This is a genomic window from Paenibacillus sp. GYB004, from assembly GCF_036577605.1.
GTDB lineage: Bacteria > Bacillota > Bacilli > Paenibacillales > NBRC-103111 > Paenibacillus_AB > Paenibacillus_AB oceani.
The window spans coordinates 230,686-288,356 of sequence record NZ_JARBDB010000057.1 but is presented as its reverse complement, the minus strand read 5'-3'; the positions used below and the strand labels follow the sequence as shown (position 1 = coordinate 288,356).

General features: G+C 56.4%; 46 protein-coding genes, 3 pseudogenes and 1 riboswitch (2 of these 50 only partly in view). Of the genes and pseudogenes, 24 read left to right on the top strand and 25 right to left on the bottom strand.

Annotation, left to right across the window (positions count from 1 at the left end):
• The 3 genes in view from PV433_RS24475 to PV433_RS24465 are tightly spaced (at most 29 nt apart) and all read left to right on the top strand, a layout consistent with a single transcriptional unit that may run on beyond the window.
• On the top strand, positions 1–117 hold the final stretch of the coding sequence (locus tag PV433_RS24475) for a GntR family transcriptional regulator (protein WP_332074647.1). It extends 606 nt beyond the left edge of the window; the window shows 117 of its 723 coding nt (coding positions 607–723); its start codon lies off the left edge, out of view; the stop codon is at positions 115–117.
• A 29-nt stretch (positions 118–146) separates the two neighbouring features.
• Positions 147–1,166: a zinc-binding dehydrogenase gene (locus PV433_RS24470; RefSeq protein WP_332074646.1), complete on the top strand. Its 1,020-nt coding sequence runs from the start codon at positions 147–149 to the stop codon at positions 1,164–1,166.
• A 15-nt stretch (positions 1,167–1,181) separates the two neighbouring features.
• Positions 1,182–2,183 carry a Gfo/Idh/MocA family protein gene (locus PV433_RS24465; protein ID WP_332074645.1) on the top strand — a complete coding sequence of 334 codons (1,002 nt, stop codon included), beginning with the start codon at positions 1,182–1,184 and terminating at the stop codon, positions 2,181–2,183.
• 75 nt (positions 2,184–2,258) lie between these two features.
• On the opposite strand, the gene PV433_RS24460 is transcribed toward PV433_RS24465, so the two are convergent.
• Complete coding sequence (locus tag PV433_RS24460) at positions 2,259–3,434, bottom strand: KamA family radical SAM protein (RefSeq protein ID WP_332074644.1); 1,176 nt, start codon at positions 3,432–3,434, stop codon at positions 2,259–2,261.
• 277 nt (positions 3,435–3,711) lie between these two features.
• Positions 3,712–3,863: riboswitch (cyclic di-AMP (ydaO/yuaA leader) on the bottom strand.
• 188 nt (positions 3,864–4,051) lie between these two features.
• Between PV433_RS24460 and PV433_RS24455 the strand changes: the two genes are divergently transcribed.
• From PV433_RS24455 to PV433_RS24445, 3 genes and pseudogenes are all read left to right on the top strand, one after another.
• Entirely contained in the window at positions 4,052–5,011 is a 960-nt protein-coding gene (locus PV433_RS24455; RefSeq protein ID WP_332074643.1) for a helix-turn-helix transcriptional regulator, read from the top strand.
• A 231-nt stretch (positions 5,012–5,242) separates the two neighbouring features.
• The gene (locus PV433_RS24450; RefSeq protein WP_332074642.1) at positions 5,243–6,127 is read left to right on the top strand and encodes a prenyltransferase/squalene oxidase repeat-containing protein; all 885 of its coding nucleotides are present in this window, start codon (positions 5,243–5,245) and stop codon (positions 6,125–6,127) included.
• Between the two features lie 69 nt (positions 6,128–6,196).
• Positions 6,197–6,704, top strand: a pseudogene (locus PV433_RS24445) (GNAT family N-acetyltransferase).
• A 179-nt stretch (positions 6,705–6,883) separates the two neighbouring features.
• Here PV433_RS24445 and PV433_RS24440 read toward each other — a convergent pair.
• The 10 genes and pseudogenes from PV433_RS24440 to PV433_RS24395 form a co-directional block, all read right to left on the bottom strand.
• Positions 6,884–7,792: a hypothetical protein gene (locus PV433_RS24440; protein WP_332074641.1), complete on the bottom strand. Its 909-nt coding sequence runs from the start codon at positions 7,790–7,792 to the stop codon at positions 6,884–6,886.
• A 788-nt stretch (positions 7,793–8,580) separates the two neighbouring features.
• Positions 8,581–9,987, bottom strand: a complete 1,407-nt coding sequence (locus PV433_RS24435; RefSeq protein ID WP_332074640.1) for a sulfatase-like hydrolase/transferase — start codon at positions 9,985–9,987, stop codon at positions 8,581–8,583.
• A 36-nt stretch (positions 9,988–10,023) separates the two neighbouring features.
• Positions 10,024–10,935, bottom strand: a complete 912-nt coding sequence (locus tag PV433_RS24430; RefSeq protein ID WP_190931252.1) for an AraC family transcriptional regulator — start codon at positions 10,933–10,935, stop codon at positions 10,024–10,026.
• A gap of 70 nt (positions 10,936–11,005) precedes the next feature.
• Positions 11,006–12,421 (bottom strand): sulfatase family protein, encoded by a 1,416-nt coding sequence (locus PV433_RS24425; protein WP_332074639.1) that lies wholly within the window; start codon positions 12,419–12,421, stop codon positions 11,006–11,008.
• 36 nt (positions 12,422–12,457) lie between these two features.
• A pseudogene (gene cysC, locus PV433_RS24420) lies at positions 12,458–12,982 on the bottom strand (adenylyl-sulfate kinase); the annotation flags it as partial.
• 14 nt (positions 12,983–12,996) lie between these two features.
• Complete coding sequence (locus PV433_RS24415; protein WP_332074638.1) at positions 12,997–14,013, bottom strand: Gfo/Idh/MocA family protein; 1,017 nt, start codon at positions 14,011–14,013, stop codon at positions 12,997–12,999.
• A 114-nt stretch (positions 14,014–14,127) separates the two neighbouring features.
• Positions 14,128–15,516: a sulfatase family protein gene (locus PV433_RS24410; protein WP_332074637.1), complete on the bottom strand. Its 1,389-nt coding sequence runs from the start codon at positions 15,514–15,516 to the stop codon at positions 14,128–14,130.
• Positions 15,517–15,888: 372 nt separating this feature from the next.
• Complete coding sequence (locus PV433_RS24405) at positions 15,889–16,692, bottom strand: sugar phosphate isomerase/epimerase family protein (protein ID WP_332074636.1); 804 nt, start codon at positions 16,690–16,692, stop codon at positions 15,889–15,891.
• A gap of 13 nt (positions 16,693–16,705) precedes the next feature.
• Positions 16,706–17,812, bottom strand: a complete 1,107-nt coding sequence (locus PV433_RS24400) for a Gfo/Idh/MocA family protein (protein WP_190931246.1) — start codon at positions 17,810–17,812, stop codon at positions 16,706–16,708.
• Between the two features lie 192 nt (positions 17,813–18,004).
• Positions 18,005–19,069, bottom strand: coding sequence for a Gfo/Idh/MocA family protein (locus tag PV433_RS24395; RefSeq protein WP_332074635.1), 1,065 nt, complete (start codon positions 19,067–19,069; stop codon positions 18,005–18,007).
• Between the two features lie 578 nt (positions 19,070–19,647).
• Between PV433_RS24395 and PV433_RS24390 the strand changes: the two genes are divergently transcribed.
• The 3 genes from PV433_RS24390 to PV433_RS24380 all read left to right on the top strand — a co-directional run bounded on the left by PV433_RS24390 (position 19,648) and on the right by PV433_RS24380 (position 21,936).
• Complete coding sequence (locus tag PV433_RS24390; RefSeq protein ID WP_332074634.1) at positions 19,648–20,598, top strand: ring-cleaving dioxygenase; 951 nt, start codon at positions 19,648–19,650, stop codon at positions 20,596–20,598.
• Positions 20,595–21,221 carry an alpha/beta hydrolase gene (locus PV433_RS24385; protein WP_332074633.1) on the top strand — a complete coding sequence of 209 codons (627 nt, stop codon included), beginning with the start codon at positions 20,595–20,597 and terminating at the stop codon, positions 21,219–21,221. Before PV433_RS24390 ends, PV433_RS24385 begins: the two co-directional genes overlap by 4 nt.
• Before the next feature lie 157 nt (positions 21,222–21,378).
• Positions 21,379–21,936 carry a flavin reductase family protein gene (locus PV433_RS24380; RefSeq protein ID WP_442951573.1) on the top strand — a complete coding sequence of 186 codons (558 nt, stop codon included), beginning with the start codon at positions 21,379–21,381 and terminating at the stop codon, positions 21,934–21,936.
• Between the two features lie 279 nt (positions 21,937–22,215).
• Here the strand turns inward: PV433_RS24380 and PV433_RS24375 are convergent, their stop codons facing one another.
• The 4 genes from PV433_RS24375 to PV433_RS24360 all read right to left on the bottom strand — a co-directional run bounded on the left by PV433_RS24375 (position 22,216) and on the right by PV433_RS24360 (position 26,178).
• Positions 22,216–23,619, bottom strand: a complete 1,404-nt coding sequence (locus PV433_RS24375; RefSeq protein ID WP_332074632.1) for a nucleoside recognition domain-containing protein — start codon at positions 23,617–23,619, stop codon at positions 22,216–22,218.
• A complete protein-coding gene (locus PV433_RS24370) occupies positions 23,597–24,334 on the bottom strand; it encodes a FeoB small GTPase domain-containing protein (RefSeq protein WP_332074631.1) in 738 nt (245 codons plus the stop codon). Before PV433_RS24370 ends, PV433_RS24375 begins: the two co-directional genes overlap by 23 nt.
• The gene (locus PV433_RS24365) at positions 24,331–24,585 is read right to left on the bottom strand and encodes a FeoA family protein (protein ID WP_332074630.1); all 255 of its coding nucleotides are present in this window, start codon (positions 24,583–24,585) and stop codon (positions 24,331–24,333) included. The genes PV433_RS24370 and PV433_RS24365 overlap by 4 nt, the downstream gene beginning before the upstream one ends.
• 336 nt (positions 24,586–24,921) lie before the next feature.
• Positions 24,922–26,178, bottom strand: a complete 1,257-nt coding sequence (locus PV433_RS24360; RefSeq protein ID WP_332074629.1) for a HAMP domain-containing sensor histidine kinase — start codon at positions 26,176–26,178, stop codon at positions 24,922–24,924.
• Between the two features lie 144 nt (positions 26,179–26,322).
• Between PV433_RS24360 and PV433_RS24355 the strand changes: the two genes are divergently transcribed.
• The gene (locus PV433_RS24355) at positions 26,323–28,023 is read left to right on the top strand and encodes an ABC transporter ATP-binding protein (protein ID WP_332074628.1); all 1,701 of its coding nucleotides are present in this window, start codon (positions 26,323–26,325) and stop codon (positions 28,021–28,023) included.
• A 46-nt stretch (positions 28,024–28,069) separates the two neighbouring features.
• Here PV433_RS24355 and PV433_RS24350 read toward each other — a convergent pair whose 3' ends face one another.
• Positions 28,070–28,834 (bottom strand): divergent polysaccharide deacetylase family protein, encoded by a 765-nt coding sequence (locus PV433_RS24350; RefSeq protein WP_332074627.1) that lies wholly within the window; start codon positions 28,832–28,834, stop codon positions 28,070–28,072.
• Positions 28,835–29,054: 220 nt separating this feature from the next.
• Between PV433_RS24350 and PV433_RS24345 the strand changes: the two genes are divergently transcribed.
• Positions 29,055–29,153, top strand: a complete 99-nt coding sequence (locus PV433_RS24345; RefSeq protein ID WP_190931235.1) for a YjcZ family sporulation protein — start codon at positions 29,055–29,057, stop codon at positions 29,151–29,153.
• Between the two features lie 82 nt (positions 29,154–29,235).
• Here the strand turns inward: PV433_RS24345 and PV433_RS24340 are convergent, their stop codons facing one another.
• From PV433_RS24340 to PV433_RS24330, 3 genes are all read right to left on the bottom strand, one after another.
• On the bottom strand, positions 29,236–30,645 hold the full coding sequence (locus PV433_RS24340) for an extracellular solute-binding protein (RefSeq protein ID WP_332074626.1): 1,410 nt from the start codon (positions 30,643–30,645) through the stop codon (positions 29,236–29,238).
• Positions 30,646–30,761: 116 nt separating this feature from the next.
• Positions 30,762–32,117 (bottom strand): ABC transporter substrate-binding protein, encoded by a 1,356-nt coding sequence (locus PV433_RS24335; RefSeq protein ID WP_332074625.1) that lies wholly within the window; start codon positions 32,115–32,117, stop codon positions 30,762–30,764.
• 31 nt (positions 32,118–32,148) lie between these two features.
• Positions 32,149–33,144: a hydroxyacid dehydrogenase gene (locus PV433_RS24330; protein WP_332074624.1), complete on the bottom strand. Its 996-nt coding sequence runs from the start codon at positions 33,142–33,144 to the stop codon at positions 32,149–32,151.
• Positions 33,145–34,175: 1,031 nt separating this feature from the next.
• On the opposite strand from PV433_RS24330, the gene PV433_RS24325 reads away from it, so the two are divergent.
• Positions 34,176–35,345 carry a bis-aminopropyl spermidine synthase family protein gene (locus PV433_RS24325; RefSeq protein WP_332074623.1) on the top strand — a complete coding sequence of 390 codons (1,170 nt, stop codon included), beginning with the start codon at positions 34,176–34,178 and terminating at the stop codon, positions 35,343–35,345.
• A 129-nt stretch (positions 35,346–35,474) separates the two neighbouring features.
• Here the strand turns inward: PV433_RS24325 and PV433_RS24320 are convergent, their stop codons facing one another.
• The gene (locus tag PV433_RS24320; protein ID WP_332074622.1) at positions 35,475–36,845 is read right to left on the bottom strand and encodes an extracellular solute-binding protein; all 1,371 of its coding nucleotides are present in this window, start codon (positions 36,843–36,845) and stop codon (positions 35,475–35,477) included.
• Between the two features lie 391 nt (positions 36,846–37,236).
• Here PV433_RS24320 and PV433_RS24315 point away from each other — a divergent pair, with 391 nt between their 5' ends.
• From PV433_RS24315 to PV433_RS24295, 5 genes are all read left to right on the top strand, one after another.
• A complete protein-coding gene (locus PV433_RS24315) occupies positions 37,237–38,223 on the top strand; it encodes a hydroxyacid dehydrogenase (protein WP_332074621.1) in 987 nt (328 codons plus the stop codon).
• Between the two features lie 39 nt (positions 38,224–38,262).
• Positions 38,263–39,213 carry a carbon-nitrogen hydrolase family protein gene (locus tag PV433_RS24310; RefSeq protein ID WP_332074620.1) on the top strand — a complete coding sequence of 317 codons (951 nt, stop codon included), beginning with the start codon at positions 38,263–38,265 and terminating at the stop codon, positions 39,211–39,213.
• 747 nt (positions 39,214–39,960) lie between these two features.
• Positions 39,961–40,647 carry a response regulator transcription factor gene (locus PV433_RS24305; RefSeq protein ID WP_332074619.1) on the top strand — a complete coding sequence of 229 codons (687 nt, stop codon included), beginning with the start codon at positions 39,961–39,963 and terminating at the stop codon, positions 40,645–40,647.
• A 2-nt stretch (positions 40,648–40,649) separates the two neighbouring features.
• The gene (locus PV433_RS24300) at positions 40,650–41,732 is read left to right on the top strand and encodes a sensor histidine kinase (RefSeq protein ID WP_332074618.1); all 1,083 of its coding nucleotides are present in this window, start codon (positions 40,650–40,652) and stop codon (positions 41,730–41,732) included.
• Between the two features lie 109 nt (positions 41,733–41,841).
• Positions 41,842–43,104 (top strand): cell wall-binding repeat-containing protein, encoded by a 1,263-nt coding sequence (locus PV433_RS24295; RefSeq protein ID WP_332074617.1) that lies wholly within the window; start codon positions 41,842–41,844, stop codon positions 43,102–43,104.
• Between the two features lie 54 nt (positions 43,105–43,158).
• Here the strand turns inward: PV433_RS24295 and PV433_RS24290 are convergent, their stop codons facing one another.
• Positions 43,159–43,917, bottom strand: a complete 759-nt coding sequence (locus PV433_RS24290) for a hypothetical protein (RefSeq protein WP_332074616.1) — start codon at positions 43,915–43,917, stop codon at positions 43,159–43,161.
• A gap of 296 nt (positions 43,918–44,213) precedes the next feature.
• On the opposite strand from PV433_RS24290, the gene PV433_RS24285 reads away from it, so the two are divergent.
• Positions 44,214–45,422, top strand: a complete 1,209-nt coding sequence (locus tag PV433_RS24285; protein WP_332074615.1) for a YecA family protein — start codon at positions 44,214–44,216, stop codon at positions 45,420–45,422.
• A gap of 167 nt (positions 45,423–45,589) precedes the next feature.
• The gene (locus PV433_RS24280) at positions 45,590–46,405 is read left to right on the top strand and encodes an AraC family transcriptional regulator (RefSeq protein WP_332074614.1); all 816 of its coding nucleotides are present in this window, start codon (positions 45,590–45,592) and stop codon (positions 46,403–46,405) included.
• A gap of 96 nt (positions 46,406–46,501) precedes the next feature.
• On the opposite strand, the gene PV433_RS24275 is transcribed toward PV433_RS24280, so the two are convergent.
• Both PV433_RS24275 and PV433_RS24270 read right to left on the bottom strand, forming a co-directional pair.
• Positions 46,502–47,845, bottom strand: a complete 1,344-nt coding sequence (locus tag PV433_RS24275; protein ID WP_332074613.1) for an ABC transporter substrate-binding protein — start codon at positions 47,843–47,845, stop codon at positions 46,502–46,504.
• Between the two features lie 24 nt (positions 47,846–47,869).
• A complete protein-coding gene (locus PV433_RS24270) occupies positions 47,870–49,420 on the bottom strand; it encodes an FAD-dependent oxidoreductase (RefSeq protein WP_332074612.1) in 1,551 nt (516 codons plus the stop codon).
• A 244-nt stretch (positions 49,421–49,664) separates the two neighbouring features.
• On the opposite strand from PV433_RS24270, the gene PV433_RS24265 reads away from it, so the two are divergent.
• Entirely contained in the window at positions 49,665–52,982 is a 3,318-nt protein-coding gene (locus PV433_RS24265) for a choice-of-anchor I family protein (protein ID WP_332074611.1), read from the top strand.
• Between the two features lie 85 nt (positions 52,983–53,067).
• Here the strand turns inward: PV433_RS24265 and PV433_RS24260 are convergent.
• Positions 53,068–53,511 (bottom strand): annotated as a pseudogene (locus PV433_RS24260) (SRPBCC family protein); the annotation flags it as partial.
• Between the two features lie 165 nt (positions 53,512–53,676).
• Here PV433_RS24260 and PV433_RS24255 point away from each other — a divergent pair.
• Genes PV433_RS24255 through PV433_RS24245 form a run of 3 tightly spaced genes read left to right on the top strand, consistent with a single transcriptional unit; the run spans position 53,677 to position 54,995 of the window.
• Complete coding sequence (locus tag PV433_RS24255; protein WP_332074610.1) at positions 53,677–54,360, top strand: DUF6597 domain-containing transcriptional factor; 684 nt, start codon at positions 53,677–53,679, stop codon at positions 54,358–54,360.
• The gene (locus PV433_RS24250) at positions 54,345–54,503 is read left to right on the top strand and encodes an AraC family transcriptional regulator (RefSeq protein ID WP_332074609.1); all 159 of its coding nucleotides are present in this window, start codon (positions 54,345–54,347) and stop codon (positions 54,501–54,503) included. Before PV433_RS24255 ends, PV433_RS24250 begins: the two co-directional genes overlap by 16 nt.
• 39 nt (positions 54,504–54,542) lie before the next feature.
• The gene (locus PV433_RS24245; RefSeq protein WP_332074608.1) at positions 54,543–54,995 is read left to right on the top strand and encodes a GNAT family N-acetyltransferase; all 453 of its coding nucleotides are present in this window, start codon (positions 54,543–54,545) and stop codon (positions 54,993–54,995) included.
• A 357-nt stretch (positions 54,996–55,352) separates the two neighbouring features.
• Here PV433_RS24245 and PV433_RS24240 read toward each other — a convergent pair whose 3' ends face one another.
• Entirely contained in the window at positions 55,353–56,633 is a 1,281-nt protein-coding gene (locus PV433_RS24240; protein ID WP_332074607.1) for a hypothetical protein, read from the bottom strand.
• A 371-nt stretch (positions 56,634–57,004) separates the two neighbouring features.
• Here PV433_RS24240 and PV433_RS24235 point away from each other — a divergent pair, with 371 nt between their 5' ends.
• Positions 57,005–57,671: the 5' portion of an MFS transporter gene (locus tag PV433_RS24235; protein WP_332074606.1), read on the top strand. It continues 569 nt past the right edge of the window; only the first 667 of its 1,236 coding nucleotides appear in the window; it begins with the start codon at positions 57,005–57,007; its stop codon lies off the right edge, out of view.

The window sequence follows — 57,671 nt, the reverse complement described above, 5'->3', positions numbered from 1 at the left end:
ATCATGCGCAGACATATTCAGCGCTCCTATCAGGAATGTATGGAGGTGCTGCGGAAGAATGAGGCAAGCGAGCGGCGGGAGATCGGGACGAGCTGGTTTGCGGAGGACCCGAAATAAAGCAAAACATGGAGACGGAGGCAAGCGGGATGAACGTATTGGTTTGGACGGCACCTGAAACGATGATGCTGGAGGAGCATAACCGCCCGGTTCCCGGGAAGCAGGAGGCGCTGCTGCGGATCGAGGCGGTAGGGATATGCGGATCGGAGATTGAAGGGTATCTGGGACATAACAGCCTTCGCGTCCCACCGCTTATTATGGGGCATGAATTTTGCGGGATCGTGGAACAGGTCGGGGATCCGGGAGACGAGGCATGGCTGAACAAAAAGGCGGTCGTCAATCCGCTGCTGTTCTGCGGAACGTGCGACCGCTGTCTGAAAGGGCTGACGCAGCTTTGCGGAGAGCGGCGCATTATCGGCATCCACCGGCCGGGAGGCTTCGCAGAATGGGCGATCGTACCGGTCGATACGTTAACTGAAGTTCCGGCGACGATGAGTTCCCGGCGCGCCGCCCTGGCCGAGCCGCTTGGCTGCTCGCTGCGGGCGACCCGAAGGGCGATGGAGCGGCATCCTTTTGCGAATGTAATCGTCTTCGGCGCCGGAGGGATCGGGTTGTTGTGCGCGAAGACGGCGGCTTTGCTGGGCGCTTCCAAAGTGATGGTCGTCGATACGAATCCGGACCGGCTGGCGATGTGCCGCAGTATCGGCATAACGGATACGGCCCATGCGCGCGAGGACAATTTGGAAGAGCGGGTGCAGGCAGCTTTCGGAGGGCGGGGTACGGACGTCGTCATCGACGCCGCGGGATTTCAGCCGACCCGGGAAGCGGCCGTCAGACTGCTTAATCCGGGCGGGACGCTAATGAATATCGGCCTGGGCATCGACGATACGGTGCTGCCGATCAACTATACGATCCGTTCCGAGATCGAGCTGCTCGGATCGTTCTGCTACACGCGGCAAGATTTCAAAGACGCGGTCCAGCTGCTGGTTTCCGGGAAAATTACGGAGGACGGTTGGACGGAGGAACGCCCGCTAGCGGAAGGGGCGTCCGCTTTCGCAGATCTGGTCGCGGGCAAGGTGACGAAAGGGAAAATCATTTTGCGGCCGTAAGGGGAGGGCTGGATCGTGGCAAGTACAGTCAGAGTCGGCATTATCGGGTTAGGAAACTGGGGGGAGTGCCATCTCGAGGCGTTTCATGCGCTTCCGCACGCGGAAGTGGCGGCCGTCGCCGATCCGAGACCGGATCGTCTGGACGTGGCGAAGATCAAGTACGGTGTACCGTCGTGTTATACCGATTACAGCGAGCTTCTTGAGCGGGACGATATCGATCTCGTCAGCGTGGTGACAACGGAGCACCTGCATCTCGATCCGGTCGTGAAGGCGCTTCGCTCCGGCAAGCACGTGCTGGTGGAGAAGCCGGTGTCCACCCGGCTTAGCGAAGCTGCCGAGATGCACCGGGTCGCGCTGGAGCAGGGGCGCTACGTGATGCCGGGCCATCTGCTGCGGTTCGATCCGCGTTATGCGGACATCCGGCGGGCGATCGCGGACGGGGAGATCGGTCGGCCGGTCAGCATGTATATGAAGCGGGCCCGGGAGCAGTATTTATTCGCTACCTACAGCCGGACGCACACTGTCTACGAGCTGATGATCCACGATATCGATCTGGCGCTCTGGTACGCGCAGAGCCGGGTCCGGACCGTCCGGGCGTACGGCAGATCGCCCTCCGGATCGGAGACTCCGGAAGTGCTGTGGGCGTGCCTCGAATTCGAGAACGGGATTCTCGCCTTTTTGCACAGCAACTGGATGACGCCGGATCGGGCGGGCATCGCGATCGCCGACCAGATCGAAGTGATCGGCAGCGGCGGAACCGCGTCTTTCGAAACGTCCAACTCCGGCTTGCAGCTGTGGAACGAGACCGGGCGAACGACGCCGGATACGAATATTCATATCAAGACGCTCCACAAGCAGACGGCCGGTTCGCTCCGCGAGCAGCTCCTTTATTTGTGCGACTGTTTGGGAAGAGGGGAAGCGCCGGACTACGTGTCGTTCGAGGATGCGATTCACGGGGTCGAAATTGCCGATGCGATCGTGAAGTCGGCGGCGGGCGGCGGCGAGATTCGGTTGTAGCTTCGGAAGCCTGAAATAACATAGCCAAAAGCCGTCCGGTCATTGTGCAAGCCGGACGGCTTTTCTGCTGGCGTTTTATCTGCTTCGGGCCACTCGGGCTACTGGCATGTCGGGCAGCTCGTTAACAGAGACCACTTCGTTCGTTTTCTTCTTAGGCTTCTTCCAAAACTTCTCGTTGCCCGGCAAATCGTCGAACCAGGCGGCGTCCTTCGGACAGTCGAGCACCATAAATTTGCCGTATTCATCGTCGCGGGACTGATGATATTTCAAATATGCTTTGCCGTCTTCGACCGCGAGTATTTCGATTTTGCCGGACGTATGGCTCATCGACAAGCGGACGCGCTTGCCGAGACCGGACGTTCTGGCTTTCGCCTGCTCCACGATCCGGTACGCTTCTTCGAGCGAAAGCACGAAATCGCGGTTTCCCGCCACCGGCCGGTTAATAAAGAAATAATACGGGGTGACGCCTGCCCACGACAGCCGGTCGAGCAGTTCGCCGAGTACGGCCGGATCGTCGTTGATGCCTTTGAGCACCGGCGTCTGGTTGACGACGATCGCTCCCGCCTCGTGCAAGGCCTGGAAGCCTCGCTTCGCCTCCGGCGTTATTTCGCGGGGGTGATTGATGTGGGCCATGACATAGATGCGCTTGTCGGCCGTGGAGTAAGTACGAATCGTCTCCAGCAGCTCCTCGTCCTCGTAGATCCGCATCGGATTAAAGACGGGGATTTTCGAGCCGAGACGGATAATTTTCACATGCTCCATCTCCCGCAGCCGCTCCAGGATCATTCGAAGTTTTGGGGTAGCGAGGATCAGGCTGTCGCCGCCCGTAAGCAGCACGTTATTGATTTCGGGATGTTTGGCGATATATGCGAGGCCGGGCTCGACGTCGGACATCGCTTCCTTGACGTCGTTGCGGAACAGCCGCTTGCGGAAGCAATAACGGCAATAAGCGCCGCATACTTCGGATACGATCAGGAGAGCCGTTGTCCGGTACTTGTGCTGGCAGCCGGGCACGACATAGTTCGTATCTTCATCGGAGGCGTCCCAGCGCCCGTATTCGGCGAGCTCGCCTTCGTTCGGAATGACCAGTTTTTTGATGGGATCTCGGGGATCTTCCCAATTGATGAGGTTCAAATAATAATCGTTGACGCGGAACACGAATTTCTCGGTAATTTGCTTCAGTCTTTTTCTTTCCGTCTCCGGTATGTTTACAATTTTATCGATATCTGTAATGTACTTTGGCTGTGCCATGCACATTCCTCCCGTTTTTCTAATTTTCGATCTACCCGGCATGCTAGTCAGATCTTAGGGACCGTGTGCTTGCGATTCCTCCCTTCTGTGCTACTATCGTCCAATCCATTCGTAATTCGCCGTTCCGGTCAGCAGAAGATGATGATTGAGGTCAAGGGTGTAAACAAGAAAAGACCCCGGGCGAAGAGGGAATGTCTCCCAACAACGCTCGACAGGGTCTTATACCAATAGAAAAAGACCCTGTATCCAGGGTCATGTGTGCAGAATGAACATACAGAATGACCCCATCTACTGCTGACGAGGTTAGCTGACGGACTCGGGAAAGATGGTTCCCTACGCGGTCCCGATGAACGGACCGGACGATTCGCCCCTAAAGAATGGTTCCCCCGCTTTCCGATTGGAGAATCGGAAATTAAGCGTACTGTTATTGTATTGAATGAAGGACGTCAAGTCAACCTTTTTATCAAAATATCCCTTTTTTTAACAACAAAAAATCGGGGCTGCGCGAATTTGAAACAAATACTCTCATTTTCCCGGAAAGCCGGGTACAATTAGTGACATCCATGCTGTCACCATTATACGGATATAATGGGGGAGTAAGAAACGGGGGAGAGGCGTTGAAGAGAGCAGACCGGCTGATGGCGATCCTGATCGCCCTGCAGCAAAGACCGGAGACGGCCCAGTCGCTGGCCGACAAGTTCGAAGTTTCGAAAAGGACCGTTTTGCGGGATATGCAGTCGTTGTCGGAGATCGGCATCCCGCTGTATTCGATGACGGGACCGTCCGGAGGCTTCCGGATGATGGAAGGCTTCCGGCTGCCGCCGCTGCAGCTCGATTCCCAGGAGGCGCTGACCGTCTTGTTTGCGCTCCGGGCGATGACGAGTATAACGGACACCCCGTTTAACCAGGCCAGATGGACGGTCCTCGACAAAATCCGGTCGGTCCTGCCGGAGGAAACGCTGAAGCAGGTCGAGCCGCTGCTCGACAGGATGGAACTCGAAGTGCCCGTCCGCAAAACGAAAACGCCCCACTTGTCCGCCTTGCTCGAGTATACGGCCAAATCCCGGTGGGTTCATGTGCTGTACCGGTCGGAAAACCATCACCGGCGGCTCCGCCTGTATCCCCGCAAAATTTATACGGCGCATGGGTTCTGGTACTGTGAGGCGTTCTCCCCTCTGCATAAGGAAGTACGCAACTTCCGTGTCGACCGGATCGAGGAGCTGGAGGCGATCGACCAGCCGGATGAGGCGTTAAGCGAACAGCTTCTGAGGGTGGAAGACGAGGATGCGCCGGCCAAACCTGTTGTGCGCATCGCCGCCAAGCTGACCTACCGCGGTGCGCTGCTGGCCGAGCAGGACTACCATATCGGAGAGCACGTCAGGCAAATAGCCGATGACGAGTGGACGGTGGAATTCGATTGTCCCGCCTCCGAGTGGGATTGGGCGGTTCGATTTTTCTTTACATTGGGCATGCAGGCAGATGTGCTGGAGCCGGACGAGCTTCGCGCCGGGATTCGCGAGATGGCCGGGCAATTATACGAACGGTATACGCCGGATTCGGAGCGTAACTCGCTGTAATGAGGCTGTCGATTCATTGTGGACAACCAAGAGGAAAGGGAAAAGATGACCTTCTGGCGAGTTTTGTCTGGAATCCCCTACCTTACAATCCTTATTCAATCAAGGGATTCCGGACAACCTGTTTGAGCAGAAGAAGGTAACTTTTCACTTGGAACGGCCTGCTGACACTTCTATACAATGAATCGACAGCCTCTGTAATCAGATCTATTTTCAGAGGAGGCTTATCCAGTTATGACTAACCATTCCATCGTGGACAAAGCCGGATCGTTTCTGTACAGCCATGCGAGGCTGCTGGACCGGAAGCGGTACGAGTATCATTTCGAAAGGGGAACGAAGGAGGCGGTCATTCAGGCGCTCCGTGCTTATCAAAATGCCGACGGAGGTTTCGGCAACGCGCTGGAGCCGGATATTCGCGATCCGCACAGCCAGCCGGTCCCGACCGAGATGGCGCTGCTTGTGATGGAGGAGATCGATTGCTTCGATCCGGCGATTATGGAAGGGATCGCCGCGTATGTGCGGACGATAACGCTGGAGAACGGCGGGCTGCCGCTCATACGAAGCAGCGTCCATGGATACGCTCATACGCCGTGGTGGTCGACGGAGGACGACCGCTGTCCTTCGATGAACCCGACAGGCACGATCATCGGCCTGCTGTACAAGCATTACGGGGACCAGGCGATCGTGCGGGAGCATTGGTTCGAGGAGAATGTGCGTTATATATGGAGCTATATGGAGTCGAACGAACCGTCGGGCTTTCATGACGGCACGCATTGGATTCAGTTTCTCCAGCATACCCCGGATACCGGAAGGGCGGCCGCCTACTGGCGTAAAGTCGATGAATGGTTGGGCGCTCCCGGCGTCATCGAGAAAGACCCGCACGCTTCGGGATATGTGCAAAAAGTGCTGGATTGGGCGCCTCAGAAGGAGAGTTATGCCGGCAAATTCGTATCCGGGGAAGACAAGCGGATTCATTTGAAGGCGCTCGCCGAACAACAGCAGGAGGACGGAGGATGGCCGATCAGCTGGCAACCGCCGAGCATCGCTGCGGAGCAGGAATGGCGGGGGTTTGTGACTGTGGAACGGCTGAAGACGCTCAAGTCTTACGGGGTGTTGTAAGAAGCGGCAGGCTGCTGTGGCGGATTATACTAAGACCATGCAATGCAAACTTCCAATGGAGGCGATAGGATGGCAATCGACGTGACGATTGTACCGCTACATTCGGTCCGGTCCAGGATAGACGAGCTCGCCGAGCTGTTATGTCGTGGAGGATGGCGCATCGGTCGGCTTTATGCCGCCGCTTTCCGCAGCGGAGGCGACCCGGTACTGGGAGGACGTGCCCGGCCCGGATGTGGTCTTGTATGCGGCGCTGGCCGGCGGCCGGGTCGCAGGCAGCGTGCAACTGCACGTATGTACGAAGCCGAACGGCTCGCACCGTGCGGAGATCGCCAAGCTGATGACGCACCCCGATTACCGCCGGCATGGAATCGGCAGACGGCTAATGCTACAGGCCGAAGCGAAGGCGGCTGAACTAGGCAGGTCGCTGCTCGTGCTCGATACGAGGGAAGGGGACCCGTCCAACCGGCTGTACAGCTCGATCGGCTATACGATGGCCGGTCGGATTCCCGGGTATGCCAGATCGGCAGACGGCGAGCTTCATGCTACGGTGTATTACTATAAGAACCTTGGAGAATAGCCGGTGAAGGGAAAGGGTGGCGATGGAGGAGCCTTCCTCGTGTACATGGCCTTGCCAACGGAAAGTGATGGAAGGAAATCGTCGATAGATTAGCAAAAAAGCCTTCGGCTCCCGCGCTCCGGGCGGGTCTTAAGGCTTCTTTCGTTGTAACGGGAGCTTGCCGGCTTGCCGGAGATCTGTCAACGCTTGGAACGGCTGTACAGCAGCTTCTTAACATCCTGGACGATATGTTCGGTGATTTGCCGCTGAATCCAGAGGTCGTCATCGATATTGCCGTGCGTTGCCGGTACCGGTACCTCTCCGATGCCCGGGCACTCGACGGTCGTAGGCGTGCCGTCCCAGCTGCGCATATAACGGACGAGCATATTTTGCGCGCCAGGAACCTCCTGGTAGCCGCAGGACAACCCGTTTTCGACGGGGAAGCAGGGGATCATGCCGAAGCCGGTGCACGGATTGCCGCTCGTCACTCCGTTGTGCTGATACCAGTTCTTGATCATATGAGCTTTGGGGATATCGGCGGCGTTCATCGTGTTGCCCGGGCCGAATACCGGGTCGATCAGACCGATATAATTAGGAATTTTCGCCGTAACCCGGGACAGCCGGCAAGCCGCCCAGCCGCCGTACGAATGGCCGATGATAGCCAAATAGCTCGGTTTGCGGCTTCTTTCCTCGATTTCGTTGTTCAAATCCCAGATCCACGGAGTGCCCAGCGGGTTGCCGTCTTCGTTCTGGTTCCAGCTTCTCCGGAAGACGTTGCGGGCCGGGACGCCAAGTGGGGACAGCCGGATGTACAACGTATCGCGCAGCTTGGATATTCCGGGGCTGTTCATCCCGCTGCGCCCGTTGATGCAGATGACGACGATGTCACCCGCCTTTCCGGCACGGACCGCGCGTTGGTCGCCGTCTGTTCCTTGATCGGAGCCGGACGTTGCTACTGCCGGAGCTTCCTTCCCGACGGCTGACGCGAAACCCGAAAGGGGACTGGCGGGGAGGCCGGGATGAACGTTAGCGGCATAATCGGGAAGAAACGGCCGGGGCGCCGTATGGCTATACATCCATCTGCCCCATCTAGGATCGTAGTAGTACATCGCGTTCCCTCCCCCGAAGTGTGCTAAACTAGGATATTCACCCAGCCGGGAAAGGTTCCTTGAGGAGCGGCGGAAAGCGGATCAAACGACTGTATCGAAACCGTCCACTACCAAACTAACAATGGGTTTTAAAGAGAAAGGAGAGGGTCTACTGGAAGCGAAGGTTTGTCTCGTGGCGATCGAGGAGCGTCACAGGACGAATCGGTCTGCCTATTAATTAGCGATTGAGGAGTAGAGGTTTGCGGACTGAAAGGGCGAGGTTGTCCCAAGGTTGTCCCGGAAGCCTCTTGTTCTTCGCAGCGAGGGCAGATCATTCAATGACATGTACAAATAAAAAAAGCACTGTCGTTTAGACAACTGCTTCTTTCAAGTCCTGGCTCTTGTCTTTGGCGTTATCTTCGGTTACTTCGTCCGGCTGGTCGAAGGGAACCCGGTCTTCTTCGTAGTACATTTCCACCGCACCTCCTTTCCTCGTTTCTATTAGTATACAAGCCGACTATTATCGCATCGTTAACGGAGTGTTACGCTATAGTAAATTGTGTGGATGGGATAGCCGCTTATCCACGAAATTCGTGCCGGCTAAATCCTAAGAGTCTCTGGCACCCTTTATTTTCGGCGGAATGGGATGACAGCGTCAAATTAAGGCGGTTTGCACCCCTTATTTCAACCAACCGATGGGGTATACGCCCTTTTCGTCGATTTTAGAAACTTCAAACCTCTCTTATTCTCTCTTATTCGGCCCCCTCCGCAAAAAAACAGGAGCGACTTCACGAATCGCTCCCGGCCCTCTATAGCTTGCTACCGCCCAGCAGCTGCCGGCGCATCCATTCGTTGGCGACGAGTGCGTCGCCGTCCGCGTCCAGCGTCTCGTAAAGTCTGCGCCGCAGACCGGCGACGAGGCCGGCCAGCTCCGGCTCGCCGATCCGGTTCGTCAGCTCGGCCGGGTCGGCCGTCAGCTCATACAATTCGTCCGTATCGGTCGGATTCCAGATGTATTTCCATTCCTTCGTCCGGATCATCCGCTGCGTATACAGCCCGAACTGCTGCCCGTTATACGAGGCCACGACGGCATCCCGCCAATCCGGGTCGTCCAGTCCGCCGCCGCTCACCAGTTTGGCCCAGGAACGGCCCTGCAGGTGATCCGGATCGTCCGGCTGCAGACCCAGCAGGTCGAGCAGCGTCGGGGCGAGATCCAGCAAATTGTAGACGAGCCCGCCGCACGCCGTTCCTTCCTTCACGACGCCGGGGTACCGGACGATCAGCGGGACGTGCACGACATCGTCGTATAAAATATAATGTTTGTCCATCATCCGGTGCGAACCGCACATATCGCCATGATCGGCGGTAAAAAGGACGAGGGTGTTATCGGCGGCGCCAAGCCGGTCCAGCGTCTGCAGCACGCGCCCGACCGCTTCGTCCAGTTGGCTGATGATACCGTAGTACCGGGCGACGATGGGAGCCCAGTCGTTCCAGGTAAAGTTCTCGATCCCCCAGTTCAGCAGCTGCTGCTTCTGGATATACGGCTTCCCCGCGAACGTCTCTGCGAAACCGTCCCACTGCGGAACCGTGTCCGGATCGTACATCGTGGCGAAATGTCCGGATGGTCGGCAGGGCAGATGAGGCTCCGGGAAATGAAGCGCCATATGCCACGGCTTCCCGGAATTGTGCAGCAGCTCGAGCTGATCCTCGGCTCGCGCTGCGAGCCAATGAGTGCGCGAATGTTCGAGCGGAATCGGACTCGCCTCGCCGAAAAATCCGTTCGAGAACTTCACGTCCGGATAGCGCTGCTTGACGAACCGGGCGTATTCGGCTTCGCCGGTATACGAACCGTAACCGAAAGCGGTGGCGTCCAAGGTCGGATGAACGCCCCATTTGCCCAGAAAAGCCGACACGTAGCCGCTGCTTTCGAGCGTTCGTGCCCAGCTGTACCCGTCGGGCTGGAGCGAGGCGACGGGTAGGGCTCCGTTAAAGTTCCATAATGCCCCGAACGTTTCGGCCCTTCGCCCGTTCATCAGCGATTGCCTGGCCGGTCCGCATACCGGAATATGCGAATAAGCGCCCGAAAATACGGCGCCTTGAGAAGCTAGCAGATCGAGATTCGGCGTGCGGACCGGATATTTGCCGCTGGAGCCGATACAATCGTAGCGGAGCTGGTCCGCCGTAATCAGCAGAACATTCGGACGTCTTTTCCCCATAACGGATCGTGAAGGTCTCCTTTCCCATGTCCGGAATCAACGCACTTCGCGCTGCAGCCGGCGCAGTTCCAGCCCTTGGCGGTACCGGCTCGGCGGGCAGCCGACATGTCGGAGGAACAGGCGGCTGAAGAAGGAAGGGTCGTCATAACCGACCAGCGAAGCGACAGTGATCACTTTTTCTTCCGATTCGGTCAGCAGACGTTTGGCCCGCTCGATCCGGATATCATGCAGTACATCGATGATGCTGCGGCCGAATTCCTGCCTCATGAGCCGGTTCAGCTGGCGTATGCTGACATTGAACAGTCCGGCCAGCGATTCCAGCGTAATTTTCTTGTCGTAATTACGCTCCATATAACCGTATATCCGTCTTGCCGTTATTTCCCGGTCGACTTGGCGCGGGGAAGGAATCGTCCCCCGGTTTTGCATCAGGGAATAATAGCGGGAGAGAAGGACGAGCAGCTCGATCAGTTGCAGCCGGATCAATGTTTTGTGGCCGAGACCGCGGTTGCCGATTTCCCGGATCATGCTGTCCAGCAGTTGGAGCACGAATACCGCATCCTGCCCGTGCAGATTGAGCCGGTGGTTGAAGCGGACATCCTGATTCATAAACGGATGCACGTAGAAATAGTCCATCGAAGCGGTAATCTCCAGCTCCTTCAGAAGCGCGTCGGGGATGAAGGACGGCATGAACAAACAGTTGACGATTTCCATGTGTTCGCCGGGATTTACGGAGTAGGCATGGGTTTCACCGGGATTGATGATGTAGACGTCTCCGGCCCCGATCTCATATTCCGTCCCTTGGAAAATGTGATACCCGCTTCCCCCGACGACGTATACGAGCTCGACGAATTCGTGGCCGTGCTCCGCGATCGCTCCTTGGACATGCCGGGTAATCCAAAACGGGAATTCCTCTCTCATTAATCCGCTGCTTCTGATCATATCCTTCATCCTTTGCTTCACTCCTCGCCCTATAACTCCGAACATCCGGTCGCTTTATGACGGTTTTGATGCATAACGGTTAGCGGGTATGAACGGCCGAGTCGAAACGTTCCCGGCGGGGATCGCGCTTCCAGTCGTCCCAGGACAGTCCGGCGGAAGCGAGAATTTGCTCGATCCGTCTGCGGAAGGGAAGACCGGCTTCCCGGAGCTGCCGCTCCATCGGGTCCTCCCGGCCGCTCAGCTTGCGGCTTACGAAGTCGAGCAGCTCGCGTTCGAGCCGATCCGCCAACTCCGGCAGCGAGTCGGCCAAATTGACCGTCTCCCCGGGGTCGGTCTGCAGGTCGTACAGTTCTCTCGCAGGCCGGATATAGGGGCCGGAATCGTAAGTCCGGATCAGCTTGTACCGGTCGGTACGGATCGCCCTAGCCGCCTGCCAGGCGCACTCGCTCAAATAAACGGTGTCGTGGGTCCGGTCGGCCGTTCCCTCGATAGCGGGCCACAAGCTTTTGCCGTCCAGACCGTCCGGATCTTGCAGCTTCTCGCTGCGAATGTCTGCCGGCTGTTCGCGGCGGACGGCTTCGAGAATCGTCGGCAGCAGATCGACCTGCTGGATGAATCCCGGCACCCGGCGGCCTTCCGGCATCCGTCCGGGCCATCTCATAATGACCGGAACGTGTACGGTCGGCTCGTACAACCCGCAATGATCCCAATAAATATCGTGCTCGGTCAAGCTTTCTCCATGATCGCCGAACAGGACAAGCAGCGTATCCTCGCGGATGCCGAGCGCCTCCAGCCGGTCGTCCAGCTCCTTCAGCCGGTCGTCCAGATAGCGGATCTCCGCGTCGTATAACGCGTCGTAGTAGTCGCTATCGGTCACCGCGCCGATCAGATCGTAATGATGATGCTTGAAGAACGGATAGGCCAGATGGTTGTAAGCCTGTTCCATGCTGCGGTTGGCCGGGTCCCGGGGATCGCGTCCGCCGTCGTAAAACTGCGGAATCAGCTCTTGGGGCGGCAAATACGGCGTATGGGCGTCCCAGTAATGCAGGAACAGAAAAAACGAATCGTCCTTATGCTGCTCCAGCCAAGGAAAAGCAAGCTCGTTTACCGTCTTGCCGTCGATCCAGCGGTTGCCGCCTACGCTGTTGATATAATACCGGTACCCTCTGGCGAACCATTCCTTCAATTGATACAAATTATCGACAGCGGAGGTCGTAAATCCGGCCGACCGCAGCAGGGAGGGCAGCCATGCGGTCGATTTCGGCAAGGCGGTCAGCTCCGAGCCGTGCGAGACGACGCCGGTAGTCAGCCCGATTTTGCCGGTAAAGACTCCGGTATGCGCCACCTCGGTCGGAATATCCGCGGCATAAGCCCGCTCGAACAGCACCCCTTCGCGGGCGATCCGGTCCATATGCGGGCTGGTCGGCTTGTTGTAACCGTAAGCGCCAAGTCTGGAGGCGCGTAGTGTGTCCAGCGAGATCAGTATGATCTTCATTCCAGTTTCCTCCTAATCGGCCCATTCGTCAAGCGGTTACATCAGGCCGAGCCGCGTTAGGATGGCGGCGCTGTTCGTTTCGAGCGAATTGGACGACGTCCGGATCGTCACATCGGGTGCGAGCGGAACTTCATACGGATCGGATATTCCTGTAAAATGCTTCAACTCGCCTTGTCTCGCTTTGGCGTATAGTCCCTTAACGTCACGCCGTTCGCATTCCTCCAGCGGGCATTCCACATAAATCTCGACATATCCGGCAAGCTCCTTGCGGGCATAATCGCGCATCTCCGTGTAGGGGGTAATCGCCGAGACGAGAACAATCACCTCATGCTTCGCCAGCAGTCCCGCAACGTATACGATGCGTTTTATATTTTCAAGCCGTTCTTCGCGCGTAAAGCCAAGTCCTTTGCAGATCGTCTGACGCAGCGCGTCGCCGTCGAGCAGCTCCACGCGGCGTCCCTGTTCGAGCAGCCGGTCTCTTACATATTCGGCGGTTGTCGTTTTCCCTGCTCCGGATAAGCCGGTAAACCATAATACGTTCGCTTGCTTTTTCATGTCAGCGTTCCTCCGGTGGTCTAAGTTGAAGCTTCCGGCTTCGGCACATCGACGGGCTGGCCGTCCAGCTCGTGAGAGCGGATCGCGGCTTCGATAATCTCCTGCGCGGCGAGCGCGTCGGCGCCCGACGCTTCGATATCGCCGGGGGCAACGTCCGCCTTGATTTGTTCCACGAACCGGTTGATGCGAATCCGGAACGTATCGTTAAAACCCATCATTCCGTTAAAGATCGGATTGCGGAACACCGTCAAATCGCTGGAATGATGAGGATAATAAGTCATGCTTTCGTATACGTTGTCGATGACGATCCGGCCTTCATTGCCCGCCACTTCGCAAAATTCGATCGGGTGGCGCATCGACATGTCGTAGCTGCCGGTCAAATGTCCGACGGCTCCGGAGGCAAACTGCATGTTGACCGATACGGTCGACCACGACTGGCGGCCCGGCGCTTTCGTCATAAAGGACTGTACTCTCGCCACGTCCCCGCCGAAATAACGCATTACGTCGATCGAATGGGGGTGAAGCGCTCGCATATGGAGCCATTCCGTATCTTCCTGCGGATTTTGAATCGTCAGCCGCATATTCAGGAAGAGGAGGGAAGAGCCCAGCTTTCCCTCCGTAACGAGCTCTTTCGCGCGAAAGGCGGCGGGCGTGAACCGGTGGTTCAGATTACAGGCGAACCGGACGCCCCGTTCGCGGGCGAATGCGACCATCCGTCTCGCCTCGTCGATCCGGTTGGAGATCGGCTTCTCGACGAGCACGTCTTTGCCGGCTTCGATCGCCGCCATCACCGGCGCGTAATGGTGACTGCCTTTCTCCATGCCGGACGTCGCCACGATGACGACGTCGATCGGTTCCTTGGCCAGCATCTCGGCCATATCCGTATAGGCGGGCACTCCGTATTCGAGCCCGGCTTTTTGCGCCCGCTCCGGCATCAGGTCGCAGACGGCCGCAAGCTCCGTATCGGGATGCTGCCGGTACGTGCGGCAATGAATGCCGCCGATATGATTAACGCCTATCACCGCGATTTTGATCATGGTGAACCTTCCTTTCCGTATGCCGGATCGGTGTAATGAACCTTGGTCAGGCAATTCGCTTATGTTCTATGAAGATCCGGAAATCGGCGATCGGTGCCGTCCGGTTACGTGTTCTCACTTCTCCGCTTTTTTCTCCTGAAGGGAACGGGCGTTGACGATCGAACCGATATACATGCCGTCGTACGCTTCCTGCGAAGTCGTGAACGGCTTGCCTTTGCCGTGCCAGTTCAAGTTCGTGAAGATCGGATTGACGCGGTTCGTTTCCGCTTCGCGCTTGGCGATATAATCGTTCATCCGCTTCTCGAGAAGCGCCACGATCTCCGGCTCCTGGTCCGCGACGTTGTGATTCTCCTCCGGATCGCGGATCAGGTTGTACAGCTCGACCTCCGGTTTGAAGTGGAAGTCCGGCTCCAGCGCGCGGATCAGCTTCCATTCCGGCGTACGCCAGCCGTGCTTGCGCATCCAGGTGCATTCGGTAATATAAAATTCGCTGATCCGTTTGATTTCGTCCCCGTTCATCCATTTTACCAGGTTTTGCCCGTCGAACTGGATATTCGTTTCGATTCCGAGCAGATCGAGCACGGTCGGCATAATGTCCTGGATCAGCGATACGCTGGAGCACCGCTTGCCTGCAGGGACGACGCCGGGATATTTAATGATAAGCGGAACGACGAGCGTGCAATCGTACAAGCCGTGATGATCGAAGTAGCAGTCGTGCTCGTACAGCGTCTCGCCGTGATCGGCCGTTATGACGATCAGCGTCTCCTCGGTAATGCCGAGCGCGTCCAGCTTGGCGAAGATCGACTGGATGCACGCGTCCATATAAGCGACGGCGCCGTCGTATTGGGCAGTCACATAGGCGTGGTCGGTGACGCCTTCGGGAATCCACGATTTCAGAAAATCGGCGAACGGCTTGAACTCGTATACCGGCTCCATCGACGTGTTGGACGGGTCCTTCTCGTCGCCGCCGTAGAAGGTGCGCTCATACGGCTGAGGCGGCAAGTAAGGAGAGTGAGGGTCCATATGACGCAGGAACAGGAGAAACGGCTTATCGTCGGCAGCAAGCCGCTCCAGCTCGGGAATGGCGACCTCGTTCAGGTTTTGCGCCTTCGGGGCGCGACCGGTCTCGTCCGGATGCCATGATTCGAAGTTCAGGTACGTCTGAAACCCGCGCGACGACGGATTGCCGGTAAATCCGATGCAGGTCGTATTGTAGCCGTGCTCGCCGAGCACCTCGGGCAGCGTGCGCACATGGTCGCCGAGCGGACCTTTATGCCGGAGCGCGACCACATCGGTTCCGAATACGTCCATGCCGGTCAGCATCGCGGCATACGCCGGGGTGGTCGGGATGCTGGGGCTGAAATGCTGCTCGAACAGGACGCCTTCCGAGGCGATTTTATCGAGGTGCGGCGTGGTCAGCTTGGGATAGCCGTAAGAGCTCATATGGTCGCGGCGCAAACTGTCGATGCCGAATAGGATCACATTCGGTTTTTTGGTTGACATTTGGATTCCTCCTAAAAGTGGATGCCCGGCCCGGCGTTAGGAGCCTGGGTTTTTGGCGCATCTCCTGCTTATGAGCATATAGAGTGCCGAATAGGAGCGGTTTGTACCTCTTAATTGGTTCGAAACCGCTTAGCAAAGGGAAATAAGAGCGATTTGAAACTCTTATTTCCCGTGAAAATCGTGATGACCCGTCAGATTGGTAGAAATAAGGGGTGCAAACCGCCCTTATAGAACCCGATCTTCCGAATAAGCCAAAAATAAAGAGTACAAACATCTCTTATTTCATTAGAAGAGCCGGTTCGTACTATGTTTTTGAGCATGCCGCAGTGAAGCCCACCGCCCACTTCGCAAGCTCAACCTGCCGTACGTGGGTTAGCGGGCACCCAGCTGTTTCAGGCAAGCGTTTAAATACCCGTACGATTCGGCCGCTACGATCGAAACCTGGGCCAGCGAATGCTCAGGAGTCGCCCCGATTACTTCGAGGACGACCGGGCCGTTGTAGCCGCCGTCGACCATCGCTTTGCAGTAGCCGAACAAATCGATATCGCCCCGTCCGCACGCCTGCATCTCGATCGGACCCGGTCCGCGTTCCCGGCCTTTGCAGTCGCGGATATGAATATGTTTGACCCGGCTAAGGACGGCCGGCAGCGCCTCTTCGGCGTTTTCGCCGGCGCGGTGAATATGGCTCGGGTCCATATCGATGCCGAAGGCGGCCGAGCCGATCTCCTTCATCGCCCGCAAGGTAGTCGGCGTATTGTAGATGGCGTTGCCGACGTGCGCTTTCACGCACAAAGTTACGCCGAAGGAAGCGGCTTTCTCGGATAAACGGGCCAGCTTGTCGATCGAAGCGACGACATCTTCCTCGACGCCGAGCTTGCCTCCGGGGCCGACGTTGATGACCGGTATTCCGATCTCCGCCGCTGCTTCGAATGCCGGCAGCAGCCGTTCTTCGCTTAAGGAGGCGACCTCCGTCGACAGAAATTCAAGGCCGTTCTCCTGAACGATCGCCTGCAGCTCGTTTTTTTGTTCCTTCCACCTGCTCAGATCGAGATGCTCGCACATCCCTTGGATGGCCGATATTTCCACTCCGTCATAACCGCAAAGCGCGATTTGTTTGGCAGCGGTCGCAAAATCGAATTGCTTGAACAACACCGAATTGACGCCAAGCTTAATCATCGTGTAATCCCCCTTAACGCATCGTGTGCGGATCGCCGATCAGCGGCGGCAGTGCATGCGGTCTGACGACTTCGCCGCCCCGCTCGTACGATTCCATTACGGCAAATGTGTATTCCAGCACCGCCAGCGCATCCCGTCCGTTCGCGCGAAGCTGATCGCGGGGCACTCCGTTCGAAATGTCCTCGAGGAAGGCATGCAGCCGGTTGTTGAAGGTCCGGTTGAAATCGGTCGTTCCATAGTGGGTCACTTCCGGTTCCTTCTGCACGCTGATGGCCGGAATGCCTTTCTCCGCTTTCCAGAACGACACTTTCTCTACGCAGTTCTCGATGCAAAACGTGCCGCGCGTCCCCGCCATCTCGACACTCCACCACCCGCCGAGACCGTATACCGCATCGCCTCTTTGGCTGAGCAGGTATCCGACGCCGCCATTTGCGAATTTGACGTGAATGCTGTTGATCGACACCATGACGTCGCCTGCGCTTCTGCGGAAGCCGGGACGGTCGGAGAACGTCTGGATGTGCGTAATGTCTCCGCAGAAGTAACGCATAACCGAGAACGGGTGAGTCAGAAACGCCTTCATATGAAAGTAAGGATGACCTTTGATTTTCGGCGAACCTGCCAGAGCGTAATTCAGCTCCCCGCCGTTAAAGCCCATCTTGGTCAAGCAGTAGACCAGCTCTCCGATCTCGCCGTTATCTACATATTGCTTCGCTTTCTCGGCAGGAGGGGTGAAGTAGTGGTTCAGGTTGCAGCCGAGGTACACTTTCTGCTTATCCGCATAAGCGACCAGCTCGCGCGCCTGCTGCACGTCGTGGCAGATCGGCTTCTCGACGAGCACATGCTTCCCGTAGCTGACCGCTTCCATCGCGGGTTCGAAATGCCAGCTTCCGTTGTCGATTCCGCCTGTCGTTACGTCGACGATTTGCAGATCCGGCTCGTTTTCGATCATATCTTTCAAGCTGTAATACGCCTTAACGCCGTATTTCTCGGCAACCGCGTCCGCGCGTTCCTTCACGACGTCGCATACCGCGATCAGGTCGGCCAGGTCATCCTCCTGATAACAAGCTGCATGGTTTTTACCGATTCCGTTTAATCCGACTATCCCGATTTTTAATGCCATTCGCACTGCTTCCCGGCTCGCCCGGTTCATACAAAGCCGAAGTTTATTAGGAGGATCGGAAGCGGGTTGACTCTTCGCCGACACCATCGTTCACTCCCACCTATGACCGGCATTGCACCAAGGCGGCGGAAAGCTTCACCTGCCTCTCGTCACATAATGGATTTTACGTATTGCATTCTAGTCTGTTATCGCTTACAAACGCTCGATCATCGGATCGTCCAGCGTCACTCTCCGGCCTTGCAGCGAAGAAGCATAGCAGGCCAGCACGAGGCGCAGCGAAGTGCGCCCTTCCTCGGCGGTAGCCAAAGGCGGCCGTTCTCCCCGCACAAATTCGGCCAGCGGCTGCGCCAAACCGCGTATACGATAGCCGTGATTAGGCGGACTTTCGATATCGCTGGCCGTCCAGACGCCGGTCGCCGCTTCGAACCGTTTCAACCCGGGCCCGTCTCCCGGCCGGGCGATGTTGCAGCTGGTGGCGTCGCCGTAATTTTGCACGATCGTTCCGCGTTCGGCGATAATTTCCGTCGTATTTTCCGCCGCCGTACAGGTGAAGGAGCAGTTAACCTCGGCGATCGGTCCGCCCGGATAGCGGAAGATGGCGATCCCGTTATTCATCGGAATGCGCGGGTTGTACAGCGACTCGATCTCGGCCGTTACGCTTTCCGGAACACCCAGCCAGTAATAGAGCAGGTCAATCGGATGAGCGGCGTCATCGGCCCAAATGTCGCGGTTGTACTCAGACTGGACATGCCAGGAGTCGGCGAAACTTTCCTGAAGCCCCATCGCGAGCCCGTGTCTTCGGCGGATCATGAACAGCTGCCCGAGCTCGCCGCTGTCGATCCATTGCTTCATCTGCCTATTTTGCGGGTCGGCTCTCATCTGCCATGCCATCGTAAACGGCACGCCGTGCTTACGGACCGCCTCGACGATCCGATCCGCTTCCCGGATCGTAAGCGCCATTGGCTTTTGCAAAATAATCGCTTTGCCGGCGGCCGCCGCTTGTTCGGCCAGATCGGCATGCTTCGACGTCTCCGAGGCGATCACGACTGCGGCGATATCGTCCCGATCGAGCAGGGCGGTTACGTCTTCATAAGGCTGCAGCCCGAACGTTTCCGCCGCTTTCCGCAATCTCGCCGGGTCGTGGTCCCATCCGGCTACAACCTGAATGCCAAGCTCGGAGTTGTTCCATTCGCTGCAGTAAGTCGATACATGGCCGTGGGCAAAGCCTAACACGCCTATACGTACCGGTTCGCTCATGCTCACACTCCTTCCGATTGGAGAAACGTTTTCCGGATGACTGGGTCTGGGAGCTTTTCATACTTCCATCATAATCGTCGGCCTTGCCGGTTTCATGGTGGATCGGGACAATAATAAGATCGATCGGGACGGAATGAGGCTGTCCGCATGTAAAACTTATCTGTAAGGCTGCAAAAGCAAAAAGCAAAAAGCAAAAAGCAAAAAGCAAAAAGCGTTCAGGCACAAAACCTATATTGACAAAACATTAAAAATCATATATCTTTAATTTAAGATATTAAATTTTAAGATATCATAACGTTGGATGCGCGGGAAGGGAGAGGGCAAAATAATGAAAAGCGGTTTTTCGAACTCCATGTCGGTTCGCCCTCCGGAAAGAGGCGGCTTCCCATAGGGACCGGACGGTTCACTTGCTGCTGTATCGGTTGTAAAATGCAGCGCCGTTATCTCTGTTTTTGTATGGTAGGCACAACAGGCTGAGGGAACCCCGTCGCAGACGAATGTTCATAAAGCGCAGCCGGAGCTGCGATATTCGTGTCATTCCGGGCCAGACGATTACGATCAAGCAGGAGGGATTTAAGATGACTTTGCAAACGGCAGGCATTCATCACATTACGGCATTTGCCAGAAGCCCGCAGGAAAATGTAGATTTTTACGCCGGCGTGTTAGGCCTTAGGCTGGTTAAAAAGACGATTAACTTCGATGCTCCCGAAGTGTATCATCTGTATTTCGGCAACGAGCAGGGCAGTCCGGGCACGATCATTACGTTTTTTCCGTTTCCCGGCTCGCGCAAAGGCAGGATCGGAGGAGGGCAGACCGGGATTACTTCGTACGCGGTACCTCCAGGATCGCTGGGTTTTTGGGAGGAGCGGCTTGGAAGCTTCGGCGTCCCGGTTGTGAAATCGGTTCGCTTCTCGGAAGAGGTTCTGCAATTTCCCGATAACGAAGGACTGAGACTGGAACTGGTGGAACGGGAGGAAGGGCCTGCAAGCACATGGTCGTTCGGAGGCATTCCGGAGGACAAGGCGATCAAAGGTTTTGCCGGAGCGGTTCTCTACAGCGTCAATTCCGCAAAAACGATCGAGGCGCTGGAAAGCATACTCGGCCTGAAAAAGGTGGACGGCACCGATGAATATGTGCGTTTTCGGGGACATGGCGAGATCGGCAACGTCATTGACGTGCGACTGGCTAATATGGACTGGGGGAGCGGCGGAGCAGGAACGGTTCACCATATCGCCTGGAGGGCGCAACATTTTGACGAGCACGAGGCATGGCGAGCGAAAGTGACGGAGCACGGCTACCAGCCGACGCCGGTTATAGACCGTCAATATTTCAATGCAGTGTATTTCCGGGAAGCGGGCGGCATCTTGTTCGAGATCGCTACGGACCCTCCAGGGTTTGCCGTGGACGAGAGCGCTGGCGCTTTAGGGGAGAAGCTGATGCTGCCCGAATGGTACGAACCGCAGCGGGAACAGATCGAAGCGAATCTGCTGCCGATAAAAGTCCGGGAACGGGAGGCGAAGCTGAAATGAACCATCTCTTTCAGAAAGGGGCCGATCCGGCGGCCCCGACGCTTGTTCTGCTTCACGGCACCGGAGGGAACGAACGGGACCTTGTGCCGTTAGCCCGGGCGATCGCTCCGGACTCGTCTTATCTGGGACTTCGAGGCAACGTACTTGAAAATGGGATGCCGCGGTTTTTCAGGCGCCTTGCGGAAGGCGTCTTCGACGAAGAGGATTTGCTGTTCCGCACGGATGAAGTGAAGCGGTTTCTGGATGAGGCGGCTGTCCGGTACGAATTGGACCGCTCGAATCTGGTGGCCGTCGGCTACTCGAACGGGGCGAATCTGGCAGGCAGTCTGCTGTTCCATCACGAACGCGTACTGCGCGGTGCGATTCTCCACCATCCGATGGTGCCGCGCCGGGGCGTGACGCTCCCGGATCTGACCGGGACGCCGGTGTTTATCGGGGCGGGAACGAACGATCCGATCTGCTCCCCGGGCGAGACGGAGGAGCTCGGGAACTTGCTGCGCGGAGCCGGTGCGGAGGTCGACGTTCATTGGGAGTCGTACGGCCATCAATTAACCGCCACGGAAGCGGAAGCCGCGGCTGTCTGGTTCGGCAGCCGGTTCGGCCGCCGGCCGCCCGGCGAGTAATCCCGGTGGCAATCGGGCATGGCTATATAAATACAAAACAGGCAACAGATAGGAGCAGGTGGGGATGATCTCGATAGATCCGGCATTACAAAGCGACCGTGACAATTACAAGCTGCTTAATAAGTCAAATTCATAATGGTTATGAAATTGACTCCTTATCGGCAGCGTCATTCCCCGGCCGATTGCGCTCGTCACGACGTTGTCGGCGGAAGGGGTGCTGAATGCGGCGCCGTTTAGTTACTTCTCGATTGTAGCGAGTCGGCCGCCGCTTCTGTCGGTATCGATTCAACGCAAGGAAGGGACGATGAAGGATACGGCTGCCCATGCGATCCAGCGCGGACAATTCGTCGTTCAGATCCCGGACGAGGCGATCGTGGAGAAGATGAATATGACGGCGGCCAGTCTGCCTCCGGACGTAAGCGAAGTGGAGCTGGCAGGATTCACGGCTGTCCCCAGCTCCGTCATCGCGGTTCCCGGGCTGGCGGAAGCGAAGATCCGGATGGAATGCGTGCTGGAGCGAGCTATTCCGCTCGGAGGAGAAGAAACGGCGCCGGCTTGCGATCTGCTGATCGGTCGTGTCGTCCGGTTTCATATCGCCGAGGCTTTGTACGAGAACGGACGGATCGACGCCCGCAAGCTGCAGCCGGTAAGCCGGCTCGCCGGATCGAACTACGGCAAGCTGGGCGAGCTGTTCTCGCTGGAGCGTCCCAATTAGCCACTCCAATACAAAAAGCCCTCTATCCAGCGTGCGAAGTTATTCGTGCTGCCGTACGCCGATAGAGGGCTTTGTTGAGGCTGTCGATTCACTGTGGACAACCAAGTGGAAAGGGAAAAGATTACCTTCTGGCGAGTTTTGTCTGGAATCCCCTACCTTACAATCCTTATTCAATCAAGGGATTCCGGACAACCTGTTTGAGCAGAAGAAGGTAACTTTTCACTTGGAACGGCCTGCTATCACTTCTACACAATGAATCGACAGCCTCATTGCTGACAGCTAGACCCAGCCGAGCAGGCGGGCCGTCTGAGCGATAACAAAAGTGATGAAGATTGCGATCGAGAGCGGGATGAGGGCGGACAGCACCGTCCACTTCGCGCTTTTCGTTTCCTTGTAGATGTTGAACAGCGTTGTGCCGCATGGGTAATGGAGCAGGGAGAACAGCATCATATTAAGCGCCGTCAGCCAAGTCCAGCCGTGATTAAGGAAGATGTCCTTGATTCCGTCCAGACCGTCGGCATCAACCATCGCTCCGGAGGACAAGTAGCCCATAAGCAAAATCGGCAGCACGATTTCATTCGCCGGAAGTCCGAGGATGAACGCCATCAAAATATAGCCGTCCAGACCGATCGCATGGGCGAACGGATCGAAGAAGGCGGCCATATGAGCGAGTATGCTTTCGCCGCCGACCATAATATTGCCGAGAATCCACGTAATTACGCCGGCCGGAGCGGCCACGATGACGGCGCGCTTCAGAACGCTCCACGATTTGTCGCGGGAAGCGAGCAGAATCGTCTTGGCGAACTGCGGCTTGCGGTACGGAGGCAGCTCAAGCGTATAGTGCGTCGGCACGCCGCGAAGCATCGTTTTGGACAGTGCCCACGATACGGTTAGCGTAATAACGATGCCGAACAGCACCATGCTCATCACGACCATGGCGGTAGCTACCGTGTGCAGTCCGCCCGCCACGCCGGCTGCCATGAACAGCGACGAGAGTAGGATGAGCGTCGGCCAGCGGCCGTTGCAAGGAACGAAGTTGTTGGTCAGAATCGCGAGCATCCGCTCGCGCGGAGACTCGATAATCCGCGTCGACAAGATCGCGGCGGCGTTGCAGCCGAAGCCCATCGACATCGTCAGCGCCTGCTTGCCGTGTCCGCCCGACTTTTTGAACAACCGGTCCATGTTAAAAGCGACCCGCGGCAAGTAACCGAAATTCTCGAGCAGGGCAAACGTCGGGAAAAAAATCGCCATCGGAGGCAGCATCACGCTAATGACCCACGAGGTGCCCCGGAAGAAGCCGAGCACCAGGATGCCGTGCAGCCAGGCTGGCGCGTTCACAGCCTGAAATCCGGCGGTCAAATACGACTCGATCACGCCGAAGAAATCGGCGATTAGTGCGGAGGGCACGTTTGCTCCCGCGATCGTCAGCCAGAATACGACGCCCAGAATCAGGAACATGATCGGGTAGCCCCATAGCTTGGAGGTGACGATCCGGTCGAGCTTATAAGCGCCTTCCAGTTTTTTCTTATCCTCGTATCGAACCGTTTCTTTGCAGATGTCCCGGCTCAATCTGTATATATCGCTGACGATTCCGTCCCGGACGGAGTCGCCGTCGCCGGATTTCCGTGCGATGTCTAGAAGGGCGTCGAGCCGGTCGGAATTAGTGGCAGACAGGTTGCTCATGACGCACGACCTCCTTGACGGCGGAAGATGACCCGAGCGGAGCGTCCATTCTCGCCTTTAACGATTGCAGCAAGCTTTCGTCTCCGTCCAGCAGTCTCAGGGCGATCCAGCGCGTCGGGTAGCGGGTGCCTAACGTTTCCCGGATGACAGGCTCCAGCTCCGCAATTTTACGCTCGATCTGCTCGTTGTACGGGATCATCACTGGATGCGGTACAAGCTTGCCGGTAGCGACCCGCTCGACCTGCTCCAGCAGCACGTCGATACCTGTCTTATTGCGGGCGGAGATCGCTACGACCGGTACCCCGAGCCTTTGTCCGATCTTGGCCAGATCGATCCGGATTCCCAGCTTCGCCGCCTCATCCATCAGGTTGACGCATACGACGGCGCGGTTCGTCATCTCCAGCACCTGCAGCGCCAAATTCAAGTTGCGCTCCAGCGAGGTGGCGTCGATAACGACGATCGTGACGTCCGGCTGCTCGAAAATGATATAATCCCGGGCGACTTCTTCGTCGGCCGAGTTGGAGTATAGGGAATACGTGCCCGGCAGGTCGATAATTTTATAAGCGGCATCGCCGTGCGTAAATTCGCCTTCCGCGCGGACGACCGTCTTCCCGGCCCAGTTGCCGGTATGCTGACGAAGACCGGTTAATGTATTAAACAACGTGCTTTTTCCCGTGTTCGGATTGCCGGCGAGCGCTAACGTATAGGTTCTCATGTCCCATCGCCTCCCAAAGGCTCCCCGAATATAAGTGAACTTTCTTCCTTGCGCAGCGCTATCGTCGTGTTGTTGACGCGAAATGCGGTCGGATCGCCGAGCGGGCTGCGCTGTACGACTTCCACCACGCTGCCCGGAACGAATCCGAGATCGAGCAGTCGCCGGCGCAGGACGCCTTGAACCTCGATGCGGCTCAGTACGATCTGACTGCCGACAGCAGCTCTGGATAATGCTTCGTCTTTTGCAGACATCGCCATCACCATCCTGTATTTCCTGTGTGACAAACTGTTTGCCTAATGCAACTTTTATAATAAACTATGCCGCATGTTTGAGTAATGTGTCTTGGTTTTAGTATAGGGCACAAGTCTTTCCCTGACAACACAAACTTTCGCTAGGGCAAAAAAAGGAGCGGCTCTCAGGCTGTGTATAAATTAGGGAAAATATAGAAAAATAAGAAGGGTTTCGGCGGTGACATGCTGAACTTAATACGAACGGAAACGACTGCTTTCCCGCTTGCTAAAGCGCTTCCACAAAACTGTGCCTAATCAACGAAATTTCGCCCGCCGGCGGGGAGCAGGCGATCCGCTTCACTCGGACAGCAAAGGCAGCGTGATTGTGAACTGCGTTCCTTCTCCGGGCTCGCTATGAACGGATATCGTCCCGCCCAGCGTGCGGATTACCTGATAGGAGAACGTCAGACCGAGCCCCGTGCCGCTTGATTTGGTCGTAAAATAGATCGAGCCGAGCCGGTTGATCTGCTCCTGCTTCATGCCGACCCCGTTGTCTTCGATAAACAGCAGCGCGTCCTGCATGACCGTGTCCAGCCGAAGCGCGACTTTTCCGTTCGATACGGCGGAGCACGCCTCCACCGCGTTTTTGATGAAGTTAAGCAGGGTTTGCTTGATTTCATCCGGATTCGCCATGATCCACACCGGATCGTCCGGTCGGCTCACTTCCAAGCGCACATTGTTCATATTAGCGTAAGAGCTCATCACTTCCATCATGATGTGCAGCAGCTCGGACAGGTTCGTACGTTCCAGCCCGCCGCTCAGCGGCTTGGAGATCGAGAGAAACTCCGACAGGATCGATTCGGTCCGCTGAATCTCCGATATGCTGATGTCGATATAGCGGGCGACTTTCTCGTCGGGGGCCGGACGCTCGCGGATTAAGGTCAGAAATCCTTTTACAACGGTTAGCGGGTTGCGCACCTCATGGGCGAGCGATGCGGCCACATGGCTGATCGTATTCACTTTCTCGTTCTCCAGATAGCTGACAAATATTTTTTTGTCCGATACGGATTTGCTGAACAGCGAGATAAGCAGCCAGATGCCGATGGAATTCTGGATAGGCAGAACGAGGATGTGGAAGCCGAGATGTTTGACGAAATAGTCGGGATCGAAGTACAGATACGAGATGAGAAACGGTACGGACGAGATGACGATACCGGCGAAAAACGTAATCAGCGACAACCGTTTCGCCTGCTGGAACAGTTTGTAGAACAGCACCGAGAGGGGAAACGTGAAGGCTACGATGAGAATCGCGACATAGGTGCCGTCTCCGCCCAGCAGCAGCCGGTAGATGATAAATTCGGCAAAGACAACCGACCCGACTGCAATTCCGCCGAACATGATGCTGAAATACATCAGAATATACCGGGCATCGAAAAAAATGCCGTTTTCCACTCCGGCGGCGAAAGTCATCGAGAGCAGCAGGCTTAACGAGGCGGTGATCAGAATGAACGATTTGGTATGGTTGTGCTTGTTGTCCCGATAGTAGATGTTGTACATCACGAACGGCATCAAAGAGATAAACAGCTGCAGCAAAGTTTCTTTTATCGGTGTCACTTGGGGCCCCTCATTTCTTGGGAATCCTTACCTAATTCGACTGTGTTCGTCCTAATCCTGCCATATCCCGAACCGGTTTTGGAAAAAGCTGTAGGCCGCATGCAATCGGGTCGGATAGACCAAACTGAATAGGAGGGTGGCCACTTGGAACTATCGGGTCAAATGCAACCGGCTCGCGGAAGAGGGCGGGGTTCGGGAGCAGTGTCGGCATACATATGGGTATTGTCGTATTTGTCGCCATATCAATCTCTCTTTGCGGGGCTGCTGGTGTGCAATCTGCTCTTATCTCTCATTGAGATGACGATTCCGAAAGGAATCCAAATCGTGATCGACCAGCTGCTGCCAAGCCGGAGCATTTCGCTTTTTTATTGGCTGCTCGCGGGAATTGCCATACTGATCATGCTGATGCTGGCCATAACGGTACTCCGCAACTATTGGCAAAGGGTCATTCAGGAACAAGCGGCCCGGGATTTGCAGCTGGACGTCTTCCGGAAGCTTCGCGAACTCGGGCTTGCCTATACAGACCGGCATCCGGCGGGCGATACGCTCTCTCTGCTAAACAGCGAGGTTGCAGCTATCCAGTCGATCTATCAGTCGTATTTGCCGAAGCTGATTCAATATGTATTGTTCGTTCTCGTGATGACGACCGTTATGTTCCTCACGCACTGGAAGCTGTCGCTGGCGGTGCTGCCAGAACGCCGTTTTATGGGCCGTCTGGAAGAGGGGATCACCCATACGAGGGAGATTTTGGCCTTTCACCGGCAGGACCGGGAGTACCAGGAGCTGAACAACCGGTACCAACGTTATATGGACAAAAGCAAGGAAGAGGGCGTTATCACAAACAAACATGCCGTGTACGCCGGAGCGATCAAGTGGGGCTTTAATCTGATCGTACTTGCCTTTCTGGGCTACCAGGTGCTGAATCAAGCCGTTACAATTGGTACTTTCGTTGTCGTGTATCAATTTGCGGCACAATTGATCGATTCGATTAGCGGAAGCTACCACTTTCTGATCGGCATCTCCAGTTCTTTCGCCAGCGTAGAGCGTTACCGGGAAGGGGCCGGTTCCGAGTCGATCAGTGCAGGGACGATACGGTTCGAGGAGCTGATTCGCAGCATCCGATTCGACGCGGTCCAGTTTGGGTACGGCGAGCATCTGACTCCCGCACTGCATAACTTGAACCTGGACATTCCGGTCGGCAAAAGGATTGCGTTCGTAGGCGAAAGCGGAAGCGGCAAATCGACCATTGCTCAGCTGCTGGTCCGATTGATCGAGCCGGCGGGCGGCACGATCATGGTCAATGGCATCCCGCTCGAAACGGTCCGGAGAGACGATTGGGCGAGTAAAGTAAGTCTGGTGTTCCAGGAGACGTACATGTATCCGGATACGATACGGTTTAACTTGGCATTCGGCCAAAATGTGACGGACGACGACATCCGGGAAGCGTGCGCAGCCGCCCAATTCAGGGAGACGGCGGAGACGCTGCCTGACGGGTACGACACCTGGATCGGCGAACGGGGAGCCGCTTTGTCGGGAGGACAAAAACAAAGGATCGCCATCGCAAGAGCGCTGCTGGCCGATCCCGAGCTGTTGATTATGGATGAATCGACGTCCGCGCTGGACAGCGAGACGGAACGCCTCGTTCTGCGAAGCATCGAAAAGCGCCGCAACAACGGGCGGACGACGATCTTCATCACCCACCGGCTGAGTACGATCGAGAGCGCCGATCTCATCTATGTGCTTGAGCATGGAACCGTAACCGAGCAGGGGACTTATGCCGAACTGATCGAGCGCGGCCCGGTGTTCCGGAGACTGGTTCAAGCGATGCGGCCTGACGCATGGTGACGTTCCGGATGACGCACGCCGCAGCGGCAAACGGCATGTCCCCTTTTTAACGGACGAGCTTCGATACGCCGACAAACTGGATGTCTTCCATCGTGCCCGGAAGCTGCCGGACAAGTTCCGCCGTAATTTTGCCCCCGCTTCCGACATGCCCGATCGCGATGCAGGGCTCGTGCTCGCGCAAATGTTTTTGCAGCAGCTTAATCTGGTTCAGGACGTGCATTTTGCTTTTGACGTCGTCGAGAAACAGATGGTTTTCGATGCAGGGTACCCCGATCTGCTTGGCCAGCTTCGACACGACGCTTCTGTAGTTCGTATGGCTGTCCAAAAAGAAGAGTCCCCGTTCCCGGCATACTTCCAGCACAACGCGCATGACGCGCTCGTCTACCGTTGCCTTCGAGCCCATATGGTTGTTAATCCCGATGGCATGAGGGATGTCGTTGATTGCCGCATGGACCCGCTTGCGGATCTCGTCGTCGCTCAGGTCGCAGGTGATCGCTCCGGGGCCGAGCCAGCTCTTATTGCCTTTCAGCGGCTCCATCGGCAGATGGACGATAACCTCATGACCGTTGCGGTGAGCCGCTTCCGCATCTTTTTGGGAGGAGGGGAGAAACGGCATGACGGCTACCGTAATCGGAAAAGGCATACTTACGATCTCCTCGGTTCCGGCCATATTGTTGCCCAGATCGTCGATAACGATTGCCGCCATACGGGCGGCGGCCACAGCTTGATCCTCGGCGGAGGCAGCGGGCTGCGGCAGCAGCAGCGAGGCGGCAAGAAGGCTAATGCTAAGCAAAGCTCGTTGAATACGCATAGTCGGTGCACGTCCTTTGCGGAAAAATCTACGTATAGGCTTTGCAAATCCGGCCGGCTCCAATCAGAAAGTAAGGTTACAATCGTTTCCAATTCGGGATTTCCGGGTAGGTCGGACCGAAAAAAATATAAGAATTATCCGCAAAATAGGCTTCTATCCAAGCAAGTAGGGAGTAGCGGCAATACAATATTTCATCATGATAAGGGGGAGGTTGCCGAACATGTCTTTCGCTGGAACTTGCGGTGGTCTGGGCACAACGACGGGAGTTATTCTCGTACTGTTTATCCTCTTGGTAATCGTTAGCCGCGCCTGGATCTAACACCGACTGACCGGAAAAAGCCGATTCGTTGAGAATCGGCTTTTTCTCTGCCTGCAAGACGAGGGGATATCCGGCCGCAACATTACGCCGGTCCGTCCGCTTCCGGAGCGGGACTCGACAACAGTTTCTCCAGCCTGTCCAGAAAGACGTCCTCCGCTTCAAGGCCCGACCAGTACAGCCGGGCTTCCCGCTGGATAAGCCCCAGCTCGGATTTGCTTAGACGCAAATCTTTTTGCTGGGCGAAAGTCGGGATAATCTCCCGGTACATATGGAAGCGGGACGGCCGGTACATCGTCTCCTTGCCCGTCCATTCGGCGGCCGGCTTTAAGCTTGGTATGCTAAGCGTCGTCTGCCGGATCGTCAGCTGGGAACGGTAAGAAATCAGAAAATCGAGCAGCAGCTTCGCGTTCTCCTTATGCTGCGACCGGCTGCTGATCGCAAGTCCGATCACGAGCAGCAACGTCTTGCTTTCGTTCACGTAAGGCAGGGGAGCGATGTCGTATTTGATTTTCGGATTATGAGGATGCATATTCAGGCTGAAGTAGGAAGTCATCAGCATCGATACTTTACCGTCGAAAAACAGCTTTTCCGCATCCGCTTCCTTATCCGACAGCATGAGCGGAAACCGGTTCTGTGTCGTGATGAGCTCCTGGCACGTGCGCAGCCCGTCCGCCAAAGGCGTGCCGCGCAGCTTCATCGTACCGTCCGTCTCCCGGCCGAAGGTCATGCCGCTTTGCAGCAAAAAGACGGGCCAGCGGTTAAAGGACGGGAAATGAAAATAAAACCCGATCCGCTCCTTCTCCACATTCAGCTTGGAGGCATGCCCAAACAGATCGCCCCAGCGCCAGCCGCTGTCCGGCTCCAGCAGATCCAGGCTGCGGAGATGGCTTTTGTTGTAGATCAGCATAAGCGGAGAGAAAATGAACGGTTGAGCTTTGAGCTGTCCGTCTGCTTGTAACGTTTCATTTAAAAAAGGGTAAATGCGCGGATTCGTATCGACCGTTTCCCAGTAATCCGCCGCGTCGTTGGCGACAAATTCGTCAAATGCCGAGGAACTGATCGAGATCAGGTCCAGCGCATCGGTATCCACGTAGGTTCGCAGACCGCCGAACGTCTGGGGAGCCGTCATCGGAATCATTTGAACGCGAATATCCGGATGTCTGGTATGGAACTGCTCGATTAACGATTTCAGCGCCGCCTGTTCGAGCATCGACGGGTAATACCCGAATCGGAGTACGGCTTGTCCGGCGGCGGCGGTGCCGATCACCCGGTTGCCGACCCGCGGTATTTTCTCAAGCAGCCGTTCGGCTACCAGCACATCCAGTCCTTGGCGAACCGATTTGTTGCTCAGTGCGTATTGCTTGGCGTAAGCTTTTTCCGAAGGCAGGAAATCGCCGTGCCGTAAGCGCCCGGCTGAAATGTCTTCGCGAATCGTCCGGACCATCAAGTCCATCCGCTGGCGAAAATGTTTTCTGCCTGCTTGGTCCTGCATATCCATCCCGCCCGTATGTAACCAGTTTTTGTTACCAACATACACGATGCGTATAAGAAAGGCAAGGGAAACCGGCCGCCGTTGCCGGTCCCGATTTCCCCTAGGGCAGTCGCTATTTATTTGCCTCCGGATGCCGCTTTTTCCTTGGCGATCTCCAGCTTCAGCTTCTCGTCCGCCGTCCGCAGCGCCGTATTCATATCGATGTTTTTCAGCACGACGTCGTTGAACGCTTCCCGGATGACCGCCTCCTGGTTACGCCCCGGAACATCGGTCAGTTCGGGCTTGCGCTTCGGAGTCGGAGCGGTAGGCGGATAGTAAAACACCGCGTTCATATTCTTTTTGCTGTAGACGGGATGCGACGCACCCAACGTTTTTTGGATATCCTTATTGGTCAGCGTCGTAGGTATGCCTTTCTTGGAATCTTCCTGCTGCACTTCGTCGGAGAGCATCTCCGTTATAACCTGGAACGCTTCTTCCTTATATTTGCTCTGCTTCGTAATCGACCAGTAAGCCGGTCCGCGCTGGCCCATCAAGTTGGGAGACCCGGGCAGCATCGGGTAAGAGACGATATCCCAATTGATGTTTTCCGGTATGATCAGGTAGATGTTGTGCTGATTGGCCATCATCGCGACCGTTCCTTTGCCGAATGCGTTGCCTTCGTTGGCCAAGTTGGGGTCCATGGCGTTGTTCGGGATGTCGTAAAATTTCTTGAAGGTGGTGAACAGCGTCTTCCACTTCTCCGGATCGGTCAGCGAGTCCGTCGCCGGGTCGAGAATCGGCAGCGACCACGGGTTGTCGCGCAGCATAGCGGTAATGCTAGAGCTGAACCCTCGGTATACCAGCCCGTTCTCGACACGGGTCATTTTTTTGGCGACCTCGTATACTTCGTCCCACGTCATCCCGTCCTTCGGATACGGCACTCCGAACCGGTCGAACAAATCTTTGTTGTAGTAAAGCACGAGCGGGAAGTACGGCGGCACCGGCAGACCGTACAATTCGCCTGTTCTTCCGGCGTTTCTCATTTCCTGAATGAATACTTCGTCGAACCGGTTCAAATTGTACTGGTTTTTCTTCACCAGCTCATCCAGGCCGTAAGCGAGGCCAAGATCCAAATATTTCGCCTTGAGACCGGGGACGTCGATTCGCATAATGTCGGGTATTTTGTTTTGGGCGACAAGATCGGTAATGGTGGTGCCTGCCGCCGCCTTAATGTACTCGATCGTAATATGCGGAAACTTTTTCGTAAGGGAAGGGAGGAAGCGGTCGTCGAATTCCTCTTTATTGACGCCCTCGGTGTAGATAGTGAGCGTAATCGGATCTTTTTTGGCAGGGGGAGTCTGCTGCTCGCCGCCCGCCGGGCTCGGGCCGGATGCCGCCGGCGTACCGCCGCTGCCGCCGCTGCATGCTGCGAGCAGCACGGTCATGGCCAGAATGCTGATGGACGCGCTGGATGCGAAGTGTTTTTTGATCACCTTGGAACCCTCCTAGACGGATGTCAAATGGTTAGGCAAGTATGTCCAGCCGGCTGAGATCGATCTCGCCGTTTAATAAACCGCTGCTTGCAAACGCTTCCAATTCTTGCGCCGTAAACGCTCCCAAACTTCTTAATCCATTCGTAACGACTCCTGCGACATGCGGAATCAACGTTACATTCGGCAGTGTGCGGAACGGATGGTCCGCTGCCGGGGGTTCCGGGTTCGTCACGTCGAGACAAGCCCGCAGTCTTCCTGTACTCAGCTCGGCGACCAGCGCATCTTCATCGATCAAGGAGCCTCTCGACGTATTGATCAGAATCGCGTCATCCTTCATCATGGCAAGTCTCCGGGCGTTAAACATTCGGTTCGTCGCCGGAATCGCAGGGGCGTGAATCGATACGACGTCCGATTCGGCAAGCAGCGTGTCGAGGTCTGCCGGGATGCCTCCCATGCTCGAGATCGCTTCGACGGATACGTTCGGGTCGTATACGAGGATGCGAACCTGAAACTGGCGCATCAGTTCGATGTAGGGCCGGCCGGATGCGCCTGCTCCCACTACGCCGATCGTGACTCCGTACAACTCCTTGACCCGGTGATAGTTGCGTCCCCATTCGTTGTTTCTCGTATCGGCCGCCAGCTGCCAGATGTTCTTGAGCGACACGATCGTAAGACCGAGCGCCGTCTCCGCGACCCGTCTGCCCAAGACGCAGTTCGCGCTGCTGACGCGGATACCGGAGCGGATGACCTCCGGAGTCACGACACGCTTGACCGTTCCTGCGGCATGCACGATCAGCTTGAGACCGGGGGCCCTCTCCAATATAGGTTTCTCCAGCGGCGGGCATCCCCAGGAAGTGACCGCAATGTCGGCGCCTTCGATCAGCTCGGCGGTATGAACAGGAGAAAGCGCTTCCGAGGCGTCGAACAGGGCGATCTCTCCGAGGCGTGCGATACGCTCCATATGCTCGGTGTCGAACAGGTTGGTCCGGTTTTTCCGGTCCATGAGAAATGCAATTTTTGTACTCAAAGTAACCCTCCATATAGCTGAATCGGAATTAACAATCTTCTTGCACGTCGTAGCCGGAAGCCCCGTACGATGTCACAGCCGCAGCTTTGCCGCTCCCTGGTATCCCTCCTTTTATTTTATTGTGATTTACAATTATTATTTCGTATTGGTTTACAAATCTAGCTTCGGCTTATTTCTTATACTAGGTAATATGTAGCATTTTGTCAACGAAATCATAATAAATTGTTTGATTTAGGGTTTATTGCAACTGGATTAAGTTAAATTGGTTTATATAAATTTAATATTAATTGTAAACCAATGAAGAACGGCGTTGTTTTGCTCTTCGAATTTGCAAGAACAAGCTTCTTTCAGAAACCTTTGTCGCGTCGAATGACTCATGCGTAAGGGGCTGCTTCTGATGGGAGCAGGAGAGGGAGGGTTCAAGCTTCGCCGAATTCAACTTCGCTGAAACGGAATGCATACGGGGGACTTTCACAAATAGGAGCTTTTAGTGAGGCTGTCGATTCATTGAGGACAACCGAGTGGAAAATCCAAGCGGATTTTGGACAAAATAAAGGATACAAACTATACAAACCGCTCTTATCCGCTTCCTTTTCTCTCAGCTAAAGGCAGATTGGGGAGCCGTACAGTTGATTTTCCATATCGTTTTCTTTTATAATGGTCGTATTCTAGATGGCTGGAGATGTTGTTGATGTCTGCGAGCGTTCTTAACTAATCAATTGCATAGAGTCGATTGCCTTTTCTTTTTGATCGAGCTGCCAGCGCGGCTTATTTGTCGAACGGGAAAGGACGGACTCCAATTAGTTAAGAACAGGCCATCGCGTATATTCTTTTGATTGCGGAAAGCCGTGCTCTTGAGCATGGCTTTTGTTGTGTGCAACAAGGCGCAGATTCGTGTCTCCGGGAGCCGGAGGTGACGGATTTCTTGCGTTTGCATGCCGCGATCCTTCCTTTTTTTGAAGGGCAGAAGATGGACGTTTGTTCATCTCTGCCCTTTTTGGCATTTAACTGAACCTGGGAGAGTGGATCTATTGAGGGAGTTCACGCAAGCGGTAGCCGCGAATGTACGGCTGGAGGAAGGCGAACGGGCGGTCGAGCAGACGATGGTGGAATGTTACCTGAAGCCGGGAATCTCGACGAAAGAACTGGCGAGGAAAACGGTTTTGCCCGTTCCGGTTGCCGCTGCGATCAAGAAAGAGCTGATCCGGGCCGGCGCCCTTGTGCAAAAAGACGGCGTCCATTGTTCGCCGGAGGGTAAGGCTTATGTGGAAGACAAGCTGGGATACGGCGGGTTCGATCAGGATCTGTATCGCAAGCTGATGACGGACCCGCTTGGCTGGCGGCCGGAGCTGGCTGACGGATTGCCGCTGCTGCGGGAGCTGTTCCGGGAGCGGCCGCAGGAAGATGTGAGGATCGACCAGTCCAAATGTACGATGGAGTCCAGCCTGAAGCGCGCCATACTAGGTTTGCGCGAGCAGTCGCTGATCGGCAAGCGGATCTTGTGCGTCGGCGACGACGATCTGGTCAGTATCTCGGTCGGTTTTCTGCTTAGCCGGCTTTTTCCGGGAAATGCGGGAAAGCGTCGGACCCGGATCGAGGTCGCGGATATCGATTTGCGGTTTCTGGATTATATCCGGAGTGCGTCGGAGCAGGTGGGGGTTGTTGTCGAGTGTCATCAGACGGATTTGCGGCAGTCTCTTCCCCCGGCGCTGCGCGGCCGGTTCGATTGTTTTTTTACCGATCCGCCTTACACGCTGCAGGGGATGACGTTGTTCTTGTCGCGGGGGATTGAGGCGCTCAGAAGGAAAAAGGGGTTGTCGATCTTTTTGTCGTTTGCGCACAAGTCGCCGGACGCTTCCTTGGATATGCAGCGCGAGCTGGTCCGGATGGGGCTGACGGTCAAGGAAATGATCCCTTTTTTCAACGAGTATGAAGGTGCGGAGATCATCGGCAACCGTAGTCAGATGATTGTCCTCCAGACTACGGATTCGACCGTTCCTTCGATTGTTTCGCCGTTCGAAGAAGCGCTGTATACGGGTGAGGTGAAGCGGACGCGCCGTACGTATATTTGCAAACGGTGCGGCCGTGCGGAAGCTGTCGGGTACGGAGGGGCGCATGGAACGATAGAGGAGTTGAAACGCGCAGGCTGCCCTTCGTGCCGGCACGATACGTTTGACCTGGCCGGGAGAACGCGGGCGTAGCCGGGTGCGGAACAACTTCCTGCTCAGCTGGACAGCATCTGCGGCAAGGAGAGCCGGCTTGCTTTTGCCTTCAACCGATGATGTCCTAGGCAAACATTCAAGAGGGGCGGCCTCCGCCGCCCCCGCCGCTTACGACTGTTGATCCAGCCGCTCCAGCACCGTATCCAGACTTTCCAGCTTGGACCAGTAATACCGAAGCTCGTTGCGCATCGCCATCATATCTTGCACGGAGATGTTCAAATCGGCATACGTCCGGAACGTATGGATGATTTCCCGGTACATATGGAACCGGTAGGGGCGTCGCTTGACTTCCTCCTCGCCGGTCCATTCGGCGGCCCGCTTCACGCTCGGCAAGTTCAGCGTTTGTTTGCGGATGTGCAGTTGAGTTTCATAAGACAGCAAATAATCGGCGAATCGTTTCGCGGCGTCTTTGTGGGCCGACATTTTGTTGATGCCCAGACCGATGACAACCAGCATCGTCTTCAGCTCTTTCAGGTGAGGAAGCGGTGCGATATCGTATTCGAAGGATGCCCCCTTCAGGGCGTTCAGGCATGAATAGGTGGCGATGATCATCGAAGCTTTGCCGTTAAGGAACAGCGAGACCGCATCGTTATCGTCCTCGGACAGATGATACGGAAAATGGGCGTTCACGATGTTCATGCAGGCCTCGAGCGCTTCTTTGACAAGAGGGGCGCTGAATATGCGGCTTCCATCTTCGCGCCGCCCGAACCGTACTCCGTTCTGAAGAAGGAAGATCGGCCAGCGGTTCTCGGACATGAGGTGGAAATAAAACCCGAGGCGGTCTCCTCCGGCGGCCAACTTGTCTGCGGCGGCGCTCAGATCGTCCCACGTCCAGCCGCTGTCCGGCTCGGCAAGCTCGGCCTCGCGAAAATGATCCTTGTTGTAGCAAAGCACGACGGGAGTGAAGACGAACGGGAGCAGGTACTGCCGGTCGCCCGACTGAAACGGCGCATTCAGAAACGGATACAGGTCGTCCCGCGGCTCCAGCGGCTCCAGCACGCTTTTCTCAGGAGAGTCGCCGCGGATAAATTCGTAATTGTACAGATTGATCGTCATGATATCGAGAAGCGTGCCTTCCCGCAAATATTTCTGCACCGCTTCGTAATCCCGGGGGTACACGACGGGGACAGGTTCTACCTGGACGTCCGGATTCGCCTCGTTAAACCGCTCGACGAGCTCGAGCAGCTCCATCTCGTTGTTCATCGTCGGGTAATAACCGAAGCGGATCAGCTCTCCGGTTTTTTGCTTCTTGCGTATGACGCGGGCGCCGATCCGGGGCACCTTCTCGATAAAACCTTCCGAGACGAGCACGTCGAGTCCTTTGCGCACCGTATTTTTGCTTAACGTGTACATCTCGCCTAGGTCCAGCTCCGAGGGCAGAAATTCGCCTTCAGACCGTTTGCCGGTAAGGATGTCATCTTTTAGTACGGCGATCATTTCCTCCAGACGGCTTCTGGAAGTCGTCCGTTTTGGTTTCATTCGTTATTCCTCCAACCTTATGTGCCGGTCGCGTCGTAGTGCCGGGCAACTCACTGGTATACTTATGGTTAAATATAGTTTCGTGCCTTAGGATGGCTTGAGTGATATTATAGCTTACAACAACATTGTTGTCACGATTCCTTCTTGCTAAACGGGTGCGGAGCATATGAAAATACTGTTTGACAGTCGTTTCCATCCAAAATATAATCAAAAGTGAACCAGTATATTCGCTGGATCATTATGTGAAAAGGGTTGGATCAATTAGCGGTAATGATAAAGGGGAATGTGCGGAGCTTGGCCGAAGTAATGCCGAACCGGCTCACAAGTTTCGCAACGGACAACGCCGAATGAACGGCGCCGAACGGACAATGCCGACATGGAGGAGAACGCAATGAAAATCGTACTGCTGCAAGGAAAGGAACAGAGAGAACGAATCTTTCGGAGCAATCATATGGAACAGCTGCGGATGCTGGGGGACGTCGTGGTGAATGACCAGCCCGGGCCGCCGGACGAGTCGCGCCTTGCGTCTCTAATTAAAGGCGCGGACATAGCGATTACATCGTGGGGCTGCACCCCGCTTACCGGGAACGTTTTGGAGCAGGCACCGGGCCTAAAGCTTGTTCTGCATGCTGCCGGGACGGTGAAGCCGATCGTCACGCCGGAGCTGTGGGAGCGGGGAATCCGCGTGACGAATGCAACGGAAGCCCTCGGCAAAGGCGTGGCGGAGACGGCGCTAGGGTTTACGATCGTTTCCTTGAAGGATATGTGGAGACTGAGCAAGCAGACCCGGGGCGGGGCATGGGGACCGGTATCGGGCGTGCAGGAGCTGTACGGAATAACGGCCGGCGTGATCGGGGCGGGCAAGGCAGGCTCGCACTACATCAAGCTGATGCGCAATTTTGACGTGCGGATTTTGCTGTACGATCCGTTTGTGAGCCAGGAGAAGGCTCGCGAGATGGGCGCCGTAAAGGCGGAGCTGGAGGAAGTACTGGCGCAAAGCGAAGTCGTCTCCATCCATGCTCCTTCGCTGCCGGAGACGTACCGGATGTTGAATGCCGAGCGGCTCGCCCTGATGAAAGATCGCGCGATTCTGATCAATACGGCCCGGGGCTCGCTGATCGACGAGGCGGCGCTCGTCGCAGAGCTGGAGAAGGGGCGGCTGTTCGCTTGTCTGGACGTAACCGATCCGGAACCGCCTGCGCCGGATCACCCGTTCCGCACATTGCCTAACGTTGTGCTGACCCCGCATATTGCCGGAGCCGTCAATAACGGCTTGCAGCGGATCGCTCAAGCGGTTATTGACGATTTGAGAGCGTACACGGAAGGCCGGCCGCTGCGCGGCGAAGTGCTGGCCGAGCAGATGAGCGTGCTTGCCTGAGCTTTTGCAACGGAAGACACGCACCGGAGGAGATGGGTTATGGCCAATTATGTGAAGGTGAGCTGCTTGGGCCCCGCCCCTTGCAGAATCGAGGCGGCGGTTCCTGCCGAGGAAGCGCTGGCGCGCATGATGGCGCATTGGGAGAAGCAGCTCGACAGCGTCCTGCCCGACAAGCCGGACCTGATCGTATTGCCGGAGGCGTGCGATCGTCCGCTCTCCAGTGTGTATCCGAAGGAACAGAGACTGGAATATTACCGGGTAAGAGGCAACCGGATTCGCGACTTTATGGCCGAGAAGGCGGCAAGCCATCGCTGCCATATCGTGTACCCGTCGCATGTGCAGGCCGAGGACGGAAGCTGGCGCAACACCGCACAGCTCATCGGCCGCGACGGTTCGGTGATCGGCACGTATCACAAAAACCATCTCGTGCCTGCCGAGTACGATCAGAACGGCATTTTGTACGGCAAAGACGCTCCGGTATTCCAGTGCGATTTCGGCACGGTGGCGGTCGCGATCTGCTTCGACCTGAACTTTGACGAGCTGCGGCAGCAATACGTCCAAGCCCGTCCCGATCTGATCGTGTTTCCTTCCATGTACCACGGAGCGATCATGCAGAACTACTGGGCTTATTCGTGCCGGGCCCATTTCGCCGGAGCGATAGCCGGGCTGCCGTGCGCGATTATTTCTCCGCTCGGCGAAGCGGTCGCCCAGAGCACGAATTATTACCCGTTCGTCACGACGACGATCAATCTGGACTGCGAAGTCCTGCATATCGACAAAAACGGGGCGTGCTTCCGGGAAATCAAGCGGAAGTACGGACCCCAAGTGTCCATTCACGATCCCGGCTTGCTCGGCTCGGTGCTGCTGTCCAGCGAAACGGACGAGTTCAGCGTCGGGGCGATTATCGAGGAGTTCGGCCTGGAGAAGCTCGACGAGTATTTCAGCCGGTCGCGGGAGCATCGATGCGCTCCGGGACATCTCGAGCCTTGAGGTTTGGTTTGAAGCTTGACAGGGCGGCGGCTTCCGGGTGATGGGCCGAACCATTTGCAGTCCGTAGAGCTGTCTGCGATTTTCGGCATTACCTTGCAGATAAGAGCGGTTTGTAGCTCCTATATTCTCGATGCGAATGCTAATCTAGGTAGCAACGCAGGAATAAGGGCTGCAAACCGCTCTTATCCGTCGTCATTTATCAGATTTGGGTCTTTTAAGAGCGGTAAACGAGGCTGTCGATTCATTGTGTAGAAGTGTTAGTAGGCCGTTCCAAGTGAAAAGTTACCTTCTTCTACTCAAACAGGTTGTCCGGAATCCCTTGATTGAATAAGGATTGTAAGGTAGGGGATTCCAGACAAAACTCGCCAGAAGGTAATCTTTTCCCTTTCCACTTGGTTGTCCATAATGAATCGACAGCCTCGTAAACCGCTCTTATTTGGATTAATCGGTCACCGCCAGCCGGGGAATTGGCAAGGGTATTCTTGAATCTTTCGCATTCACGTCGTTAGCTAGGCGCTTCCCCGCACCAGTCGAAGGAATCCGTACGTCCGGCATAGTTCCGGAAAGGTCGTTTCGTCTCCTCAAAGCTCTGCAACCTGCCTGCCAACTTAATTTCCCCGCCTCGCCCCCATTGGTTGCTCTTTCTTAGAACCGTCCCGCAGGCAGCCGTTCCTCCTCCCCGCTTGAGCTTGCACCCGAATTTGCATTACGATGAGGGTAACCAACAAGCGAAGGAGGCGGTGGATCGTGAAGACGATACTCGTCGTCGAGGACGACGATAATATCCGGGAGGTGATCCTCTCTTACCTGGCCAGCGAAGGGTATCGGACGCTGGAAGCGGAATCGGGGAGACTGGCGCTGGACCAGATCCGGGACCGGCACGTCGATCTGGTGGTGCTCGATCTGATGCTCCCGGACGGAGACGGGGAGCAAGTATGCGAGACGATCCGCGGGCGCAGTCCCGTACCGATCCTGATGCTGACCGCCAAAACCTCGCACCGCAACCGGCTGCTGGGCTTGTCGCTCGGAGCGGACGATTATATGACCAAGCCGTTCGACCCGCTGGAGCTGATCGCCAGAGTGCGTGCCATCCTGCGGCGCACAGACGGAGGTGATCTGCTTGCGGACCGGATTCCGTTTCGGGGCGGGGAGCTGCTCATCGATGCGCTGCAGCAAAAGGTGGTGCTGAGGGGAGAGACGGTTGCGTTAACACCGAACGAATACAAGCTGCTGCTCGTATTTGCCCGCAACCCGAACCGGACGTTCAGCCGCGACGATCTGGTGGACAAGGTGCTGGGCTTTGATTTTGACGGTGATGCCCGGACGATCGATCAGCACATCAAAAACTTGCGGCACAAAATAGAAGCCGATCCGAAAAATCCGGGCTATATCGTCACCGTATACGGAATCGGCTACCGGTTTAGTGGAGGCTGAGAATGAGACAGTCGCTTCGGGTCCGCATGGCCGTTACGCTTGGCGCCGTCGTGTCGCTTATCTTAATTTTATCTTCGGTTACGCTCGTTGCGGGCATCCATTATCACTTCAATATGTACCAGCTCGAGTCCGGCGGAGCGGCAGGAGGCGCTGCCGGCTGGAGCAGTCATCTCGAACGGGCCGTGATGCAGGCGATCGGCTGGACGCTGCTCGGATCGATTCTGATCGTCGTGCCGGTCAGTATTTGGCTTGGTAAAAAGCTGGCGGGACCGCTGGTCCGGATGAAATATTCGGCGGAGATGATGGCAAGAGGCCAGCTTGGAACCCGCACAGAGGTGCAGGGCGGGGACGAGCTGGCTGCCCTCGGACTGGCGCTGAACCGGCTGGCCGAGCAGCTTCAGGAGCAGGAGCGGCTCCGGATCGCGATGACCGAGAATATCGCCCATGAGCTGAGGACGCCCCTGACTACGCTCAAGAGTCATCTGTCCGCCTTGAGGGACGGCATATGGCAGCCTTCGCCGGAGCGGTACCGGGTATGCCTGGACGAGATCGGCAGGCTGATCGGACTCGTATCCGATCTCGAGGATCTGAATGCGCTGGAGTCGGGAGATTTCGGACTATCGTACACGACCGTCCGCGTCGGGGAATTGCTGGAGCGCTGCGCGGAGCTGTTGTCTCCGGCTTATGCGGAGAAGGGCGTCGAACTGCAGACGGAGCCGGTTGATGACGGTCTTGTCATGCGGGCCGATCCGGACCGGATGAGACAAGTGCTGGTCAATTTGCTGTCGAACGCCTTGAAGGCGACCCCGGCGGGCGGCAAGGTTGTGATGTCCGCACGGCCTAATAACGGGCACATTTGCTTTGTCGTGAAAGATACGGGGGCGGGGATAACGAAGGAGGACTTGCCGTTTATTTTTGAGCGATTTTACCGGGGAGACAAGTCCCGGAACCGGAAGACGGGGGGCAGGGGGATCGGACTTGCCATCGTCAAAGCGCTCGTACAGGCGCATCAAGGGGAAGTATGGGCGGTTAGCGGGGACGGCCGGGAGGCAGGCAGCGAATTTGTTGTCGTTATCCCGCAATAACCGGATCTCCTTCACAAGTTCTTCAAAAGTGGCGGCTACACTGTGTGGTACGGACGCCTAGTTGCCGAATAACCGTGTCCGCAGTAAAACTTGGAGAAGGAGAGACAGTATGAAACGAAAGCTAGTGCTGAACGGTTTGCTCGTCGGAGCGACCGCCATGCTGCTTGCCGGCTGCTTCGACGGTAACGGAAAAAACGATCCATCCGCATCGGCCGGCTTGCCGGGAGGAGGCGCGGCGGCTGACATGCCGTGGATCGCTACGAAAAATACGACGCGGATCAATACCGGCGATCCGTACGAGGCGGCTGTGCTCGTCTCCCGGTCGTTATGGATGGCTAACCGGGACGATAACCGTCCGGGCGGCATCGTGCTTGCGAATTCCGAGCAATGGCAGCTTGCGGCCGCCAGCGCCGATCTGATCCATCATCCGAACAACGGGCCGGTGCTGTTCGTCAACAACGACTCGATTCCGGAAGTGACGCTCAACGAAATTAAAAGGCTCAAGCCGGCCGGGGTGCCTTCCAATAACGGCGTGCAGGTCGTGCTGGTCGGCGATCTGGCCCCGCAGATCGAGCAGCAGCTAACGAAGCTGGGTCTGAAAACGGATAAAGTGACGGGAGCGAACCCGGCGGATGTCGCCAAAAATATCGACGCCTATTACGCCAAAGCGGCAAACGAGCTGCCGTCGTCGGTTATCGTCGGTTCGATGGACGATCCGGCGTTCACGCTGCCTGCCGTGAATTGGATCGCCCATATGCCGGAGCCGCTGCTGTACGTCAAGAAAGACGAGGTTCCCAAAGAAACAGCCGAAGCGCTCGCGAAGCGGAACGGGGCCGCGAACGTGTATATTCTCGGGCCGGAAAGCGTCGTCTCCAAAAAGGTCGAAGACCAGCTAAAGCCGTACGGGCGGGTACAGCGGATCGCCGGCAAAGACGCTTACGAGAACTCCATTGCGTTCGCCCGGTATTCCGACCCGCAGACCGGCTTCGGATGGGGCATTACCGTACCTGGCCGCAACCTGTCGTTCGTGCCGGCCGATTCGAACGCAATGGCCATCGCGGCGGCTCCCTTCTCGCATTTGGGCAAACACGCGCCACTGATCTGGACGGGCAAAGACAAGATGCCGGATTCGGTTATGGCATACGTAATGTCGATCCAGCCGAAGTACGAAAAGACGCCTACGGAAGGGCCGTATAACCACGCTTGGATCAGCGGGGACGAAAAGCTGCTTACCGGTGCCGCTCAAGGAGAGATCGATTCGATGCTGGAGATCGTTTCGGCTTCGGGAGGCGGGCATGGCAGCATGGGCGGCGCGGGCGGCGCGCAGCAGGGAGGCCAATCTTCGGGAGGCGGCGGGCATGCGGGCCATTAACCGATTGTCCATCCCGCACGGGTCTGTTTCGGTCGTCAACCGGCGCGGGCAGCCTTATTTGGCGCGATGATGGTTGAGCAGCGTATCGTAGCGGGAATTGCGGTACGGCTTGGACGCATATTTGCGGCATTCTCCGGGATGGCGGAACGATTTCATCTTGTACCGGTTGCCCTGCTGGCTTGGCGAACGGAAAATCTCGATTTTCTGCTTGACAGCCAGCAGCGACAGCACGGACTGATCGTGCCGGTGATCCTGGAATTCAGGCAGATTGGGCAAGCCGCAGCGGTTGGGACTGTCAGTCACGATTTGTTCGTTGCAGCAGTAGTCCAGCCATTGCTGGACAAATTTCCGGCACCGGTCGTTATTGAGATACAGCGAGAACGAGCCCATCAGCTGCTGTGCGTCCCAGTACCGGCTGGAATCGCAGTCCATCAGCACGAAGCAGTCCCGTTTCGTCCACATCCGGTTGAGCTGGTTATGGGTTTGGAACAGGACGATCCCTTGTTCGCGGCACAGCCGGATCAGCGGGTCCAGCGGCCTGATAATCTCGATGCCGGCGTCGCTGTAGATGATCGTATCACCGGGCTTCATAGCCGACATCGCCTGCAAAATATAATAGGGCTTCCAGATCCAATAGCCGGCTCCCCGCGGCTGCCGGAGAATGGACTGATTGTCCCGGTAAAACGAAGAGGCGAGCAGATCTTCTTCCCGATAAGCAAACACACGGTCCGCTCCGTAACGGAGAGCGGACTGCTCCAATTTGTCCTGTGATGCGAAAAACCGCGGAGTGGCATAACTTACCAGGCCGATCATTGGCGTTCCCCCTTTCTCCATCCTAACCCGCACGGATTCGGTTCCGATTGGCGCCGATAGTTGTACATTATGACGCATTCCGGGATGTGTGACATAGCGGAAGTCTATCTTGTTCACAGACCTGGCGACCGCCGCACTGAGGCGGGGCCGGAACGTCACCCGAATCCGGGTCTTGCTCCTGCCCGGGGATACTGGTATTATATAGTTCGGCTAATTGGACAGGATGAACCAGGATTTCAGTAAGGAGCTCGGCGGCTTACAGAGATAGGATTCGCCGTTTTCGGAAAGGGTGTAGCATGAATAAACAACTGAGCAAGAAGGAAGAACAGCAACTGCTTAACGCCTTGCAAGCTGCCAAAGAAAGCAGACGAAAAATGGAGAGCAAGGAAGACGAGAAGCGGTGGGCGGACATCGAGGCGCCGATCGGCTTGGCGGGCGGGCTTTCCAGACTGAACAAGCAAGAATTGTCGGCCATCCGGTCGAATCATCATATAACAGGAGCAAGCTCCTTGAAGAAGCAGGATCTGATCGGCGTGCTGGAGCGAAACATCCCGGAGCGGCTGCATTCGTATGTATCGAAGCTGGACGACGCTCGATTGGCGGTCATCAAGCAAGTTGCGGAGCGCGGCGGCGTCGCCGTATCGACGCTGGACAACCGTCAGGTTCAGTATTTTACAAGCTGGGGAATCCTGTTCTCCGGGACGGTGAACGGCAAACGCTCTCTCGTCATGCCGGAGGAGATCCTCTACAGCTTCCGCGAGTTGTCTCCCAAGGCGTACCGGGATTCGGCGCAGCGCAATACGACGTGGATCAAGCTTACGCAAGGAATGCTGTATTATTACGGTACGCTGACCGAGGACGAGCTGCTCGCTCTGATCGCGCGTTATACCGGTGAAGAGGTTGACCGGATCGAGTTTATCTCGGTAATCGAACACTCCGTCGGGTATTATTCGGAGATCAAATTGGACAAGCTCGGGTATTCCAATATCCGGGTATGGGACTCCGGCAAAGTCAAGCAGGAGCAGGAGGCGAGGGCGTCTATACCGTTCTACCCGTTCACCAAGGAGCAGCTGCTGCTAGCGGGAGAACCGGGATTCGTCGACCGGAATCCGGGCTTCCAGGCGATGAGCGACTATATCCGGAGAGAATACGAGGTCGACCGGGAAAGAGCGGACAGTCTCGTGGAGGAATGCGTATATGCGGTCCGGATCGGCGACAACCCGGGCAACGCCATCCAGTTTCTGCAGTCGCAGCTGGACATCAGCGACATCGAGACGGTCCGGGCGTTTATGGACTACACGACCGTTTTGTTCAACAGTACGAGACAATGGTTCCTCAAAGGATTCACCTCGGTCGAGCTGTCGGCAGCCACCGCAACTGGCGGGGAGTCCGACGATGAGGCCAAAGCAGTCGTATTCGATTTCGCGACGAAAGCGAAGGTCGGACGGAACGACCGCTGCCCCTGCGGGAGCGGCAAAAAATTCAAGAAATGCTGCGGAGCTTAACTCCCGGCGCCGGATCGCATCAACAACCGTTGCCTGCTTGCCATTTTGCAGGGACGGTTTTTTGTTGGCATGAATCGGATTTGCACCGCCTAGGATGGAGGAAACGGGAGGCTTTTCGTCGAAAACAACGGGAAGTGACGGAAACGGAGACCAGGAGGCGGTAACAGGTGGAAACAGCATATCCGGTGTCAGTCATTTACGGTGATTATTGGAAAGAGAAACCGCAATTTGTGAAACGGGTCGCAAACGAACCGGCCTGGACGATGTTCGCCATCGAGAACGGACGATTTCGCTATTCGATCGATAATGTGGAGGGGGAAGCGACGGGAGGCGATGTGGTATTCTGCCCGCCTTCCATGGAGTTCAAGCGCGAGGTGATCGTCCCGTTATCGTTTCATTATTTCATATGTAAAATGCACGACAGTGATGCGGCGGCCGAGGAGCGCTCGATCGATTTGCTTCGCCGATTGTTTTCCTTTAAATATACGACAAGCGAGCAGAGCCGCCTGTATAACAATTTCCGGCATCTCCTCGTCCTCGAACGGATGGATCACGCGCAAAGGGGGATATGGAAGCAGCATTTCCTCAACGATATCTGGATGCTGTTCCAGATGGATGCGGAGACGCTGGCGATCTCCAGTCTGCTGGCCGAAGACAAGCTGATGAAGGAAGCGAAGGCGATCATCGACCGCCATGCGTTTCGCGAAATCCGGCTGCAGGACGTAGCAGCCAAGCTTCATATTCACCCGGTCCAGCTGACCCGCAGGTTTCAGCACGTGTTCGGGATCGCTCCTTCCCGATACCTGATCTCGGTGCGGATGGAGAAAGCGAAGACGCTGCTCGTGCAGACGGAATATACGATCGATCATATCGCCCGGTTGTGCGGATACGAGAACGGATTTTATTTTAGCCGCGTTTTTACCCATTACAGTAAAATGAACCCTTCGCATTATCGCAAGCTGAACGGTCTGGCGACCCCTTGAGGCAGCGCTGCAAGAGGAAAAGCGGGACAACCGGCCATGTCGGCTGATCGTCCCGCTTGGACTAACGATACTTGCCGGCTGCAAGCGGCCGCAAGCTTATTTCGGTTTGTTCAGAAACTCCTCGATTTTTTTCTTCGCTTCTTCTTCCGCCTGGCGGGAAGCCGTGTTGATGTCGGTCGTTCCTTTCCAGATTTCGGTTCCGTACTTGGCGTAAATATTGACCATCTCGGCGTCGTAGAGCGCTTTTGGCGGAATCGGGGCCGGCTTGTTCTGGAAGATCGCCTTGAAGTTTTTATCCTTAAACTCGGATTCCGATCCGAGCACTTTGCGGACCTCTTCGTTTTTGAGCACAGGCATAATCCCTTTTTTGGACAAGCGGGTCTGGAATTCGTCCGAAGTCATGTAAGCGAGCACTTCCATGGCGGCATCTTTGTCTTTGGCGATGTTCGTAATGCCGAAGTTGATCGAATTGATCTGGGACCCGGTTCCCGGAATGTCTTCGAAGCTTGGCAGCGGCACGATATCCCAGTCGATCTGCTTCAACTGATCGGTCAGAATCGTAATGACGCTCGACAGGTAAGCCATCATCGCCACATTTTTGTCTTTCGTGAACGTGTTCACGTCAGGTATCGTTTGGAGCGCTCCCGGAGAAAGCTGCGGGTCGAGGAAAAACGTTTGGTAAAAGCGCTTCCAAGATTCGTTTTTGTTAATCGTCGGCGTATTCGATGCCAGATCGGCGTTCGGTATCGAAAGCGGATTCATCCGAGTCAGCAAGGTGGGTGTCATGCCGAACCCGTGATACTGTACGCCTGCGTCCTGGCGGGTCAAGTTTTTGGCCAGATCCATCGTTTGCTTCCAGGTCATCCCTTCCTTCGGATACGGCACGCCGAACTTGTCGAAGATCGATTTGTTGTAATACAAGACGAGATTGTTGCCGTAGACGGGCAGACTGTACATTTTACCGCCGGAGAGCTGCTTGATGGCGTCGATGGAGGTGGCTTCGAACCGGTTCAGGTCGACTCCGTGCTTTTTGATCAGCTCGGTCATGTCGTAGTGAAGCCCGTTCGGGATCAGGAAGTTTTCATAAAACCCGACTGCGTGGTACGTAATGTCGAACCGCGTTCCGGAAGCGATCATCTCCGGCAGCGTCATCCCTTTTTGGTTGAAAATATATTTGATCGTGTAGTCCGGAAACTTTTTGCGGATATCGTCCCCGAACCGGTAGTTGAAGCTGTCCTCGGGATCGCCGTTAATGGCGTAAAAGACGAGTTCCACGGGCTCTTTCGGTTTCTCCGGCGCCTTCGGCTGCTGACCGTTGTCGCCTGCGGTGCTGGCGGGAGGTGCGGACCCCTGGCTGCAGGCCGCCAAGGCGGCGGCCGACAGACAGAGGGTCAAGGCAAGCGTTGCTGTTCGACGGAACGGTTTTTGTTTGTTAAGCATGTTGACCCCTCTTTTCAGTTCATTTTATTGGACATCTAAAGTTTGACCGTCCTGGAGCAGTTGTTTGCGCAGCTGGGCGTAGTCGACATCCTGCACGGCGCGGCCGTCCTTCAGCGCAAGCGCCGCCGCGGTAGCCGCAGATTGGCCGAGCACCATAAACACCGGCTCCATCCGGATCGATCCGTATGCGATATGGGAGGAAGACAGACAGACCGGTACGAGCAGGTTCGTACATTCGTCTCCCTTCGGGACGATGGACCGGTACGAGATCGGGTAAGGACCGCTTACCGGTATTTCGACGTCTCCCTCGTTGACGCAGCGGCCGTCCAGCACGATCCTGCGGCAGTTATGCGAGTCCATGCCATAGGAAGCGAGACCGACGGAATCTTCCGCCTTCAAGTATTTGAGACAATGATTCTGGTTCATGACCACTTCGCCGATCATCCGTCTTCCTTCACGGACGTACAAGTAGTGAGGCCAGTTGGCCGTGCTTGTAAACTCGTCCGCGGGCAGTCCCCAGCGGCTTACTTCCCGGCGCACCGGTTCGGGAACGCTTTCATCGTTGGCCAAAAAGTGCAGCATGCCGAGATTGTAATGAACATGCTCTTGGAACATCCGCTCGCGCTGGGCGTAATCCGCTTCGGGCCAGGCATGGTTCGCTCCGATATGATCGGTGCTGACCGCTCCGAAGTTGTTCAGATCGGTTTTGCCGTTCGGCATCGGCTTGTGCAGGGTCAGCGCGTCCCATACGCCCGCTTGAAGGTAACGGGATAACAGCGCAAACTTTCCGGGGTCGTAACCTGAAGGCGCCGGGAAGGCGACCCGGTTGTCCGGGACGTCGGTCAGACAGATCCGGAAGTTGTACGCCTGGATGGAACGGTCCCCCTGCCCCTGGATGCCCGGCGCAGCGTCGGAGACGCCGTATAGCAGGCCGCTGTCGGGTTTTCCTTCTTTTACGAAAGGATCGACCCAAGCTTTGAATGTATGCCAAGGCGAGCCGAATTGGATGCCGTTCCACGTTTCTTTATGAACTTCGTTCGCTTCTCTGCCGACATGATAGGAGACTCCGGCCCGGGCGAATAAGTCTCCCTCGTACGTCGCATCGATAAAAGCTCCGGCACGGAATACGTTGCCGTTTTCCATAGTGATTTGCACGATTTTACCGTTTTGCTTCTCCACGCCCGACAGGTGCTGTCCGTAGTAAACCGGCACGCCGGCTTGTTCCACCCATTCGGTGAAAATTCGTTCGGCGACATGCGGCTCCATGAACCAGGCTGTTCCTTCCGGTTCGTCGCTTCCGTAATGGCTCCCGAGTTTTTGGTAAAACTCTTTGGCGATGCCGCCAAGCGACGTTTTGTGGCCGAAGTCGGTCCGTCCGAGCCCGCTGGCCGTCAATCCGCCCAAGTGTTGTCCGAACTCGGCGATAACGGCTTTTAATCCCATCCGGCTTGCTTGCACGGCGGCAGCAATACCGGCCGGCGATCCGCCGTATATGCATAAATCGGCTTGCACGCGCTCCGGTTTGTCCCTTTTTTCAGAGGGAGCGTAGTAGCGCAATAGGCTGAAATCGGTCACGTTTTCCCCTTCTTTCTGCTCTGATCAGCGTGATCGGAATGCCTTACACCATTTAGCTTATAACATGCCGGAATCGGTTAACATGCAGAATCTTAGTTGGATATATACAATTTTAGCGCCGCCTGCCGCAGCCGGTCGTCCGCATAATTGACATCCGCTTAACAAATCCCCGGCTTTCCGATTACATTCCTTCGTTACAATAAGGGCGTTGGATCGCTTCATACAAACCTTTGGAGGTACAGGAATGAAATCGTGGAGGGGAAAACTGACAGGGACGGTCGCGGGACTGCTTGTCTTCGCCCAGTTCGGAAGTTATGCGTATGCGGCGGAACCGGCGTCCTGGGTGCAGGAAAGCACCGGCGTGCTGGGCGTCAAACATGTAGCGAGTTATTCGAGCGGTGCGAAATGGGACAAGAGCGGTGCGGAAATTATCGCTTACGATGCGGGGCTGAAACGCGCTTATGTCGTAAACGGTTATGACAAGCGACTGGAGATTCTGGACTTGTCCGGATTAAAAGCGGGACAGAGCTTGACCTCCTTGACCCACGTACAAAAAATAACGCTCGGCGATCTGGATGCCCGTCTCGGCAAGACGACCGGCCCTACGAGCGTGGCCGTCAGCCCGAAAGGCGATGTAGTCGCGGTAGCCGTACCGAACGATCCGGAGCAGGAGAACGGCCATGTCGCGCTGCTCGACCGGGACGGCAAGCTGATCCGGGTGCTCGAGGTCGGAGCGCTGCCCGACATGCTGATCTTCACCCCGGACGGAAGTAAGGTGCTTACGGCCAATGAAGGGCAGCCGTCGGCCGATTACACGGTTGACCCGGAAGGCTCCGTCACGGTGATCGATCTTAGCGCAGGAGCGGCGCAGGCGAAGGCGACGACGGTACGCTTCGACGATCCGTCCGTCATCGCGGATGATGTCCGGATCGGCAAGCCGGGGGCGGCGGCGGCTTTCGATATCGAGCCGGAATATATCGCGGTTGCGAAAGACGGCAAAACCGCCTATGTGACTTTGCAGGAGAACAATGCGGTTGCCGTGCTGGATCTGGGGACGAATAAATTCACGCAAGTCAAAGGACTCGGCGTCAAAGATCATTCCGTCAGCGGAAACGGATTCGACGCGTCGAACAAAGACAAGGCGGTCAACATTCGTCCATGGCCGGTGCTCGGTCTGTACATGCCGGATGGAGCCGAGACGTACAGCGCCCAGGGCAAAACGTATCTCGTTACCGCCAACGAAGGCGATACGAGGGACTACGAGACGTTCAGTGAAGAGACCCGGGTCGCGGACGAGGCCGGCAACCTGGCTCTGAAAGCCGAGCATTACAAAGGCTATACGCAGGAGCAACTGGACGGGATGGTCAAGGACGGGCTGTACGACGAAGCGCAGCTTGGCAGGCTGCTGATGACGAACACGATGGGCCAAGGTGCGGACGGCCAATATAACGCGATCTACGGTCTGGGCGCCCGGTCGTTCTCGATCTGGGATACGAGCGATATGAGCCTCGTCTACGACAGCGGCGAAGATTTCGAGCGGATTACGGCGAAGGTGCTGCCGAAGCAGTTCAACGCGAGCAACAGCAAGCTCAGCTTCGACGACCGGAGCGACGACAAGGGTCCGGAGCCGGAGGACGTGAAGATCGGCGAGATCGCCGGGAAGAGTTACGCGTTCATCGGTCTGGAGCGGGTCGGCGGCATTATGGTATACGACATAAGCGATCCGGCTAAGCCGTTATTCGCCACCTATTTCAACTCCCGCGACTTTACGCAGGAGAACGGCGGCGACAGCGGTCCGGAGGGGCTCCGCTTCGTACCGGCGGAGCAAAGCCCGACCGGCAACGCGCTGCTGCTCGTCGGCTACGAGGTGTCCGGCACAGTCGGCGTATACGAGATCACTCCCGCATCAGGGAGTGCTGGTAGCGGCGAGCAAGGAACTAAAATCTCGATCGTGCATGTGAACGATATGCACTCGCGCGTGGAAGAATCGGCCGAACATATCGGCTATGCGAAGCTGTCGTCCGTAATAAAAGAAATTCGCGCGTCCAATCCGAACACGCTCGTGCTGGACGCCGGCGATACGCTGCACGGGCAGACGATCGCCAATCTGGTGCGCGGCGAAAGCATCGTCAGCATCATGAACGCGATCGGCTTCGATGCGATGACGACCGGCAACCACGATTACAACTACGGCAGCAGCCGTCTCGTTGAATTGGCCGGTCAGGCGAACTATCCGATGCTGGCGGCCAACGTGTACAAAGCCGACGGCAGCCGCCTTCTGGAGCCGTATGTGGTGAAGACCGTCGGCGGGGTCCGTGTCGGCATCTTCGGGCTGGCGACGCCGGAGACGCTGTACAAGACGCATCCGAAAAACGTCGAGGGATTAACGTTCGCCGATCCGGTTGAGGAAGGCCGCCGCATGGTGGCGGAGCTGGAAGGCAAAGCGGACGTCGTCGTGGCGCTGTCCCATCTCGGGCTGGACACTTCGAGCGTTGACACGAGCCTGAAGCTGGCCGAGCAGGTGAAAGGGATCGACGTAATCATCGACGGCCACAGCCATACGATGCTGGAGAACGGCCGTGCCGCGGGCGGCACGCTGATCGCGCAAACCGGCGAGTACGGCAAAAATGTCGGCGTCGTGGAATTGACTGTGAACGGTCAAGATGTAACGAACAAGGAAGCGCGGTTAATCAGCCGCAAGCAGGTGGATGCCGTCCAGCCCGATCCCGCGGTGGCGGACATCGTGAAGAAGGTCAAGGAAGAGCAGGAGATCGTGCTGTCCGAAGCGGTGGGCCGCTCGACGGTGAACCTGGTCGGGGAACGCGATAACGTGCGTACAGGCGAGACGAACCTCGGCAACCTGATTACCGATGCGATGCTGGACGAGACCGGCGCCGACGTGGCCATCACCAACGGCGGCGGAATCCGGGCCTCGATCCCGGCCGGTTCGATTACGAAAGGCCAAGTGATTACGGTGCTGCCGTTCGGCAACTATATTCAGACCAAGCGCGTTACCGGCGCGGACTTGCTGGCGGCGCTCGAGCACGGCGTCGGAGCGTATCCCGATTCGGCGGGCTCCTTCCCGCATGTGGGCGGCATGACGTTCGCGATCGATCCGTCGAAGCCGAAGGGCGCCCGGGTACAGTCGCTCCAGATCGGCAGCGAGCCTGTGGACTTGAACAAAACGTACCTGATGGCGACAAACGACTTCATGGCGGCAGGCGGCGATCAATATACGATGTTTAAAGACCAGCCGCTCGCCGGCGACTACTCGTCACTCGAAGAATCGGTCATCCGCTATATTCAGAAGACCGGCGAAGTGAACGTAGGCGCGAGCGGGCGGGTCACGGTAGCCGCCGGTACGGATGCCGGCGCTTCTCCAGCAGCGCCGGGCGGCGACACGGCTCCGGAGGCGCTGCCGAACGTATACGTCGTCAAGCAGGGAGACAGCTTGTGGAGAATCGCCAAGCAGTACGGCACAACCTGGCAGCTGCTGCAGCAGCTCAACAAGCTGGCGAATCCGAACCGGATTTACCCGGATCAGCAGATTGTGCTGCCTTGAGGAATCAGTTCAGATAAAAGAAACCCCCGAGGACCTCATTGTGGACCTCTGGGGTTTTTGTGTACAGTTCGTTCGTTGGTGATATGCCCAAATTCAAAGTCTTGCCCGTCTCCGCCAACGTTTTAATATTGCTCAGCACAACCGGCCACGATTCCGGCGTTTTGGCTTGGGACGGATGGTTGGGCGTCCATTGATCGTTGACGAGCACCAGTTTGGTGCAGTCGCCGACCGGTTCGAGCGTCATCGTAATTCTCGATTCCAGCTCGGCGTGATCGGCGTAATAGGACGGTCCCGGATGCTCCAGAAAACTCATCAGCCGGTAAGGCTCGAATACGAGCACGGTGCCGTATACGTGAACCGTTTCTTCGCCGTTGCTTCCCGGACCGACGTATTGGAAGGGGCTTCCCGGCTCGAACGTGGATTGGAGGACGCTGCCGAAAAAGATTTGCTTCACATACTCCGGCTTCGTCAGAATGTCCCAAATGTGTTCGGGTGTCGCTCCTATATACGTGATAAATGTTTGTTCCATTGGCGATTCGGCCTCCTTATACGGATTCGAAGGACAGATACGTTGCACAATCCGCTATCCGTTTGATAATGTACATCTTAGATCAGCGTCGTACAGGCTGTATTGTAAAAACGCGACAGCGCTCCTCATCGCCGGATGAGGACGGCGGAGCGGGGAGGAGCAGGTATGCAGACGAACGTGGACCATTCCGGCAAGGGCATTTTGAATCAGGAAGCGGGCAAACATAAATTTCTTATCACCCGCCACGCTCCATCGCCGGAGCTTGCGCCCTTCATCCTTCGGTATTGGGTGGCGCGCTGGGATTTGAGAGGAGAACCGCCTTACCGTCAAGTCGTCCTATCGCATCCGAATGTTAATCTTGTATTTGAGAAAGAAAACACGCGGATTTACGGCATTCCTTTACAAACATCTTCCCAGTTGCTGTACGACGAGGGAATGGTGCTGGGGGTCATGTTTAAGCCTGGCGGCTTTTATCCGTTCTGGCAATCGCCCGTATCCGGGCTGACCGGCCGTTCCGTCCGTTTCGAGGAAGCGTTCGGCTGCGACGCCCGGCCCGTCGAGGAGCACGTGCTGTCAGCGGCTGATGATGCCGGGGTGGTGGAGGCGGCAGAACGGTTTTTTCGTGAAAGGCTGCCGCACGCGGATGACAGCCTCGATCTGGCATGCCGGATCGTCGAGACGATTGAGCGGGAACGGGCCATTACGAAGGTGGACGATGTCGTGTCGCGCTTCGGATATAACAAACGCACGATTCAGCGGTTGTTCGATAAGTACGTGGGGGTCACTCGAAATGGGTCATTCAGCGGTATCGGCTGCACGAGGCGGCGATGCAGATGGAGAAGGGGCTGATACCGGATTGGGCCCAGCTGTCGGTGGATCTGGGCTATTACGACCAAGCTCATTTCATCAAAGATTTCAAAGCGGTGCTCGGACGGTCGCCGGAAGAGTATATTCGCACTATGGGGGCGGGCGGCGCCAGCCATCACGAGTAACGAGCTTGGATAGAGATAGGACTAGGAAAGGAGATTAGGATGGATATTCGAATGTTGGGGGAAGGCGAACAACCGCCGATGGAGCTGATGTTGAATGCAGACCCTTCCAAGCAGCTGGTTGAAGGTTATTTGCAGAGAGGAACGAGTTATGTCGCGATCGATTCCGGCGAAATCGTCGGCGTGTACGTGCTGCTGCCTACGAGGCCGGCGACGGTGGAACTGGTCAACGTATCCGTTCGCGAAGAGCATCAGGGGAAAGGGATCGGCAAGCAGCTTGTCCGGCATGCGGTTCGGCAGGCCAAAGAAGAAGGGTATCAGACGATCGAGGTCGGCACCGGCAATTCCAGCGTCGATCAGTTGGCGTTGTACCAGAAGTGCGGATTCCGCATGGTCGGGATCGACCGCGACTTTTTCCTGCGTCATTATGAGGAACCTTTATTCGAGAACGGCATCCAGGTGACGGATATGGTGCGTCTGTCGCAGGATTTGTAGGATGGATTGCAACACAACCCTGGTGGACGGTGGAAATGACGATTAGGGTGGTTTGTACCCCTTATTTTACCGGAAACCGGGGCTGTCGGGAAAATAAGAGCGTTTTGCAGCTCGTATATTCGGCCACTAATGGTACTTTACTAACATTCGGGCTAAATAAGAGCCGCAAACCGCCTTTATTATCGCTCAACTTCCCCATATGCCGAAGATAGAGGGTACAAAAGGCTCTTATTTGTTTTTTGCCTCGGTTCGGCAAGCTTGCGATGCATGGTGTCATCAGCATGGTTCAGGAGCCAACCGCCAACCACCAACCACAAACCACCAACCGCCACGCCTTCCCTGATCCGCTTTAACGGCTCAACGCCGTTCCCGAGCGCTGCTCGCGCCGGCCGCGTCGAACAATTCGTCGCCGGCCCAGCCGTAGCAATAATACAGCAAATCGTCCGCGGCGCTGCGGCGGGCTTCCCCGATTGCTTGGATAAGCTCCCCGGTGGACAGATTCCACATCTGGATGCCGCTGAAAATATAGGTGCCCGGCTGCGACTGGCGGCGCACCTTGTCATTTTCGATGCCGACGAATTCGATCGGGAAGCCTTGGCGGACAAACTGCTCGTACGTTATCGGATAGCTCATGCCGAACAGCCGTTGAAACGCGCGGAATGCGTGTTCCTGCTCTTCCGGGGTCGAGGCGAAATAGCGGATCAATCCCTGGACGTCCGCGCCTCCTCCCAATTTGTGATACGGAAAATGTTTGAGCGCCGGGGACACCCGGGTCAGCCGGGTATAGTCCTGGCCGAGCAGCCAGGCGTAAGATGGCGGCCACAAATCGAGCCAGCAGACGATGGCCGGATTGCGCTCCGCCAGAGAAGCGGTCAGCTTTTCGATAAACTCGGAAACGTTGTCCTGTTTAAACCGCACCCAGGCCTGCATGCTTTCGGACGTCGTCATCACGTCAACTGCCTGATCGAACTCTTTGGCCGACAGCAGCGAAGCAATCAGCACCATATCGAGTTGCAGCAGATCGGTATTAATGCCTTGATCGTCCATTTTGGCGCGGCACCGGTCGCAGAAGCAGCTGAAGATACCGCTGGGATTGACCGTTTTGCCGGCCCAATCGGGGTAACGAATCCGGTCAAGCAAAAACGTCGTGCAGCCGTATCGTTCGCTCGTGGCCGCCAGCACCTCGGTCCACATGCCGACGACATCGGGACCGTTCGGGCACAGCCAATGGTCAACCGGACGTCCGCGGAAGTCGAAAACCCCGTTCGCTTCCACATCCCCTTTAAAGTGACCGTTCAGCAAATTGACCCATGGCACGACCTCATACGAAGTTCCTTTAACCGCTTCCAGCAAAACCGCCAGCGAATCGGCTCCTTCCGAGAGCGTTGCATCTTCCTTCTGATACAGCCGCGGATACAATTCGCGCGTACGCAGCGGGACATGGAACGTCCCCGTCCCCATCACGACCGGATGGACCGGATTATGCGGAAGTACGCCCAACGGATACGGATTGCGCTCGAAAATGGTGTTCATCTCGGGCAGCAAATACCGGACCCCGTCCATCCGCCCAACCCGCTCCATAATCGCGGACGGGCCTTCGTCCAAAATGTCGTGCGGATGAATATGAATTCCGCTCATCGTACAGCCTCCTTCGGTTCGTAGGAACATGTATTTCCGCGCCGCCGCTCCGATTCCTGTCGCCCAAGCGGCCCTCCCGCCCAAGTAGTAATAAAAGTACCGGAAAAGGCAACCGTAGTACCGGAGGAATCGATGAAAACCGGGATTTCGGGCCGTATTTCGGCCACTTGCCGCCTTCGCCCGATATGCCGACACAAGGGGACGGCCCGCATATACGCGCGCGCGAATTTAGATCCGTCTGCAGCCGCCGCCCCGATGTAAAAAATCGGCTTCGATAGTATACTGGATGAGGACTCCCGGGAGCTGAGAACCCGCGCAGGAAAGCGTGTTCGGGTGGGAGAGCTTTAGTACGATCGGAAAGAGGAGCAGCGATGTCAGGCGCATTGAAAAAATGGCTCGTCATGAACATGATGAGCTATACGATTTTTGTGTATGTAGGGATATTCGTCAATTTGTTTATTTGGGAGAAGCACCGGCTTATTTTCGATGTGGCCTGGTTTAATCTGCTGATGTTTCTCACTTGGGCGTTCGCATTTGCCGCCGCGGCGCATTTGTTGTCCCGGTTCACGATCCGGGTGCTGCTGGGGATCTCGGCCGCTTCGGGCGGGACCGCTTTTGCGCTGCTTTCCTTTGTCGAGCTGGACAACCGGCTGGTTTGGATAGCGTGTATAGGCATACCTGTTGGTATCATGTATGGATTTTTCAGCGCGGCGCAAAACTTGAGCGTCTCGATGAGCGGCAGCAGCGCGGAGCTGGGCCACTATTTTACGGCGGCGGGAAGCATTCAGCAGGTTGTGACCTTGGCGGTTCCGCTGCTGTCGGCGATCGCGATTCATTATTTCGGATATTCCAGCACATTCGTGCTGATGTTAGTATTTCTCGTGGTGATGCTGCTGTTCTCGTTTGCGATGCCGAAAATTTCGCTTCGCGCGGAAATCCGGGAGGTCAGACCGTCCGTGTTGGGCTGGTATCGCAGTGTCGTATCGGGCAATCCGAGCTTACGCTGGTTTTCGGCTTCGAATTTGGCGGCCGGCGTGT

Coding starts and splice junctions, on each gene's coding strand:
- PV433_RS24365 (WP_332074630.1), bottom strand. CDS start 24,585: ATGTCTGCAAAAGACGAAGCATTATCCAGAGCTGCTGTCGGCAGTCAG.
- PV433_RS24440 (WP_332074641.1), bottom strand. CDS start 7,792: ATGTACTACTACGATCCTAGATGGGGCAGATGGATGTATAGCCATACG.
- PV433_RS24250 (WP_332074609.1), top strand. CDS start 54,345: ATGGAGAAGGGGCTGATACCGGATTGGGCCCAGCTGTCGGTGGATCTG.
- PV433_RS24390 (WP_332074634.1), top strand. CDS start 19,648: ATGACTTTGCAAACGGCAGGCATTCATCACATTACGGCATTTGCCAGA.
- PV433_RS24415 (WP_332074638.1), bottom strand. CDS start 14,013: ATGATCAAAATCGCGGTGATAGGCGTTAATCATATCGGCGGCATTCAT.
- PV433_RS24435 (WP_332074640.1), bottom strand. CDS start 9,987: ATGGGGAAAAGACGTCCGAATGTTCTGCTGATTACGGCGGACCAGCTC.
- PV433_RS24370 (WP_332074631.1), bottom strand. CDS start 24,334: ATGAGAACCTATACGTTAGCGCTCGCCGGCAATCCGAACACGGGAAAA.
- PV433_RS24310 (WP_332074620.1), top strand. CDS start 38,263: ATGGCCAATTATGTGAAGGTGAGCTGCTTGGGCCCCGCCCCTTGCAGA.
- PV433_RS24300 (WP_332074618.1), top strand. CDS start 40,650: ATGAGACAGTCGCTTCGGGTCCGCATGGCCGTTACGCTTGGCGCCGTC.
- PV433_RS24400 (WP_190931246.1), bottom strand. CDS start 17,812: ATGGCATTAAAAATCGGGATAGTCGGATTAAACGGAATCGGTAAAAAC.
- PV433_RS24295 (WP_332074617.1), top strand. CDS start 41,842: ATGAAACGAAAGCTAGTGCTGAACGGTTTGCTCGTCGGAGCGACCGCC.
- PV433_RS24410 (WP_332074637.1), bottom strand. CDS start 15,516: ATGTCAACCAAAAAACCGAATGTGATCCTATTCGGCATCGACAGTTTG.
- PV433_RS24265 (WP_332074611.1), top strand. CDS start 49,665: ATGAAATCGTGGAGGGGAAAACTGACAGGGACGGTCGCGGGACTGCTT.
- PV433_RS24340 (WP_332074626.1), bottom strand. CDS start 30,645: ATGCAGGACCAAGCAGGCAGAAAACATTTTCGCCAGCGGATGGACTTG.
- PV433_RS24315 (WP_332074621.1), top strand. CDS start 37,237: ATGAAAATCGTACTGCTGCAAGGAAAGGAACAGAGAGAACGAATCTTT.
- PV433_RS24375 (WP_332074632.1), bottom strand. CDS start 23,619: ATGAGCAACCTGTCTGCCACTAATTCCGACCGGCTCGACGCCCTTCTA.
- PV433_RS24425 (WP_332074639.1), bottom strand. CDS start 12,421: ATGAAGATCATACTGATCTCGCTGGACACACTACGCGCCTCCAGACTT.
- PV433_RS24240 (WP_332074607.1), bottom strand. CDS start 56,633: ATGAGCGGAATTCATATTCATCCGCACGACATTTTGGACGAAGGCCCG.
- PV433_RS24350 (WP_332074627.1), bottom strand. CDS start 28,834: ATGCGTATTCAACGAGCTTTGCTTAGCATTAGCCTTCTTGCCGCCTCG.
- PV433_RS24345 (WP_190931235.1), top strand. CDS start 29,055: ATGTCTTTCGCTGGAACTTGCGGTGGTCTGGGCACAACGACGGGAGTT.
- PV433_RS24450 (WP_332074642.1), top strand. CDS start 5,243: ATGACTAACCATTCCATCGTGGACAAAGCCGGATCGTTTCTGTACAGC.
- PV433_RS24245 (WP_332074608.1), top strand. CDS start 54,543: ATGGATATTCGAATGTTGGGGGAAGGCGAACAACCGCCGATGGAGCTG.
- PV433_RS24395 (WP_332074635.1), bottom strand. CDS start 19,069: ATGAGCGAACCGGTACGTATAGGCGTGTTAGGCTTTGCCCACGGCCAT.
- PV433_RS24430 (WP_190931252.1), bottom strand. CDS start 10,935: ATGAAGGATATGATCAGAAGCAGCGGATTAATGAGAGAGGAATTCCCG.
- PV433_RS24405 (WP_332074636.1), bottom strand. CDS start 16,692: ATGATTAAGCTTGGCGTCAATTCGGTGTTGTTCAAGCAATTCGATTTT.
- PV433_RS24285 (WP_332074615.1), top strand. CDS start 44,214: ATGAATAAACAACTGAGCAAGAAGGAAGAACAGCAACTGCTTAACGCC.
- PV433_RS24255 (WP_332074610.1), top strand. CDS start 53,677: ATGCAGACGAACGTGGACCATTCCGGCAAGGGCATTTTGAATCAGGAA.
- PV433_RS24385 (WP_332074633.1), top strand. CDS start 20,595: ATGAACCATCTCTTTCAGAAAGGGGCCGATCCGGCGGCCCCGACGCTT.
- PV433_RS24470 (WP_332074646.1), top strand. CDS start 147: ATGAACGTATTGGTTTGGACGGCACCTGAAACGATGATGCTGGAGGAG.
- PV433_RS24290 (WP_332074616.1), bottom strand. CDS start 43,917: ATGATCGGCCTGGTAAGTTATGCCACTCCGCGGTTTTTCGCATCACAG.
- PV433_RS24460 (WP_332074644.1), bottom strand. CDS start 3,434: ATGGCACAGCCAAAGTACATTACAGATATCGATAAAATTGTAAACATA.
- PV433_RS24320 (WP_332074622.1), bottom strand. CDS start 36,845: ATGAAACCAAAACGGACGACTTCCAGAAGCCGTCTGGAGGAAATGATC.
- PV433_RS24275 (WP_332074613.1), bottom strand. CDS start 47,845: ATGCTTAACAAACAAAAACCGTTCCGTCGAACAGCAACGCTTGCCTTG.